Origin of the sequence: Oikeobacillus pervagus, from assembly GCF_030813365.1 — a bacterium.
In the GTDB taxonomy this organism is placed as follows: domain Bacteria; phylum Bacillota; class Bacilli; order Bacillales; family DSM-23947; genus Oikeobacillus; species Oikeobacillus pervagus.
In genome coordinates this window covers 1-57,671 of sequence record NZ_JAUSUC010000005.1, presented here as the reverse complement: position 1 = coordinate 57,671, position 57,671 = coordinate 1, and the positions used below count along the sequence as shown (strand labels likewise).

Here is a 57,671-nt window from a genome sequence, read left to right as displayed (position 1 = left end):
CTCGGAGAAAAACTAGATATTCCTGTAGTAGCCACTGGTAATGTGCATTATTTAAATCCGAACGATAAAATCTATCGGGAAATTTTAGTGCGTTCTCAGGGTGGCGCAAATCCGTTGAATCGTCACAGACTTCCTGATGTTCACTTTAGAACGACAAATGAAATGTTAGAGGAATTTTCCTTTTTAGGGAAGGAAAAGGCTGAAGAGATTGTTGTGACGAACACGAATAAAATTGCGGACTCCATAGAAGAAATTAAGCCGATTAAAGATGATCTATATACACCGAAAATTGAGGGGGCGGATGAAGAAATCCGTTCGATGAGTTATAAAATGGCTAGAAGTATATATGGAGAGAACCTACCAGAAATCGTAGAAGCACGACTTGAGAAAGAATTAAAAAGTATTATCGGGCATGGTTTTGCCGTTATCTACTTAATCTCTCATAAACTTGTAAAAAAATCATTAGATGATGGTTATTTAGTCGGTTCACGGGGATCAGTTGGTTCCTCGTTTGTGGCAACGATGACAGAAATAACAGAAGTAAATCCATTGCCCCCACATTATGTTTGCGCCAAATGCAAACGTTCCGAGTTTTTTAACGATGGTTCCATCGGTTCAGGGTTTGATTTACCAGATAAAGATTGCCCAGATTGTGGAATTAAATATAAAAAAGATGGACATGATATCCCATTTGAAACATTTTTAGGATTCAAAGGAGATAAGGTTCCTGATATCGATTTGAATTTTTCCGGTGAATATCAACCGCGAGCCCATGATTATACAAAGGTGCTATTTGGTGAAGATAATGTTTATCGTGCTGGAACGATTGGAACTGTCGCTGAAAAAACGGCATTTGGTTATGTAAAAGGATATGCAAATGACCATCAGTTACAACTGCGTGGTGCTGAAGTGGATCGTTTAGTAAAAGGGTGTACAGGAGTAAAAAGAACGACAGGTCAGCATCCAGGGGGAATCATTGTTATTCCAGATTATATGGATATATTTGATTTTTCACCTATTCAATTCCCAGCAGATGATAATAAATCAGAGTGGAGAACGACTCATTTTGATTTCCACTCTATACATGATAATGTATTAAAACTTGATATTCTTGGTCACGATGATCCGACCGTAATACGGATGTTGCAAGATTTAAGCGGGATTGATCCGAAGACGATTCCAACCGATGATCCTGAGGTCATGAAAATATTTAGTGGGACGGAATCATTAGGCGTTACTGAAGAACAAATTATGTGTAAAACAGGGACATTAGGAATTCCGGAATTTGGAACACGGTTTGTCCGTCAAATGTTAGAAGATACGAAACCAACTACATTTTCAGAGCTTGTGCAAATTTCTGGTTTATCCCACGGGACGGATGTATGGCTAGGAAATGCGCAAGAACTGATCCAAAATGGAATATGTGAATTAAGTGAAGTAATCGGATGTCGGGATGATATCATGGTCTACTTAATTTACCAGGGATTAGATCCTGCATTCGCTTTTAAAATAATGGAATCCGTGCGGAAAGGAAAAGGATTAACAGAAGAAATGGAAGCGGAAATGCGCAACCAAGAAGTACCGGAATGGTATATTGATTCCTGTAAAAAAATAAAATATATGTTTCCAAAGGCACATGCCGCAGCCTATGTTTTGATGGCTGTGCGGATTGCTTATTTTAAAGTGCATTTACCGCTTTTATATTATGCTGCTTATTTCACTGTCAGAGCAGAGGATTTTGATGTAGAAGCCATGGTAAGGGGCGCACAGGCTATTCGCGCAAAAATAGAAGAAATCAATGCGAAAGGTTTGGATGCTGCACCAAAAGAAAAGAGTTTATTAACTGTATTAGAAATAGCATTAGAAATGTGTGAACGGGGATTTAAATTTCAAAAAATTGATTTATATCGTTCTAGCGCTAATGAATTTGTCATTGATGGGGAAACATTAATTCCTCCATTTAATTCAATTCCAGGACTAGGAACAAATGCCGCTTTAAATATTGTCCGAGCGCGGGAAGAAGGGGAATTTTTATCGAAAGAAGATTTACAACAGAGAGCAAAAGTGTCAAAAACGATTATGGAATATTTGGATCAACAAGGCTGTCTAGAATCGCTTCCCGATCAAAATCAGCTCTCCCTCTTCTAGATAGACGCTGTAGGATTGTTGCATAAAACTGTTGGTTATGGTATATTTTTAATTGGAAATACTATTGATAAACTCTCTTTGAAAGAGTGGGGTGTCCCCACTCTTTCGTGTTTGTAAAAGAAGGTTATAACGGAATCTTGAATGAATCTATGAGGATTTGGTCGAACTTGGAGGTATTTATGAGTAAAGTAACAGAGATAGTTGAACAACTTGTGACACCGATTTTAGATGAAATGAAATTAGAAATTGTAGAAACAGAGTATGTGAAAGAAGGGAAAAACTGGTTTTTACGAGTGTTTATTGATAAGGACTCAGGCGTTGATATCGAAGAATGCGGTATTGTTAGTGAGCGTCTAAGTGAAAAGCTAGATGAAATTGACCCTATACCTCATAATTATTTCCTCGAAGTTTCTTCGCCAGGAGCAGAGCGACCTCTCAAAAAAACGAGAGATTTTGAAAAAGCAGTTGGAAAACAAGTTCATGTTAAAACTTATGAACCAATTGAAGGTGAAAAAGTCTTTGAAGGGAAGTTGCTTTCCTTTGATGGAGATCAATTAATAGTAGAAATCAAAATAAAAACAAGAAAAAAAGAAATCACCATTCCTTTTGAAAAAGTTGCAAAAGCGCGATTAGCTGTTACTTTTTCATAGGAAGGCATAATATGACTTGCGCAAATAATAACGATTTCGCAAATTCATGAAGCATATCGTTTTTTTCGCTTTTTGGAAAGGGCTAAGATTGACACGATCGATCTTATATTTATTCTTTCCATCTGCGTATGATTGGATTCGATAGCGTTGTTTAGTTGGCAAGATTGTCCCTTTCGATATCGAGTTCAAACTTTGTATACAAACGATAATGAAATGAATAATTGTTGATTTTTTAAAAGGGGGATTTTGGCACGATGAGCTCGGAATTATTAGATGCTCTTACCATTTTGGAAAAGGAAAAAGGAATTTCAAGAGAGGTCATTATTGATGCGATAGAAGCAGCTCTCGTCTCTGCCTATAAGAGAAATTTCAATCAAGCCCAAAATGTACGAGTTGATTTAAACTTAGGAAATGGTTCAATGAAAGTATACGCAAGAAAAGAAGTAGTGGAAGAAGTGTTCGATTCAAGACTTGAAATTTCATTAGAGGATTCACATCAAGTAAATCCAGCTTATGAAATTGGTGATATCGTTGAAATTGAAGTAACGCCGAAAGATTTCGGACGCATTGCAGCTCAAACAGCTAAACAAGTTGTGACTCAACGTGTAAGAGAGGCCGAAAGAGGCATTATTTATTCCGATTTTATCGATCGTGAAGATGATATCATGACAGGAATTGTCCAAAGACAAGATTCTCGTTTTATATATGTGAGTCTAGGCAAAATCGAAGCATTGCTACCACAAAGTGAACAAATGCCAAACGAAACATATCAGCCTCATGATCGCATTAAAGTGTATATCACTAAGGTTGAAAAAACAACAAAAGGACCGCAAATTTTTGTTTCTAGAACACATCCAGGTTTATTGAAACGATTATTTGAAGTGGAAGTCCCGGAAATTTTTGATGGAACAGTTGAAATTAAATCCGTTTCTCGCGAAGCAGGGGATCGCTCGAAAATCTCTGTTCATGCAGATAATCTTGAAGTCGACCCTGTAGGTGCATGTGTTGGACCAAAAGGAACACGTGTCCAAGCGGTTGTAAATGAATTAAAAGGTGAGAAGATCGATATTGTTAAATGGTCTGAAGATCCTGTCGTATTTGTTGCCAATGCCCTTAGCCCATCAAAGGTATTGGATGTTCAAGTTAATGAAGAAGCAAAAGCAACGACCGTCATCGTTCCAGACTATCAACTATCTTTAGCAATCGGTAAACGCGGACAAAACGCAAGACTTGCAGCGAAGCTAACAGGCTGGAAAATTGACATTAAAAGCGAGAAAGATGCAAGGGAAATGGGGATTTATCCACGTGAAGAACAGTCATTGTTTGAAGATGAAAAGATAGAAGAAACATCTGACGACTTTAACCTGGATTTTTCATCTGAAGAAAACGAATAAGAGGTGAAGAATCATGGCCGTGCAAAAAAAGATTCCATTAAGAAAATGCGTAGCAACTGGTGAAATGAAACCTAAAAAAGAAATGATTCGAATTGTGCGTTCAAAAGAAGGTGTCGTTTCGATTGACCCAACAGGTAAAAAATCAGGCCGAGGGGCTTATATTTCAAAAGATCAAGAAGCGATCCTTTTAGCTAAGAAAAAAGAGATTCTTTCTAAACAATTGAACGTTGAAATAGACGATACTCTATATGATGAACTTCTCCAGTTTGTTGAAAAGGAGAATAAATAATCATATGAATCAACCAAAATGGGTGTCTTTATTAGGATTAGCCAATCGTGCACGTAAAGTTATTTCAGGTGAGGAACTCACTGTAAAAGAGATTCAAAGAGGTCGAGCAAAATTAGTATTACTTTCGAAGGATGCTTCATCGAATACGATGAAAAAACTAACTGACAAATGTGAATATTATCAAGTGCCACTTAAAATGATAGAAAATCGTTCAGTACTTGGTCAGGCAATCGGAAAAGACTCCAGAGTAGTCGTAGCAATACTTGATGAAGGATTTTCAAGAAAGCTCACTACATTGCTCGATGAAATTTAGCGGGGGTGAACGTATGAGTAAAATGAGAATTTATGAATACGCAAAAGAAAAAAATATATCAAGCAAAGATGTCATTACTAAATTAACTGAGTTGAAAATTGAAGTATCGAATCATATGACAATGATTGATGAAAACGCCATAAAACAATTAGATCGAGTGTTTAAAAACGATCAAAAGGAAGAAAACAAAGAAAGTAAACAGGTGGGAAAGAAAGAAAATCATAAAAAGAATGATAGATCCCATTCTTCTAAAGAGCATAAACCGCATCAAAAGAAAAATAATAAAAAGCAAGCAAAAAATCACCAAAAGGGAAATCAAGCCCGTCAACCACAACCACCGAAGAAAAAGGAACTTCCAGAAAAAATTACGTTCACTAATTCACTAACTGTCGCAGAATTGGCCAAAAAATTACATCGTGAACCATCTGAAATTATAAAAAAATTATTCATGTTAGGAATTATGGCAACGATCAACCAAGAACTCGATAAGGACGCGATCGAATTAATTGCGGATGACTATGGGGTTCAAGTTGAAGAAGAAGTTCAAATCGATACCACTGATCTTGAAGTGTATTTTGAAGATGAAACAGAAGATGAGGCTGAGTTGGTGGAACGTCCTTCTGTCGTAACGATTATGGGACATGTAGACCATGGGAAGACGACTCTTCTAGACTCCATCCGTAATACAAAAGTAACTGCAGGGGAAGCAGGCGGAATTACGCAACATATTGGAGCCTATCAAGTAGTTGAAAATGGAAAGAAAATCACATTCTTAGATACTCCTGGACATGCTGCTTTTACAACGATGCGTGCGCGTGGAGCAAAGATTACCGATATTACGATTTTAGTCGTTGCTGCTGATGATGGAGTCATGCCTCAAACGATTGAAGCGATTAACCATGCCAAAGCTGCAGAAGTTCCAATTATTGTCGCAGTGAATAAAATAGATAAGCCAACTGCAAATCCAGACCGTGTGATGCAGGAGTTGACTGAGCATGGACTAATTCCTGAAGATTGGGGTGGAGATACGATTTTTGTTCCACTTTCAGCCCTTACAGGAGACGGAATTGATACTCTTCTCGAGATGATTTTACTTGTGAGTGAAGTGGAAGAATTAAAAGCCAACCCTAACCAGCGTGCAAAGGGAACTGTAATCGAAGCCCAATTGGATAAAGGACGTGGACCTGTCGCGACACTTTTAGTTCAAAATGGTACTCTCAAAGTAGGAGATCCAATCGTTGTAGGAAATACTTTCGGACGTGTGCGTGCCATGGTGAATGATCTTGGGCGCCGTGTGAAAATAGCTGCTCCTTCTACTCCTGTTGAAATTACAGGGTTGAATGATGTGCCACAAGCCGGAGATCGCTTTGTTGTATTTGAGGATGAAAAATCGGCTCGACATATCGGAGAAGAGCGTGCCCAACAAGCGTTACAAGCGCAGCGCAATGAAACAACGAAAATAAGCTTAGACAACTTGTTTGAACAAATGAAACAAGGAGAAATGAAAGAATTAAATCTAATCGTAAAAGCAGATGTACAAGGTACAGTCGAGGCATTAGCTGCTTCTCTTCAAAAAATTGAAGTAGAAGGCGTAAATGTGAAGATTATCCATACGGGAGTTGGAGCTATTACAGAATCGGATATTATCTTAGCAAGTGCATCGAATGCCATTGTCATAGGATTTAATGTTCGACCTGACGTGAATGCAAAACGTACGGCTGAATCTGAAAAAGTAGATATTCGTCTACATCGCATCATTTATAAAGCAATTGAAGAGATTGAAGCGGCAATGAAAGGGATGCTTGATCCTGAATATGAAGAAAAAGTAATCGGGCAAGCGGAAGTACGACAAACATTTAAAGTATCTAAGATTGGTACAATCGCTGGTTCTTATGTAACAGATGGAAAAATCACTCGCGATAGTGGGGTTCGACTAATTCGTAATGGCATCGTGATCTTTGAAGGTGAAATCGATACTTTAAAACGTTTTAAAGATGATGTTAAAGAAGTGAACCAAGGGTATGAATGTGGAATTACCATCAAAAACTACAATGACGTAAAAGAAGAGGATGTCATTGAGGCCTTTATTATGGAGGAAATCGAACGTAAATGATTGGCTACTGTGAAGTTGAGTATAGAATATTTAACTCGCACTCATTGAAGGAAAAAAGGGCCGTGCTCAAACGTACAATGACACGGCTCAAACAGAAATTCAATGTTTCTGTTGCTGAAATCGATCATCAAAACGTATGGCAACGAACTAAAATTGCACTGGTTACAGTGGCTTCTTTCCAAAAGCCAGTGGAAAGAGAATTGCAAAATGCTTTACAATTTTTAGATTCTTTTCCCGAATGGGAACGTATTTCAACGATCTATGAATGGCTGTAATTGAGGTGAGAAAAAATGAGTCTACGTGCAAACCGTGTCGGTGAACAAATGAAGAAAGAGCTTTCAGAAATCATTAGTCAAAAAATTAAAGATCCCCGTGTTGGATTTGTAACCATTACGGATGTCCAAGTAACAGGAGATTTACAACAGGCAAAAGTATATATAACGGTTCTCGGTGATGAACATGTCCGCGAAGAAACGTTAAAAGGATTATCAAAAGCGAAAGGATTCATTCGTTCAGAAATTGGACAAAGAATTCGACTAAGAAAAACACCTGAACTCCTTTTTGAATTTGATGAATCGATTGATTACGGAAATCGCATTGAAACATTACTTAAAGAAATTGATGAGCAAGAAAGATAATCGGGGATGTCCCATAAGTGATGAGCTTTAGTAAATTTATGAACCACCAGGGATTGTGGTTCATGAACAAAGTAGCTTACGCTTGGCTCTGGGACAGCCTTTTTTTTGCGATTAATGATGAGTAGAACAAACTTTTCCAAAAGAAAAAAACAGGATGTTTCCTCGTGCTCTTTGTTTGAATTAAACAAACGTTGTGATAACGACCTATATTTTAAACAACCAATATCAAGTAGAGAAAGGGGGCCGAAAAAATGAATGGAATTATTCCTCTTTGGAAAGAAAAAGGAATGACCTCTCATGATTGTGTGTATCGAGTAAGGAAAATTCTGAAAACAAAAAAAGTGGGTCATACTGGTACACTTGACCCTGATGTGACTGGGGTCCTTCCAATATGTGTGGGTCGTGCTACCAAAATTGCTGAATACATTACAAATGCTGGAAAGACATATGTAGGAAGAGTGACTTTAGGTTATTCCACAACGACGGAGGATGCTTCTGGAGAAATCCTTGAAAAAAAGAACGTGGACCGGTGGATTACCCCACAAGAACTTGAACAAGTTTTTCAAAAACTAACAGGTGAAATCGAACAAACTCCACCGATGTTTTCAGCGGTAAAAGTGAATGGAAAACGTTTGTATGAATATGCCCGGGAAGGGATTGAAGTCGAGCGGCCAACTAGAAAAGTGAAGATCACCTCCATTGAATTACTTTCATTAGAAGAGCAACAAGAAGAAACCATGTCCTTCACATTTCGGGTGGTTTGTAGCAAAGGTACATATATTAGAACATTGGCAGTCATGATGGGAGAACTTCTCGGTTATCCAGCCCATATGTCCGAGTTGACAAGGACTTCTTCCGGTTCATTTACAGAGGACGATTGTTACACTCTTGGTGAATTGGAAGAACGGATGAATGAGAATAAGATACATGAGGTTTTGCGACCTATTATGGAGGGAGTTTCCAGTTTGCCGAAATGGCCAATAAATGATACATTAGCAATGAAAGTGAAAAATGGAGCCGTACTTGCAAAGCCGAATGATTGGCCTGATGAAGAACATGTAGCTCTAATTGAAAACGATTCACTTCTTGCAATTTATCAAACACACCCTTCTAAACAACAATTTATCAAACCGGTGAAAGTAATAGCCGAATGACAAGGGAGATAGGTGAGAAACAGTGAAAGAAGTTATGATACATCACCCCCATTCATTTGAGAAAGAGGATTTTCCACAGTTAGTGATGGCGTTAGGCTTTTTTGATGGTGTCCATTTAGGACATCAGCAAGTCATAAATAAGGCAAAAAAAATAGCCGATCAGAAAGGGATTCAAAGTGCCGTGATGACCTTTGATCCACATCCTTCTGTCGTGTTAGGCCGAAAACAAAAACATGTTCATTACATTACTCCTCTTGAAGAAAAAAAGAGAATTATTAGTGAAATGGGGATAGATTATTTATTTATCATTCGCTTTACTAGTGATTTTGCCGCATTAGAACCACAAGCATTTGTCGATCAATATATTATCAACATGAATGTTCAACATGTTGTAGCAGGTTTTGACTATACGTATGGAAAATTTGGAAAGGGAACGATGAGCACGTTACCAGAGCATTCACGAGATGCTTTTTCATACACGGTTGTCAATAAGTATGAAATCGATAATGAAAAGGTGAGTTCATCTAGAATTCGCAAACTTCTTAATGAAGGAGAAACAGTGGAGGTCATTCCTTTACTAGGCAGACCTTTTCAAATAAGTGGCACCGTGATCCACGGAGATAAGCGTGGAAGAACGATTGGTTTTCCAACCGCCAATATTGGAATCGATTCTGATTATTTAATTCCAAAAACAGGAGTATATGCTGTCAAGATTCAAGTCAATCAACAGTGGTATGAGGGCGTTTGTAATCTTGGATATAAACCTACCTTTCAAAAGCCGGATGAGCCTAGTCTGTCGATTGAAGTTCATATCCTTGATTTTGATCATTCCATATACGGAGAAGAAGTCCAGGTTCAATGGTTCCAACGAATTCGTGATGAAAGAAAATTCAATGGAATCAATGGTCTCATTACCCAAATCGAAATAGACAAGCAAACAGCCCTTTGCTTTTTTGAAAAACTATTAACGTAAAACTTGCTTTTTAATAGAAAAAATAGTATTCTAATTACTGATGATAAATGAACCATAGCTTGGCAATGCGACTCTCCGACGCTTGCTCGGTTGTAGGGGATTTTAAAAGAATATTAGGAGGTGAAAAGGATGGCTCTTACACAAGAACGCAAAAATGAAATTATTAGTCAATACAAAACTCATGAGAATGACACTGGTTCTCCAGAAGTTCAAATCGCTGTCCTTACTGAACAAATTAACACATTAAACGAACATTTACGTACACACAAAAAGGATCACCATTCACGTCGTGGACTTTTAAAAATGGTAGGTAAACGTCGTAACTTATTGACTTATCTTCGAAACAAAGATGTTCAACGTTATCGTGAACTGATTCAAAAACTTGGTTTACGTCGATAATCCAACAAGAAGCGGGAATTTTCCCGCTTTTTTGTTACGTAAAAACGTGGAATAAAAAGCTAACAATTGGAAAAACAAGCAGACATCTCGTGTTATGTTTTATTTTTTTCAGTTAACAATACATAATATAAGAATTTAAACTTTGCAGAAAACTTTCTTAATGTTATGCTTTTAAGCGGGTATATACAAATGGAAATGATTTCATTCATATAGAGAGGAGTTCGTTCATGGAACAAGAAAAACAAATATTTTCCATAGACTGGGCAGGCCGCACTTTGACCGTTGAAGTAGGTCAAGTAGCAAAACAAGCAAATGGGGCCGCACTTGTCCGCTATGGAGATACAGTCGTTCTTAGTACAGCTACTGCTTCTAAAGTAGCAAAACCTGTTGATTTCTTTCCTTTAACAGTGAATTATGAGGAGCGTTTATATGCTGTTGGGAAAATTCCTGGAGGATTTATTAAAAGAGAAGGACGTCCTAGTGAAAAGGCGATTTTAGCAAGTCGATTAATTGACCGTCCAATTCGTCCTTTATTTGCTGATGGTTTCCGAAATGAAGTACAAGTTGTCAGCATTGTCATGAGTGTCGATCAAGACTGTTCTTCTGAAATGGCTGCCATGTTCGGTTCGTCATTAGCTCTTTCCATTTCTGACATTCCTTTTGAAGGACCTATTGCCGGGGCTGTTGTTGGAAGAGTGAATAATGAATTCGTCATCAATCCAACTGTTGAACAAATGGAAGTAAGTGATATTAACTTAACAGTTGCTGGTACGAAAGATGCGATTAATATGGTGGAAGCAGGAGCTAATGAGGTTCCAGAAGAAACGATGTTAGAAGCTATCATGTTTGGTCATGAGGAAATTAAGCGTTTGATTTCTTTCCAAGAAGAAATTATTGAAGCGGTTGGAAAAGAAAAGATGGAAGTGACCCTTTATGAAATTGATGAGGAACTAGAACAGGAAATTCGCAAGCTTTGTGAAGAAGACATGATCCAAGCTATTCAAGTGCAAGAAAAACATGCACGGGAAGAAGCTATTAGCACTGTAAAAGAAGCCGTTTTATCAAAATACTTAGAACAAGAAGAAATAGCGGATGATACGATTAAACAAATTAAGAAAATTTTAGACAAGATGGTGAAAGAGGAAGTTCGTCGTTTAATTACGGTAGAAAAAATTCGTCCAGATGGAAGAAAAATTGACGAAATCAGACCGTTATCCTCATCCATTGGAATCTTGCCGCGTACACATGGATCTGGCTTATTTACACGTGGTCAAACCCAAGCATTAAGTGTATGTACATTAGGGGCTCTTGGTGATGTGCAAATTCTTGATGGATTAGGTATTGAAGAGTCGAAACGATTTATGCACCATTATAATTTCCCACAATTTAGTGTTGGGGAAACAGGGCCGATGCGTGGGCCAGGTCGTCGTGAAATTGGGCATGGTGCACTAGGAGAAAGAGCATTAGAACCAATTGTACCGGACGAAAAACACTTCCCTTATACGATCCGATTAGTTTCGGAAGTATTAGAATCAAATGGTTCTACTTCACAGGCAAGTATTTGCGGAAGTACACTTGCCATGATGGATGCTGGGGTACCAATCAAAGCACCAGTTGCTGGTATAGCGATGGGGTTAGTGAAATCAGGGGAACATTATACAGTGTTAACAGATATTCAAGGGATGGAAGATCACCTTGGCGATATGGACTTTAAAGTTGCTGGAACGTCTAAAGGTGTAACAGCTCTTCAAATGGATATCAAAATCAAAGGGTTAGACAGAGCGATTTTACAAGAAGCTTTACAACAAGCGAAACAAGGTCGTATGCATATCCTTGAACATATGATGTCCACTATCTCAAAACCGCGGGAACAATTATCTGAATTTGCTCCTAAGATTTTAACAATGACTATTAATCCAGATAAGATTCGTGATGTCATTGGACCAAGTGGAAAACAAATTAATAAAATCATTGAAGAGACTGGAGTTAAAATCGATATTGAACAAGATGGTTCGGTCTTTATTTCTTCAACGGATCAAGCAATGAATGAAAAAGCAAAGAAAATTATTGCAGATATTGTTCGTGAGGTTGAAGTTGGTAAGATGTATCTTGGAACCGTTAAGCGTATCGAGAAATTTGGAGCATTTGTGGAAATCTTCAATGGAAAAGATGGCTTAGTTCATATTTCTGAACTTGCAGAGGAACGGGTACGCAAAGTGGAAGATGTTCTTTCAATTGGCGATCAAGTATTAGTGAAAGTACTGAATATAGATGAGCAGGGCCGTGTGAATTTATCAAGGAAAGCAGTATTAAAAGAACAACGTGAAAAAGCCGAAAGTGCAACCAAACAGTCTTAATTCGTTTGTAGGTCAGGGTACCCCCTGACTTTTTAATGTTTAAGAAACTAATATTTAGAACTATGGATAGCCCGTTAAAATAGTTGTCTACGTCTAGCTCCAGCGCCTATGGGCTATCGAATTTCTCCGTTTTCTCCCTACGATAAGTCAACATCAGCTTGTGGACTACCTCGCTTTTGTTTCCTTTATTTCAGTCGAAAACTTGTGAAATCGTACACTAGACCTAAGGTGCTTGCGCATTTGTTCTGATTTTCAAAGAAAGCCATTTTCCATTAGTTCTACCTTGTCCCTTCCGTACATAATTTTTATGGAAGGGGGAAGGTCAAGGTGGGGAAAAGTAGACAGTTATTTATGCTTTTTGTCATGGTTATTTTTTCATTTTTACTGGTTCAAAATCCGCTCACTTCAAGATACATCGCCATGGTTAAGCATCAAGCTATTGAAGTGGATAAAAAAGATCATTCATTACATGATCGGATTTTAAAAGCAGCACAAACTTATAATGCGAAACCACAAGATGCAAAACTGGATCGAGTATGGAAGACAATTCCCGGTTACAATGGAATTGAAGTGGATATCGAAGCGTCATATAAAAAGATGAAAAAGGACAATCGATTTGACGAAAAAAAATTAGTATTTAAACAAACAAAACCAAATGTTCATTTACGGGATCTCCCACCCTCTCCGATTTATCGGGGGCATCCGGAAAAACCAATGATAAGTTTTGCTATTAATGTGGCATGGGGAAACGAATATTTACCAGAAATGCTTTCAACATTAAAAAAACATCAAGTCCATGCAACATTTTTTTTAGAGGGGCGTTGGACGAAGGAAAACCCTGATTTAGCCCAAATGATTGTCGATGGTCATCATGAGGTTGGAAATCATTCCTATTCTCATCCAGATATGAGCATATTATCGAATGAAAAAATTAGAAAACAATTGACTGAAACGAATAATGTGATTGAAGCAACGACAAAAAACAAAGTTTCATTATTCGCCCCTCCTAGTGGCAGTTATCGGGAAGATGTCGTAAAGATTGCTCATAGTCTAAATATGTATACAATTATGTGGACTATTGATACAATTGATTGGAAAAAACCAAATCCAGATGTATTGATTCAGAGAGTAACGTCAAAAATTCACCCAGGAGCTATTATATTAATGCACCCGACAGAATCAACAAGCAAATCATTAGATACGTTAATCAAAGAAATAAAGGGAAAAAATTATAAATTGGATACGGTTTCTGAATTACTGGAGGAAGAACGCATTTTTCCGATGAAAGATGAGAAAAATGATAAACAATGACAGATTGTTACAGCAGGAATAGGAGGATATATTTTGATCAAAAAATTCACATGCGATAACGGAGTACGAGTAGTATTAGAAAAGATACCAACTGTTCGTTCGGTGGCCATTGGTATTTGGATTGGGACGGGATCAAGAGATGAGACGGTCGAAAATAATGGGATTTCACATTTCTTAGAACATATGTTTTTTAAAGGGACTGAAACGCGAACAGCGAGAGAAATAGCGGAATGCTTTGATAGTATTGGTGGTCAAGTCAATGCATTTACCTCAAAAGAATATACATGCTATTATGCAAAGATCCTAGATAACCATGCATCCTATGCCTTAAACATTTTAGCCGATATGTTTTTTAATTCTTCATTTGACGAGGAAGAATTACATAAAGAAAAAAATGTGGTCCTAGAAGAAATCAAAATGTATGAAGATACACCGGATGATATTGTCCATGATTTATTAAGTAAAGTGGTGTATGAGAATCACTCATTAGGTTATCCAATTTTAGGAACAGAAGAGTCATTACAAACGTTCACTAGTGATAAGCTTAAACAATATATGCATGATATGTATACACCTGATCGTGTCGTCATTTCCATTGCAGGGAATATTGAAGAATCCTTTATAAAGGAAGTGGAAGCATTATTTGGCACGTTTAAAGGTGGGACTGGAAAAGGGCATGAAGCCACACCGCAATTTCATACAAATAATATCTCAAGAAAGAAAGAAACCGAGCAGGCCCATTTATGCATAGGGTTTGAGGGGCTTCAAATTGGACACCCCGACATCTATAATTTAATTGTTTTAAACAATATCCTTGGAGGAAGCATGTCTTCGAGATTGTTCCAAGATGTACGGGAACAAAAAGGGTTAGCATACTCCGTGTTCTCCTATCACTCCGCTTATAAAGACAGTGGGATGGTGACCATTTATGGAGGAACGGGGGCAAAACAGCTAGATGAATTGTACCGCACTGTAGAAGAAACCCTTGCTGTATTAAAAAGAGACGGTATCACAGAGAAGGAATTAGTCAATAGTAAAGAACAGTTAAAAGGTAGCTTAATGTTAAGCTTAGAAAGTACAAATAGTCGGATGAGCCGTAATGGAAAAAATGAATTATTATTAGGTTATCATCGCTCATTGGACGAAATTGTTCGTTTGATCGATGAAGTAACAATCCCAAAAGTAAATCATTTGGCTAATCAAATTTTTACAGAAAAACAATCCATTGCTTTAATAAGCCCAGACGGTAAACTGCCGACAGGAATTTAATTCGAAAATAAAAAAGGGGATGACCAAAATAAAATGGGTTCCCCTTTTTTAAATGAATGAAATACGTGAGTTTGTAAAACCAGTTCTATTTGTGAAGATGACAAGATATACATAATGGTAACAATGTCATTTTTTAAGGTGGGTAAGGAATGAGATTAAGTGAATTAAGTGGAAAGGAAATTGTTGATTACAAAAAGGCAGAAAGGCTAGGGGTGTTAGGGCAAACCGATCTAGAGTTTAATGAATCAACAGGTCAAATCCATGCGTTAGTCATTCCAACGGGCAAATGGTTTAATCGCAAACAAAATAGTGAAATTCGCGTACCTTGGAACCAAATTCGAACGATTGGAACCGATATGATTATATTGGAAGTACCAGATAGTTAGGAGGGAGCTGCTCTTATGGAGTGGCTCTCTTTTTGTTGTTTAAGGAAACTAAAAAAATTAGGACTCTGGTGGCTCATCTTTCACAAATGTTATCCATGTCTAGCTTCAGCATTGATGAAGAAAGGTACTTGCGCATTTGGTATTTGGGGATTTTACCTACAAAAGATTATATTCACCTACTTCTGTATTTCAACATAGTATATGTAAGTGACAATAGTGAATAGCTATTTTCTAAAATTTGTGGTTCCCCAACAAACTTTGGAAAGAGCTTTGTAAAAAAATAAGACTTCAAAAAGAAGGTGAAAACGAATGTTAACAGGATTGCAAATTGCTTTTTTAGGCGGAGATGCGCGGCAGTTAGAAATCATTCGTAAATTAACCGAACTGGATGCCAAAACTTATTTAGTTGGTTTTGAACAATTGAATCATTCCTTTGCAGGTGCAGTAAAAGAGAACATTATGGATATTCCATTTGAAGAAATAGACGCGATTATATTACCGGTTGCCGGTACGAATGCTGAAGGACATGTAGAAACAATTTTTTCAAATGAAAAAGTGGTCTTAACGAAAGAAATATTAAACAGTACTCCTGAACATTGTGTAACATATTCAGGTATTAGTAATGCTTATTTGGATGATATATCCAAGAAGGCGAATCGGCGACTTGTCAAACTATTTTCTCGTGATGATGTTTCCATTTATAATTCGATTCCGACCGTAGAAGGGACGATCATGATGGTGATTCAAAACACTGATTTCACGATCCATGGTTCGAACGTGATCGTACTTGGGATGGGACGCGTAGGGATGAGTGTTGCAAGAGCATTTCATCATCTTGGTGCAAATACAAGAGTAGGAGCTAGAAAAAGTGAGCATTTAGCCCGAGTCACAGAAATGGGGATTCAACCATTTCATATAAGTGAGTTAGCAAAAGAGGTGCAAGATGCAGACATCGTGATCAATACCATACCACATTTAGTCGTTACAGCCTCTGTCATTGCCAAAATGCCATCTCATACATTAATCGTTGACTTGGCTTCGAAACCAGGAGGAACTGATTTTCGTTATGCAGAAAAACGTGGAATTAAAGCGATTCTTGCGTTAGGTTTACCAGGGATTGTAGCGCCAAAAACGGCGGGGAAAATATTGGCTAAAGTTCTTTCGCAACTGTTGAAAGAAGATGTTTTAAAACGAAAGGAGAGTTCAACATCATGAGTTTAAAGGGAAAACGAATTGGATTTGGTTTGACTGGCTCCCATTGTACGTACGATGCTGTATTCCCTCAGATCATCACTTTAGTAGAAGAAGGAGCGGAAGTCGTTCCTGTTGTGACTTACACGGTGAAAAATACCGAGACCCGATTTGGAAAAGGGGAAGATTGGGTAGCGAAAATTGAAGAAGCTACAGGGAAAAAAGCTTTGGATTCCATTGTGTCGACCGAGCCTCTAGGTCCAAAGATGCCCTTGGATTGTATGGTGATTGCCCCATTAACGGGGAATTCCATGAGTAAGTTTGCCAATGCCATGACAGATTCCCCGGTACTTATGGCGGCTAAAGCGACTTTACGAAATCAAAAACCCGTTGTATTGGGGATTTCAACCAATGATGCCCTCGGTTTAAATGGTGTAAACTTGATGCGACTCATGGCAACCAAAAATATTTATTTCATTCCGTTTGGGCAAGATGACCCTGTCAAGAAGCCGAATTCAATGGTCGCGCGAATGTCGATGCTAAGAGATACAGTTGCAACAGCGATCGCAGGGAAACAGTTCCAGCCTGTAGTAGTAGAAAAGTTTCGTGATTTAGAATAAGTGAAAGAAGTCATCGACTTAGATCTCATTCTAAAAAAAATGGGGCTCTCTTAAATATATCGCCATTTACTAGGGGTGTCTCAAGCATGCAGTCATTGCTTTGGAGACAGCCCGTTTTTAATTTTTTTATCAAAAAGATCATGGTGATTCAAGGAATCATCCCTTCGAGGCCATTTCTAACACCATTCATTCTACTTGGAAATTGACGACCTTCATCCTCAAGTTGCAAACATGTAGACGGGAGGCCTTTTTCTTCCTCCTTCTTGACTATATTCATATTTTTTCAGGAACATGGATAAATTATTAGTCTTTTCAAACTTTATTATGTTAAAATATAAGCTACTAAATGTATCAAATCGATTTAACACAAATTTTACTTGCATTTGTCTGAAATAGACGGTAATGTAAGAGGTTAACTAGAAATAGGAGAAACTGGAAGGAGAAGATCATTTTGAGTAACAACGGTTTTCATGTTGCAGTAGTTGGTGCAACCGGCGCAGTAGGACAACAGATGCTAAATACATTAGAAAAAAGGAATTTCCCAATTAAAAAATTAACATTATTATCATCTGCACGCTCCGCGGGTAAGAAGATTGTTTATAAAGGGGAAGAAATTACTGTACAAGAAGCAAAGCCTGAAAGCTTTGAAGATATTGATATAGCTTTATTTAGTGCTGGAGGAAGCGTCTCAAAAGCCCTTGCTCCAGAAGCGGCAAAAAGAGGAGCGGTAGTCATTGATAATACAAGTGCCTACCGAATGGATCCAGAAGTTCCTTTAATTGTTCCAGAAGTGAATAAAGAAGATTTAAAGAAACATAAAGGAATCATTGCGAACCCTAACTGCTCAACGATCCAAATGGTAGCGGCCCTTCAGCCAATTCGCCAAGCGTTTGGTTTAAATAAGGTCCTTGTATCAACTTATCAGGCGGTTTCGGGTGCGGGCAATAACGCTGTTAAGGAATTAAATGATCAAACGAAGGCGATTGTGAACGGCGAAGATATTCAAGCGAAAATTTTACCCGTAAGTAGTGATGAAAAGCATTATCAAATTTCCTTTAATGCGATTCCACAAATCGATAAATTCCAAGATAATGGGTTTACATTTGAAGAGATGAAAATGATTAACGAGACAAAGAAAATTATGAAAATGCCTGATCTAAAAGTAGCAGCAACATGCGTTCGTCTTCCTATAGCAACTGGTCATTCTGAATCCGTGTATTTCGAAGTGGAGTCGAATGATGTCGCTACATCTCAAATTCAAGAAGTTTTAAGTTCGGCGCCTGGAATCGTTCTAGAAGACAATCCTTCCGAGCAAATTTACCCAATGCCTGCTTATTGTGTTGGAAAAGATGATGTATTTGTCGGACGTATCCGTAAAGACTTAGATGAAGATCAAGGGTTCCATATGTGGGTTGTATCTGATAATTTATTAAAAGGGGCCGCTTTAAATTCTGTTCAAATTGCGGAAACATTAATCGAAATGAATTTAATAAAAGCTATATAAGGATCTACTTTTACATTCTAATGAAGTCAGAAAGTGGAAAGCACTTAACAGACCGGGAATGGCCGATCCGTTAAGTGCTTGAAGCAAAAATTCAGAGGTGTTAGTATTGAAAATCGTTGTACAAAAATTTGGAGGTACGTCTGTTCGTGATCATCAATCAAGATTAAATGCGAAACGTCATATTCAACAGGCGTTAAAAGAGGGCTATAAAGTAGTCGTTGTGGTCTCAGCTATGGGAAGAAAAGGGGAGCCATACTCAACCGATACGCTTTTATCTTTAGTCGGTAGTACTCAAACAAATATTAATAAACGAGAGCAGGATTTATTACTCTCTTGTGGTGAAACCATTTCGAGCGTAGTGTTCACAAATCTATTATTAGAACACGACATTTCGGCCACTGCATTAACAGGCGCTCAAGCGGGATTTTTAACGAATAACGATCATACAAATGCTAAAATCATAGAAGTAAAAACAAACCGAATTCAGCGGGAATTAGAACATTATGATGTTGTCGTTGTCGCGGGTTTTCAAGGGGCGACCAAAAATGGTGATATTACAACAATCGGTCGAGGCGGAAGTGATACATCAGCGGCTGCGTTAGGTGCTGCATTGAATGCTGAATGGATTGATATTTTTACAGATGTCGATGGAATTATGACAGCAGATCCAAGAATTGTGGAAAATGCAAGACCATTATCTATTGTCACTTATAATGAAGTTTGTAATATGGCCTATCAAGGGGCAAAAGTCATTCATCCCCGTGCGGTAGAGATTGCCATGCAAGCGAAAGTTCCTATTCGCATTCGTTCGACTTATTCAGATGGGGTGGGAACACTCGTTACTTCGATCAGTAGAAATAAACAAGGTTCCGATATAAAAGAACGTCTTGTAACAGGGATTGCACATGTATCTCAAATCGCCCAAATCAAAGTAGCAGCGAAAAAGGACCAATATAATTTGCAAGCTGAAGTTTTTAAGGCAATGGCTAAAGAAAAGATTAGTGTTGACTTTATCAATATTTCACCAACTGGTGTCGTATATACTGTTTCTGCAGATATGTTAGACCGTGCAGTTGTCGTATTAAAAGAATTAGGATTCGCCCCAACTGTGGAGACAGGGTGTGCGAAGGTATCGGTTGTCGGTGCTGGAATGACGGGAGTGCCAGGTGTCACTTCAAAGATTGTGACGGCTTTATCCGAACATGGTGTACGTATTTTGCAATCAGCTGATAGTCATACGACCATTTGGGTTTTGGTGAAGGAGAATGAACTTATTACGGCAGTGAACGCATTACATGATGCGTTTCATCTGCAAGAAGATACGAATGAATATGAAATGAAGAGCTAATGTTGAAGGAGGAAAGAGAATGATCTCATTTGGTCAGGTTTCAACCGCAATGGTGACTCCTTTTGATTCAAAAGGGAACATTGATTTACAGAAAACGACGCAGTTGGTGAACTATTTAATCGATAATGGTACGGACTCAATAGTAGTTGCTGGTACAACAGGTGAGACACCAACCTTAACAACAGAAGAAAAAGTGGCTTTGTTCCACCAAGTAGTCAAAACTGTAGATGGTCGTGTTCCTGTTATTGCAGGGACAGGATCCAATAATACGAAGGCATCGATCGAACTGACGAAAAAAGCGGAAGAAATTGGTGTTGATGCGATTATGCTAGTTGCACCATATTATAATAAACCAAATCAAGAAGGTCTTTACCAACATTTTAAAACAATCGCTGAGGAAACAAAATTACCTATAATGATCTACAATATTCCTGGTAGAACAAGCATTAACATTTCACCTGAGACGATCATTCGTCTGTCAAAGCTGCCGAATATTGTGGCCGTTAAAGAGGCAAGTGGTAATTTAGATGCTATGACAGAAATTATTGCGAATACAGATGAAGATTTCATGCTTTATAGTGGGGATGATGGATTGGCTCTTCCAGTTCTCGCGATTGGAGGTCAAGGGGTTATTTCCGTAGCTTCCCATATCATTGGAAAAGAAATGAAACAGATGGTGGGAGAGTTCGTGAAAGGAAATTATCAAGAAGCAGCTAAACTGCATCAAAAACTTCTTCCACTAATGAAAGGGCTATTTGCAGCGCCAAATCCTGTGCCTGTTAAAACAGCTCTACAATATAAAGGTTTGGATACGGGTTCTGTGCGATTACCATTAGTTCCGTTAACAGAACAAGAACGAAATACCCTCATGGATATTTTGAAAAACTATTAATATTTTTTAAGTAGGCAGTCCCATACTAAATGATATTTACCATTTAGTATGGGACTGCTTTTTAATTGTTAGAGTACATCTATTTTAGTCTAAGTCTACGAATTCCGTTCACTATATCTGAGGCGCTTTGTGCATTTATTTTTAAAATATTAGAAAAACTTTATTGATTGAAATTCCCCCTATGTTCGTGTGGATATCCTTTTTCATATAAGTAAAGCAAAATAGATCATTTCTTTTATGACTACACCAGTATAAAAATGGGTTTGCTAAGAAAACTGTCGAATATTTAATTGATTATTAAGGGAATAGTGTTGGCTTTTAAAAATACCATCCATTATAATAGACATAACGGTAAAGTTCGGGTCGGGAGCATCAATAGGAGGAACGAACATTGAGTAAGAGATTGAACGAAAGTATTAAAGTGATTCCACTTGGCGGAGTTGGGGAAATTGGAAAGAATATGACGGCGATTGAAATCGATCATGAAATTTTCGTGATTGATGCTGGATTAATGTTTCCCGAAAATGAAATGCTAGGTATTGATGTTGTCATTCCAGACATTACGTATTTAGAAGCAAATCGAGAAAGAGTGAAGGGGATCTTTTTAACTCATGGGCATGAGGATGCCATCGGTGCATTAGGTTATATCCTGAGGAAGATTCAAGCTCCTGTGTATGGAACAAAGCTAACATTAGCATTAGCGAAAGCACGTTTGAAAGAGTTAAAAGTGAAAGAGAACGTGAAATTTTATACCGTTCACTCGGATTCATACCTTCGCTTTGACACTGTACATGTGTCTTTCTTTAGGACAACTCATAGTATTCCAGATTCAGTAGGAGTGGTTATTCATACATCAGAAGGAGCCATCGTCCATACGGGTGATTTCAAATTTGATCAGGCCGCCCGAGGATTGTATCAACCGGAAATCGGAAAAATGGCTGCGATTGGAGAAAAAGGTGTTCTTCTCCTGCTATCTGATTCTATGGAGGCTGAACGCATTGGTCATACTCCATCTGATGAAGTGGTTGCACGTCAATTATCTGATGCATTTCACTCTGCTAAAGGGCGAATTATTGTTGCTTCTTTTGCCTCTAATCTAATTAGAATTCAGCAAGTATTTGATGCTGCTAGTGAAAATCATCGTAAAATTGCTGTTTGTGGAAAAAGTATCGAAACGGTTTTAACGATAGCAATTAGAATGGGCTATTTAGATGTTAACGAAGATTCTTTAATCCATATTCAAGATCTCCACAAATTTGCAGATGATGAAGTGGTCATTTTATCTACAGGTACACAAGGTGAGCCGATTGAAGTCATTCAAAAAATGGCCAAGGGAAATCATAAGCTAGTGTCAATCAAACAAGGGGATACGGTGATTTTAACAGCGAATCCATCACCTGGGTTAGAACTCTTGTTAGGAAAAACAGTCAACCTCATCAGTCGAGCAGGGGCAACCGTTTTGCAAGGAGAGAAGAAAATTCATGTATCTGGTCATGGTTGTCAGGAAGATTTGAAAATGATGATCAATTTAATGAAGCCAAAATTCTTTATCCCAATTCAAGGTGAATACCGCATGCTATTTTCTCACGCAAAGGTAGCCGAGTCCTTGGGTACTCCTAGGCAAAACATTTTCATCCCAGAAAAAGGGGAAATTATTGAGATTAAAGGGGATCGCATCCGTTCTGGGGGAAGAGTGCAAGCTGGGAATGTGTTGATTGATGGGATCGGAGTGGGAGATGTAGGCAACATTGTTTTACGTGACCGAAAATTATTATCTCAAGATGGAATCTTTATCGTTGTTGTTACGTTAAATAAAAAAGAAAAGAGAATTGCTTCAGGGCCTGAAATCATCTCTAGAGGATTCGTATATGTAAGAGAATCTGAACAATTAATGGAGGAATCCACACAAATTGTAGCAGAAATTGTTGATAAAAATATGAGAAGGGAAACGTTTGAATGGTCCAATATTAAGCAAGAGATTCGCGATCATTTGAACACGTACCTTTATGAAAAAACGAAGCGCCGCCCTATGATTTTACCGATTATTATGGAAGTATAAAACGCAGATCCCTCTGCGTTTTTTTCTTTGGAAAAAGGCTCTGTAAAACTTGGGTGTTGATTTTTGTCACAAGCCTTTCGCTTTTCCGTGGACGGTTGCCGAGCTTCCCCGAGACTACGTGTCTGTGGGGTTTCAGCTATTCGGTTTTTCTCGTAGGAGTCTCCGTGCCTTCCATTTCAATCAACGAACTAACGTAAATCAACAAGGTGTCCAAAATGTACTCTTTACTTGGGAAAAGATTGCATGAAAATAATACACAAAGTGGATACTAAGATCATTAGTATTGAAAGGAGTGGTTCGATCATGACTTTTCAATCATCCATGAATGAAGAGCAACCAGAAAAGGAAAAAGAGGAAGAAAAGCCTCCTTCATCGATCGTCGAAAAGATACAGGAGCTGGGCCAAACAAGTGTTCCACAGATCCCACAGGATTCGAATATTCATTGTTTAACCATTGTGGGCCAAGTGGAAGGACATATGCAGCTTCCTCCGCAAAATAAAACGACGAAATATGAACATGTCATTCCACAAATTGTCGCGATTGAACAAAATCCGAAGATTGAAGGCCTATTAGTCATTCTAAATACAGTTGGAGGAGATGTTGAGGCAGGATTGGCCATATCTGAAATGCTGTCCTCCTTATCAAAGCCAACCGTCTCTATTGTACTAGGTGGTGGGCATTCCATCGGTGTCCCCATTGCTGTTTCTTGTGATTATTCTTTTATCGCCGAAACGGCAACGATGACGATTCATCCTATACGTCTAACTGGCTTAGTCATTGGGGTTCCACAAACATTCGAATACTTAGATAAGATGCAAGAAAGAGTCATTAAATTTGTCAAAAAGAATTCTAAGATAGAGGAAGAAACCTTTAAAGACTTAATGTTTGCGAAAGGGAATTTAACGCGAGATATTGGAACAAATGTTGTGGGTTCAGATGCAGTTGATTATGGATTAATAGATGAAGTTGGTGGCATTGGTCGTGGATTAAAAAAACTAAATGAATTAATTGAAGCTAATAAGAATAAAAGTGAGGGATTGATTCAATGATTTTGCATACAACGGTTCCACAAGAATTGATCTTCCCACCGGATCATAAACAATTTCAGAACATCCAAACAATCCACTGGCAGGGGATACCATTAATAGTAGAACAACAAGCCGATCAATATCGTGTTGTTCGAGTATTAAGTACAAATCCGGCAGATTTTTTAAATGAAGGAATTGGGCCAGGTCAGCTCATTTCCATTTCCTCATAGAATATTTACAACGAACAATCTATTCCTTTTTAAGGAGGGATTGTTCATTCTTGTAAAAGCAGGTAATACAACGAAAGAATGATAGGAATGATACGAACAAATATGCTATAATAAAGGAAAACAGCAGCCGTTGTGGCTGCTTTCTTTATTCTTTCATTTACATTTGTACCTATCTAAAACATACATAATGATTAATTGAAAATTTTGCTAAAACTTTTATCATATTAAGGTGATTCTATGACAAAAAGGAAAAGAAGATCGACAAAAAAATATACAGAAATAAAAGAAACGATGAGGCTCGAATTACTTGGCCTTATTTTCATCGCCTTGAGTGTAATCGGAATTATTCAATTAGGGGCTGTTGGAAAATCATTTGTTTTCTTTTTCCGCTTCTTTTTAGGAGAATGGTATATGATTGGGTTTCTTGCGACGATTGGATTTGCAAGTTTTATGATCATTAAACGTGAAAAGCCTTATTTCTTTCGTCGCCGCTTAATTGGGATCTATATCATGTTGGCGAGTTTGCTATTATTAAGCCATGTAAAATTATTTGAACTATTAGCAAACCATGAGTCATTTAATAATCCAAGCGTAATAAAAAATTCTTGGGACTTATTTTGGATGGATGTACGTCAGGAATCAAGCAGTTCCGATTTAGGTGGAGGAATGATTGGGGCAGTTTTATTTGCTGTATCTTATTTCCTTTTTGACTCATTGGGAACGAAGATTTTAAGTGTTGTTCTCATTTTGGTTGGCTTTATTTTAATTACGGGTAAATCAATTGGAGAAATCTTTGGAAAGGTTTTGATATCTTTTCGTAAATGGGTGGGGAGTCAGTGGATGGCCTTCCAAGAAGATTTGGATGAATGGAAAACGGAAAGAAAAGAGAAAAAAGAGAATAAGGTGAAGAGTAATAAAGACAAAAAACAACCTAAAAAAATGGAATCTGAAAGCAAAGAAGAAACGGCCGAGGTCGTAACGAAAGAGCCGATCATTTCAAGCTTTACGGAAAAAAACGAAATGCCTATAGAATTGATCGAAGAAGAAGACCAATTAGCTTTGCCCATTGACGAGGAGATGGAGGATGAGGCTCCGCCAATGTCTTTTGCTGAAGTAGAAAACAAGGATTATCAGTTGCCCTCCATCTCCTTATTAAAACGGCCTAAGCATACAGACCAGAGTAAAGAATACCAATTAATTCATGAAAATGCGGCTAAATTGGAAAGAACATTTCAGAGTTTCGGTGTAAAGGCGAATGTTACACAAGTTCATCTAGGGCCAGCTGTTACAAAATATGAGGTTCATCCAGACGTAGGTGTGAAGGTGAGCAAAATCGTGAGTCTTAGTGATGATATTGCTCTAGCACTCGCAGCGAAAGATATCCGGATGGAAGCACCTATTCCAGGGAAATCAGCGATTGGGATTGAAGTTCCTAATCAAGATGTAGCGGTCGTGAGCCTTCGGGAAGTATTGGAAAGTAAACAAAATGATAAACCCAATTCCAAATTATTAATTGGTTTAGGGCGAGATATTACAGGTGAAGCGGTCCTTACCGAATTAAATAAAATGCCACATTTATTAGTAGCCGGTGCGACTGGGAGCGGAAAAAGTGTTTGTATCAATGGCATCATCACAAGTATCTTAATGAGAGCGAAGCCACATGAAGTGAAAATGATGATGATTGACCCGAAAATGGTTGAATTAAATGTATATAATGGGGTGCCACATTTATTAGCTCCAGTTGTAACGAATCCCAAAAAGGCTTCTCAAGCTTTGCAAAAAGTCGTAAGTGAGATGGAAAGACGATATGAACTATTCTCTCATTCAGGCACAAGAAATATTGAGGGGTATAATGAATATATTCATCGCCATAATAATGAAACGGGCGAAAAGCAACCATATCTTCCTTATATCGTTGTAATCGTAGATGAATTAGCAGATTTAATGATGGTGGCATCGGGCGACGTAGAAGATTCCATTACCCGTCTTGCGCAAATGGCAAGAGCAGCAGGGATTCATTTAATTATCGCCACTCAGCGACCTTCTGTTGATGTCATCACAGGGGTGATTAAAGCGAATATTCCTTCAAGAATTGCCTTTGCGGTTTCTTCTCAAACAGATTCCCGTACGATTCTAGATATGGGAGGAGCCGAAAAACTACTTGGAAGAGGGGACATGTTATTTTTCCCAGTAGGCGCTTCAAAGCCTGTGAGGGTACAAGGAGCATTCCTTTCTGATGATGAAGTAGAGGAAGTAGTCGAATTTGTCATTTCCCAACAAAAGGCTCAATATCAGGAAGAAATGATTCCTGATGACCTTCCTGAAACAACAGCAGATGTTGAAGATGAACTTTATGATGAAGCCGTCCAATTAATAGCGGAAATGCAAACTGCTTCCGTTTCTATGCTCCAACGTCGTTTTAGAATTGGCTATACTAGAGCCGCAAGACTGATCGATGAAATGGAAGTGCGAGGGATAGTTGGTCCATATGAAGGAAGCAAACCGAGAAAGGTATTAATTCCAAAATCTACAGATGAGCAAACTTCGTAAAAAAACACTCAGGTGGGGGGAACGATTCTTACGCTCCACCTGAGTGTTTTATTGTTTAGGAAACTAACTCCGATGAACAGGCGATTGCGGATTTGTTATGGAATCAACTTCTCTGTTTCATGAAATATGAGAATCCGGTTATGAAAAGAAATATTATAGAAAAGCCATATTTTTCCGTATTTTTTTGACTTTAGGTATCTAGCCATTTTTTATTTTGATTTGGTATAGTATAGTTACTGCTTACATTGAACGTTAAATTAATAATATTGCAATGATATAACAAGAATGTAAATGTTGCTTTTCAGATGATGAAAAAAGTGTTATCTTATTTCTTGGTAGTAGAAAAGTTTACATTAGAGGTCAGATGTCTGAGGAGGATGGTGATAGTTTCAATGATGGCAATAAAAGTAGATCATAGACATTTATATCTTCAAGTCATTGAACATTTGAAAAAGGCTATTGAGGCTGGAATTTACAAGGAAAAAGAGAAGCTTCCATCCGAATTTGAGTTATCGAAACAGTTAGGAGTTAGTCGAGCGACATTAAGAGAGGCTTTAAGAATTTTAGAGGAAGAAAATATTATTACGCGCAAACATGGTGTCGGAACCTTTGTCAATGTCAAACCATTGTTTACATCAGGGATTGAACAATTAAGCAGTGTGACAGATATGATTCTTCAAGCTGGGATGTCACCCGGGACAATCTTTCTAGCTTCCACTAGGCAAAAACCAACGGAGTCGGATATGAAAAGATTCCAATGTACAGATGAGGATGAAATTGTGATGATTGAACGGGTTCGGACAGCGAATGGAGAACCGGTTGTATATTGTGTGGATAAAGTTCTGGCAAAAGCTTTCCCAGACCATTATGATTATCAAGATGTGTCATTGTTTTCTACATTAGACCAAATTGGCAATCGGAAAATATCCTATGCCGTCACTCAAATTGAACCATTAGGATATCATGAAAAAATTTCGCCGATTCTTGAATGTGAATTAGAAACAGCTCTTCTTGTCTTGAAACAGCTCCATTTTGATGAAGCAGATGAGCCGATCCTTTATTCGATTAACTATTTTAAAGCAGATAAATTTAGCTTTCATGTATTAAGAAAGCGTTTTTAGTAGGTAAGACATTTTTCCAACACTTAATAGATAGTGAATCCCCCCACCTTAAGTGATGATAGGTGAGGGTTTTTCTGCTTAAAAGGTTCGAATTGTGCAACTACTATTCATTTTCGCCCAATTTTTTGGGAGAGCCAATGTAGCAACTGATCTCGGCTTTTCGGAAAATCAGCGTGAGAGGGGATCTCTTCAAATTGGTTGACGATATCCAAAATCCATGGTTTATGAAGGTGACTTCTACTTAAAATTCCTTCGTCTGAAAATGCACCATGACCATCACCTGAATACAGAGTTTCTCCATTATTCATGATGATGATTTCATCTGACCATTCATAGGCAAAGTCCACATCATGGGTGGACAGAATGATAGTGGTTCCATTCTGATGGATACTTGAAAGAATATGTAATAAACGGTCCGAATAATAGAGGTCCAGTCCAGCGGTGGGCTCATCCAATACGATGACTTCTGGCTTCATCGCAAGTACACCCGCGATGGCTACACGTTTCTTTTCTCCAATACTTAATAAATGAGGGGGCCTTCGACTATAGTTGGTCATTTCCGTTAGTCGCAATGCCTCATCCACATATTGTTCGATTTCTTCTTTTGCTAAGCCTAAATTTTTCGGACCAAATGCCACATCATCCCTGACAGTCGATGCAAAAATTTGTGAATCAGCCTGTTGAAAGACTAGGCCGACACTTTTTCTTAGTTGAACCAGTTCTTTTTTCTTATATTTTAAAGGTTGACCTTTAAAATAGACCGTCCCATTTTTAGGCCGTAATAATCCATTTAGATGCAAAAATAAAGTAGACTTACCTGCACCATTATTTCCCAATACGGCTATTTTCCTCCCTGGTGAAAATGAGAGGTTAATATTCTTTAAAACATTTGTACGATCTGGATAGGAAAATGATAGATTCTCCAATTGGAGGATGGGCACTGTCATTCAAAAAACACCTTTCCACTAAAAAGAATGATGAAAAAAAAGAAAAGGAAGAAAAGATGTTTTTTATTCACCTTCCCTTCATAAGTAAACGAAAGAATTAATTCATCGGCACCTCTTGAGTCAATCGCCTGTTGCATTTCTGTTCTCTTTTTTAATGTTTGGATAAACAGATTTGGGATTAAAATTGAAAAAGAACGTAAAGAAATTCGAAATGAACGATGTCCTAACCGCGTTGACTGTGCATAGTACATTTGAATGGCTGTTTCCATTAACATAAAAAGAAAACGATATGTGATGGAAATCAAATCAATTAATTCTTTCGGAAGTCTAAGTCTACTTAAAACAAACAGTAGTTCATGGACGGGTGTGGACAAAATAAAAAAATAAATACATGTCACACTACCTATAGAAATGAGAAATAGTTCAATCGCTACTTCAAAATTGGTAAATAAAATAAAAATGAAAATAGGTCCTATTTCGCCTGACCAAATAAGATCTTCCCCTGAATAAGGCTCCAAGGAGAAAGTGAAAAGAATTGAAATAATACTTGTTAAAATGAATAATAATGGTAGACTTAAAAGCTTCAAATAAAGCAAAATATGTATGTCCATAACGATTATGATGATCATACTCATGATAAAGAAAATGAGCAAGGATAATCCTACATCTCTTAGGGTGACAGTCGTAAGTAGACACCCAATTGCGAAGATAAATTTCTCAATTGGGTGTATAGTTGAAAGTCTTTGTTGATTTGCTATTGTATCGATAATCATCTTAATGTTTCTTTCTTATTTCCATTCTTTTTCCCTTTGGACAGTCCGAAAAAATATCCAATAAAGCCAGCCCCTAGCGCAGCTTGTAAGGCAAATAATAAACTTTCCACTTCTCCACCAGGTAATTCCCAAACATTTGAAAACCAAGGTTCATATTTGGGATTAATAGATTCGATTGCATCGACAGCTTTTCCATCCGTTCCCGCAAACTCTGATGAAGTATTATAAGCAAGAGGAACAATAATAAATAATAAAATAACAAATAAAAGAAAGAGATTTTTCTTCATAGATTATTTCGCCTCCTTCATTTGCACATTTAAAGTGGATAGTTCTTCACGATTATATTTTGCTAGAAAGTTTAATACCATAACAGTTAGCAAACCTTCGACAATGGACAAAGGAATTTGCGTGATAGCAAAAATGCTAGCAAATTTCATAAAAGAACCTATGATTCCATTTACAGAGTCTGGAAATGCAAGCGCCAATTGAAACGATGTTGCAACATATGTAGCTAGGTTTGCTAAGGCAGCTGCTAAAAAGATCGATACATTATGATGAACATTCATCTTTTTCGATGCTTTGTATACTCCGTAGGCAACGAAAGGTCCAAGTACAGCCATTGAGAAGGCATTCGCCCCTAATGTAGTAATGCCACCATGAGCTAGTAACAATGACTGAAATAAAAGGACAACAAATCCAACGACACTCATGATCATAGGTCCGAATAAGATCGTCCCAAACCCTAATCCAGTTGGATGGGAACTACTCCCTGTAACAGACGGGATTTTCAATGCCGATAACACAAAAGCGAAGGCAGTGGATAGACCTAAAACCATTTTCATTTCAGGGGAATTTCGAAATAATTTCCTTAATTGAAGGATTCCGATGAATAAAAAGGGTAGAAAAGCGATCCACCAAATAATGACCCATTTGATTGGGAGAAAACCTTCAGCAATATGCATGGCATGGGTGCTCGAAAAAGAATTCACCCAAAAATAAGACGCTAACATTAAAATACTACAAAACCAAAAAAAGCTTTTCCTCATGAAAATTCTCCTCTTCTCAAAATATTCTCCTATCTTTCTCTTGAAAAATAGATATACATATAGAAAAGTAAATCACATGAAATATTGTGGAAAATAAAAAAGCATTCATAACTTACGGTTAAGAATGCATGAAGAATACATGTCATGCGATTTCCCCTATATCCCGTAGGTACATCGAGAGTGGAAAACAGGCAGGTCTCCTGACTTATCTTCTTTGTGAATTGCGCCTTCCCATTGAATACAAAAGTGGCCTATTGCAAAACACTCCAAATTACAGTGGCGGGAACCGTGCTGGAATTTCACCAGCTTCCCTTTTAAGCAAATAGAGGGGGGTTCCCTATTTGCACCTATTTTCGAAAAAATATGAAATTAATTTAAAGTATAGGGAATTTGTGACAGTTTGTCTACAATTTTTTTGAAAATGTCAGAAAAGAGAGATTAAAAAAACTTCTTGTCAATTATTGAATAATTTGTTAACTTTGAATACATAGTTATAAATATTGTGATATAAAAAATATCAAACGACAATTACATAAGATGATTTAAAGTGCCAATTAGGATATTGGATAATAGGGAAATCGGTTAAAATCCGATGCAGCCCCCGCTACTGTAAGTGTGGACAAGCTTGTCAAAACCACTAGGTAACGACTAGGAAGGGACAAGGGAGGAAGAAGCATAAGCCAGGAGACCTGCTTTAAGTCGCGTTTTATTCTTCGGTGGGAGGAATAGGTGTGTGGCATAAAGCTATTGTTCATTTGCATACAAATCCTTATCTTCCAGAAGATAGGGGTTTTTTTGTTGGAATTATTTTTATATTGAAAATGGGAGGGGCAAGAATGACGACATGGAATTTACAAGATATGCAAAAGCATGTTCTGATTTGTAACGGTTCTAGTTGCATGAGAAAGGGAGGAGAGGAAGTCACCCAAGCCATTAGAAAGGAAATTACAACAAGAGAACTAGACCGCTATATTCATACAAGCCGGACTCGGTGTAATGGTAGATGTAAAGATGCCTGTGTTGTCATTGTGTATCCAGATGCTGTGTGGTACGAAGGGATCGATGTTGATTCTGCGAAAGAATTGGTGCACTCCCATCTAGAAAACAATCAAATATTGAAATCGAAGGTTATATATGAGCGGACGCAAACGGGAATGAGTTTAAAAAACAATCGCGTCAAAGGAATTGAGAAAGAAAAGCAAGAAGCGAAAAAGGAGGAAGTTTTGTGACCGGGAAATTATTAATCGTAGGATTTGGTCCAGGAAGTGTTAAACATTTTACAGAGCGTGCAAAAGAAGCTATTGCAGAAAGTGATTGCATTATTGGTTATAAAACATACGTAGAGCTCGTCACAGATTTAATTACAGACCAAGAAATTATTAGTACAGGAATGTCGGAGGAAGTCAGCCGTGCTCAAGCTGCCGTCAAACTAGCCGAAGAAGGAAAGAAAGTGGCGGTCATATCTAGTGGGGATGCGGGTGTCTATGGGATGGCTGGTCTCGTATATGAGGTATTAATTGAAAAAGGGTGGAAAGAAGCAGAAGGTGTAAAAGTAGAGGTGATTCCAGGAATTTCAGCGATTAACTCCTGTGCTTCTCTTTTAGGCGCACCTGTTATGCATGATTCTTGTACAATCAGCTTAAGTGATCATTTAACACCATGGAGTATCATAGAAAAACGAATTGAAGCTGCAGCAGCAGCCGATTTCGTCATCGCTTTATATAATCCGAAAAGTGGAAAAAGAACAAGACAAATCGTGGAAGCACAACGGATTCTATTAAAATATCGGGATCCTAAGACACCCGTAGGATTAGTAAAAAGCGCATACAGGGACCGTGAACATATTATGATCACGACATTAGAAGAGATGTTAACTTATGAAATCGGGATGTTAACAACCGTCGTCATCGGTAATTCTACAACCTTTTTATATGACGGGAAAATCATCACACCAAGGGGATACCAGCGTAAATACACGCTAAACTCTACGAAACAAAAACTTAGACCACATGAACGTTTGAAAAGGGAAAATGAACCTTGGGCGCTTCATGGAGGAAAAGAAGAGGAATCGTCCTCTCTAAAATTTGCCGAAGAAGCTGCCAAAATAGTAGGAATGAAAGATACTCCTGAAGAATCAATGATTCCTTTTCAAAAAATTGAACAAATTTTTGAACTGGCAGTGAGCCCAGGGGTTGCGAATAAGCAATTTACTGCACAGCAAATGTTAACATTAGCAAAAATCATTGGAGATAAAGGCTCGATGGAATATACCCCACATCATTACATCATAGTAAGGGTACCGACAGATCAACCTGAATTGATTGTCTCCAAACTAAAAGAAACCGGATTGCTCGTAAATCCAATTGGGGATGTCCTTACGATTAAGGCTTGTGATTTTTGCGATGGGGAGAAAAAGGACGGAATTCCATTAGCAGAAGAACTATATGAACGTTTTTCTGGAATGGACATGCCAAAGGAAACAAAGATCGGCATTAACGGCTGTGGAATGGCTTGTTACCAAGCAGTTCAAGAAGATATTGGGCTCGTGTTTCGAAAAGGAAAATTTGATCTATTTATCGGTGCAAAAACCGTCGGCAGAACCGCACATAGTGGTCAATTGATTGCCGAAGGGGTGGAGCCAAACGAAGCCCTCTCAATCGTTACCGGGATCATTAAAGAATATAAAGAAAAAGGTCATCCGAATGAGAGCTTTTTTAAATTCTTCAAACGGGTAAAAAATGTCCATGGTTTTCAGTATAAAGATATTACTCCTGTGTTGGATTTAGAACCACTTGGTTGTGGCGAATAAAGTTTTCAAAATGGTGTTGTTAGAAATTTGGGAACCGAATTTTACGGTTGTAGACCGCAAGAACGGGATAAACGTTTAGGAGGAATTTTCATGAAAGCTGTTTTATTTGTTGGGCACGGAAGCCGGGATCATGAAGGTAACGAGCAAATTAGAATATTTATTCGCAAGCTCCAACCACAAATTGACGAAAATATTTTAGTAGAGACTTGCTTTTTAGAATTTGAGAAGCCAACCGTTTCAGACGGACTAAAAGCATGTGTTTCTAAAGGAGCGACATCTGTAGCCGTCATTCCGATTATGTTATTGCCTGCGGGTCATTCAAAGATTCACATCCCATTCGAATTGGATGAAGCGAAAAAAAAATATCCTCATGTTTCTTTTACTTACGGAAGGCCAATCGGGGTACATGAATTAACAATAGACATTTGCAAATCCCGCCTACAAGAAATTGGCGAACCTGTTGAAGCAGTACAAGAGGAGGCAGCCGTTATACTATTAGGTCGAGGTGGTAGTGATCCAGATGCCAATAGTGACTTATATAAAATCTCCAGACTGTTATGGGAAAGATTGAATTATCCGTTAGTTGAACCTGCTTTTATGGGGGTTACGACTCCACTGATCGATGAAACTGTTGAACGGTGTATCAAACTAGGTGCAAAGAAAATTACCATCTTACCCTATTTCTTGTTTACGGGCATTTTGATTAAAAGACTGGAAAAAATGGTAGAAGACTATCAATCTACTTATCCTCATATCCAGTTCCAACTGGCAGGATATTTTGGTTTCCATGAAAAATTACAACAAATTTTATTAGATCGGATGAATGAAGCGCTACAAGGTCAGGTGGTTATGAATTGTGATACTTGTCAATATCGACTAGGTTTAGTTGACCACATTGATCATCACCATCATCACGACCATGACCATGATGATGATCACCATCATGATCATCATCATGAGGAGGTGACGAATAAGTGATTTTATTTTTGGCAGGGACAAGTGATGCACGAAGCTTAGCCGTCCAAATAAAAGAATCAGGCTTGAAACTTTTAGCAACCGTTGTAACAGACAATGCTCGAGTGGAACTTGAAAAAGTGGGTATTGACACAATGGTCGGTCGTTTGAACAGTGATGAAATGACCGACCTTATTGAAAGTGAAAAGATCGAAGCCATAGTGGATGCAAGTCATCCATTTGCAGAAGAGGCATCAAAAAATGCGATTCTTGCGGCGAAAAATGCTAATATTCCGTACATTCGCTATGAAAGACCCGTGATTGAACAAGAATATGAAAAAATCATTAAGGCTTCTAGTTATGAAGAAGCGGCGGAAATAGCGGCAAAAAAACAAGGAGTCATCTTTTTAGCGACGGGCAGTAAAACATTGCAAATTTTTAGTGAAATATTACTTTCTTGTCCAAACACTCGCATGATTGCCCGCATGTTACCAAGAAAGGACAATATGGAAAAATGCGAACAATTAGGAATTCCGCAAAAAAATATCGTGGCGATTCAGGGGCCATTTACAAAAGAATTTGACCAAGCCCTTTATCGACAATATGGGGTGACTTTACTCATTACGAAAGACAGTGGAAAAGAAGGATCTGTCAATGAAAAGGTAGCAGCTGCTAGAGAATTAGATATTGAAACGATTTTGATCACTCGCCCTAAAATCGAGTATGAAAATAAATGCACTACTTTTAAAGAGGTGCTAGAACAGCTCCCACTAGTATTAAGTAAATAAGAATATAAGTTTTCCACTGGTGTTCAGGGGCAAACTTTGTGACCGTCAGACCAAGTTCATAAAAATAATGAAAAGAAGGAGAAATTGAAATGGAATTTTTAACGGATTTTAAACCAGAAACAGTTCAACCTCAGGAAATTGAGGGACGCAGCTTTCAAATGATTGATGAAGAAGTTGGAGAGCATTCGTATTCACCTGAGCAATATAAAGTCGTACAACGTGTTATTCATGCATCAGCCGACTTTGAATTAGGAAAAAGTTTAGTATTCCATCCAAAAGCGATTGAGGCAGGAATAGAAGCTATTCGTAATGGAAAAAAGGTTGTAGCGGATGTGCAAATGGTTCAAGTAGGAATTAGTAAGCCTCGTATCGAGAAATTTGGATGTGATGTGAAGGTTTACATATCAGATAAAGATGTAATGGAAGAAGCGAAAAGACTGAATACAACAAGAGCGATCATTTCCATGAGAAAGGCTATGAAAGAAGCAGATGGTGGAATTTATGCAATTGGAAATGCCCCAACGGCCCTTTTAGAACTCATTCGTCTTGTTAAAGAAGGGGAAGCAAAACCAGGGCTGATCATTGGAATGCCCGTTGGCTTTGTTTCAGCAGCAGAATCGAAAGAAGAATTAGCAAAATTAGATATTCCTTTCATTACAAATATCGGCCGTAAAGGCGGTAGTACGGTTACAGTTGCAGCATTAAATGCCATCTCATTATTAGCTAATAAAGGGTAATTAAAATGGAAAAAACAAAAAAAGGTCAATCCATGCGGGAAGGGTTCACAACGGGCTCCTGTGCCACAGCGGCAACAAAGGCTGCATTGATCACATTATTAACGAAAGAAGAACCAGCTGAAGTGACCATCTATTTACCCGCAAGAAGATTCGCAACTTTTACAATCGAAAATATATCCTACCAAAATGATGCTGTAACTGTTGGAATTATTAAAGATGCTGGTGATGACCCCGATGCGACCCATGGCGCCCTCATTCAGTCGACTGTTTCATTTAATAATGAAGCCAATATTATGCTGGATGGTGGGGTCGGTGTGGGAAGAGTGACGAAACCGGGATTACCCGTATCAATCGGGGAAGCCGCGATTAACCCTGTCCCAAGAAAAATGATTTTAGGAGTTGTAGAAGAGGTTTTAAACGAATTCAATAAGAATACTCAAGGAGTAAATGTTGTCATCTCTGTGCCCGCAGGTGAGGAGATTGCCAAAAAAACCTTAAATGGAAGATTAGGAATCATTGGTGGGATTTCAATTTTAGGAACGAGAGGGATTGTCGTTCCTTTTTCTACTGCTGCCTTCAAAGCAAGTATCGTGCAAGCTATAAAAGTGGCTAGAGCGGTGAATTGTGATCATGTTGTGATTACTACGGGTGGCCGAAGTGAAAAGTTTGCCATGAAGGAATATGAAGGCTTACCCGAAGAGGCCTTTATCGAAATGGGCGATTTTGTAGGCTTTACATTAAAAATGTGTAAAAAGCTTGGGGTCAAACGAATATCGATGGTTGGAATGATGGGGAAATTTTCGAAGATTGCCCAAGGAGTGATGATGGTGCATTCCAAAAGTGCACCTGTACGGATCGACTTTTTAGCGGAAGTAGCAAAGGAATCCGGGGCCACTCCTGAATTAATTGAAGAAATCCATGAGGCAACGACCGCCTCATATGTTGGGGATCTAATGCTTCAAAACGATCTGCCTTTATTTTTCCAAACGTTATGTGGATATTGCTGTCAGCATGCTCTTGAAGAAATGGGGGGCGGGTTGATCGTAGAAACGAGTATTTATACGTTAAAAGGTCAGTTTTTAGGAAAGGCGTGTTCTTTAGGTGAATAAAGTAAAAGTAATTGGGATTGGTGATAATGGGCTAGCAAGTCTACTCCCCATGTATATCGAATGGATCGAAAAAAGTGAAATATTAGTTGGCGGTGAAAGACAACTCTCCTTCTTTCCTAATTATAAGGGGGAGAAGCGAGTGTTAAAGGGAGGACTCCGCTCTCTAATTGATCAATTAAAAGAGGAACAAAGGGAAACCGTGATTCTAGCCTCTGGTGATCCGCTTTTCTATGGGATTGGGGGATATGTTGCTAAAAAGATGGAAGTTGACATCTATCCGAATATGAGTTCTGTACAATTGGCATTTGCCAGATTAGGAGAGTCATGGCAAGATGCATATTTTACGAGTGTACATGGAAGAAGCATGGCGGGTCTGGCACAAAAAATAGATGGCAAAAAGAAAATTGCGATTTTAACAGATGAAGAGAATCATCCAGCCAAAATTGCACGTTATTTACTTGATTTTCATTTTGCAGATGAATACGAAATGTTCGTCGCTGAAAATTTAGGAGGAGAAAAGGAACGCTGTAAACTCTATTCATTACAAGAGGTAACAGATTTGACCTTTTCTTCATTAAATATTGTGATTTTAAGGAAAGTGAAAGAGGGCAAGATGTGGGGGCTTGGTATTCCAGATGAAGAGTTTTCACAAAGAAAACCGGACAAGGGCCTCATCACAAAGAGAGAGATTCGCACACTGACACTAGGCGCCTTACAATTACAAAAGGATAGCATCGTTTGGGATATCGGAACATGTACCGGGTCTGTGGCGATTGAAGCCGCAAAAATTGCGAATGAAGGACAAGTTTTCGCAATTGAAAAAAATGAAGGGGATCTTGAGAACTGTCGTCAAAACATGAGAAAGTTCAGAACAGATTTTACTGTTCTTCATGGAAAAGCTCCAGATGGTCTTGAACAATTTCCACCACCAGATGCTGTTTTTATTGGGGGAACCGCTGGTGGAATGAGAACGATTTTACAAATTTGCTGTGAAAAGTTACGGGAGAATGGGAGAATCGTTGTCAATGCGGTGACCATTGAAAATTTAGCCGAAGCCATCACTTGTTTTAAAGAATTTAATTTTGACACGAATATTACGATGGCACAGATTTCAAGAAGTAAACCCATCTTGAATTTAACGAGATTTGACGCCTTAAACCCCATTTATTTAATTACAGCGAAAAGAAAAGAAGGTGAATGTTGATGGTCGGAACATTATATGGAATTGGTGTAGGACCAGGGGATCCTGAACTGATTACAGTGAAAGCATTTCGAAAGTTGAAAGAATCAAATGTCATTGCCTATCCGAAAAAACGACGAGGCAGCAAAAGCTATGCCCAGAAAATTATTGACGTCTACGTGAATACGATGGATAAGGAAATGTTAGGGCTCGTTTTTCCGATGACGAAAGATGAAGATATTTTAGAAAAATATTGGAATGAAACAGCTGAAACAATTGCAGGGAAACTTTTAGAAGGAAAAGATCTCGCATTTGTAACAGAAGGTGATCCATTATTATATAGTACATTTATTCATCTGTTTAACATCATGAAGGAAAAATATCCGCAAATTCCAATGCAAGTAGTGCCTGGAATTTCTTCCTTCAACGGAACAGCCGCAAGACTTGGACTTCCTTTAGTAGATGGTGATGAACAATTGGCTATTATTCCAGCAACAGATAATAAGGAAGAAATGAAGAACGCAATTGAAAACCACGATTGTGTCATCTTTTTGAAGGTCGCAAAAGTAATCGATTCCATGATTGAAAACTTAAAAGAATTAGATTTACTCCATGCGGCATCTGTTGTCACAAAAGTAACATCCGATGAGGAAATTATTTGGAATATTGAAGAGTGTGTGGATGCTGATCTGAATTACTTAACTTTAATGGTGGTGAGAAAATGAACAAAATATATATTGTTGGAGCAGGACCTGGAGCTGAAGATTTAATTACGGTTCGAGGATTAAAATTGATTCAAACAGCCGATTTAATTCTATTTGCAGATTCCTTAGTGAATGAGAATTTATTTAAAGAAGCCAAAGATGGTGCCGAGGTTTTAAAGACGGCTGGCATGCATCTAGAGGAAATGGTCGACATTATGGTGAAGGCCGTTCGAGAAGGGAAAAAAGTCGTTCGTGCCCATACAGGAGATCCAGCTGTTTACGGGGCGATCATGGAGCAGATGGCTTTGTTGAAGGAAGAAGGAATTGACGTGGAAATTGTTCCAGGTGTCAGTTCTGTATTTGCTTCAGCCGCAGCAGTGGGAGCTGAATTAACGATTCCAGATTTAACCCAAACATTAATTTTAACGAGAGCAGAAGGGCGTACACCTGTGCCAGAAAGAGAAAAACTAAAATCACTTGCAGAGCATCATTGTACGATTGCCTTTTTTCTAAGTGCGACATTAACAAAGAAAGTGGTTCGGGAGCTAATCGATGCTGGATGGGAAAAAGAAACTCCTGTTGCGGTCGTTTATAAAGCGACATGGCCAGATGAAAAAATCGTTCGTTCTACTTTAGAACATTTAGATGAGGATATGCGGGTGAATGGAATCCGCAAACAGGCGATGATTCTAGCAGGTTGGGCATTAGATCCGCTTATTCATGAAAAAGATTATCGCTCAAAACTATATGATAAAACATTTACTCATGGATATCGTAAAGGGGTGTCCGAGTCGTGATCATTACACTACAAAATGACGAGATCCGACCACTACCAAAAAAACATTCATATGTTGTCGCTGCGATTACGAAGCATGGGGTAGAGACCGCGAGAAATTTGCGGAAGGTTTTTCCGAATATAGATGTGTATTATATGAGTAAATTTGCGAAAGGGGATGAAGAGGCACTAAATATCCATCTTTTTGAAGGAAGTGTGAGGTTGTTAATCCCCTCGCTATTTCATACATATAAAGGAATTGTCTTTATTATTTCATTAGGAGCGGTCGTCCGTATGATCGCTCCTGTATTAAAAGATAAAAAGACAGATCCAGGTGTTGTCGTCATTGATGACAAAGCTGAATATGTCATCAGTGTTCTTTCCGGACATATTGGAGGGGCGAATGAATTGACAAGAGAAGTGGCTGCGGCAATTGATGCCACTCCAATTATTACAACCGCTTCTGATGTGCAAAAGACAATTCCAGTTGATTTATTCGGAAGTCATTTCGGTTGGACATGGGATTCAAGTGAAAAATTAACACCAGTTAGTGCATCGGTTGTGAATGAGGAGAAAGTCGCTGTTATTCAGGAGTCAGGAGAAAAGAACTGGTGGATTTATCCATCGCCATTACCGGCTAATATTCATCTGTATGATTCGATTTCACAAGCTTTACAAGAGGAGCCAAAAGCTGCATTAGTCGTGACTCATCGAATACTTAAAGAGGACGAGGAAGCGATTTTACAAAATGGGGTCGTGTTCCGTCCGAGAGTCATTGTGCTAGGGATGGGATGTAATCGTGGGACAAGTGCGAGTGAAATTGAACAAGTAATCATCGAAACATTAGATGAATTGCAAATCTCCATAAAAAGTGTGAAAGCGATCGCCACGATCGATTTGAAAAAGGATGAAGAGGGCTTTCTTGAAGTGGCACAAAAATACGATTGGGAGTTCGTTTATTACACACCTGATGAGCTTAATGAAATGCCAATTGATGACCCATCTGACACGGTTTATAAATATACTGGCGCATACGGTGTAAGTGAACCCGCTGCTAAACGCTATAGTGGAGACAATCAGCTTATATTAGGAAAGAAAAAATCAGGAAATGTAACAATTTCAGTAGGCATGATTCCCTTTGATGAATGATTAATAGACGGTAGAGAGGACGAAGGATATGGGACAAAAAAGACTTGTCATTACAGGTACCGGCAGTGGGGTAGGCAAAACAACCATAACGATTGGCATCATGTGTGCGTTAAAAAAGAAAGGTTTACAAGTTCAAGGATTTAAATGTGGTCCAGACTATATCGATCCCTCCTATCATACAGCTGTAACGGGTAGACAATCGCGAAATTTAGATAGTTGGATGTTAAATCATGAGACGGTAAAAGATATATTAAAAGTTGCTAGTGAGAATAGTGATATTTCGATTATTGAAGGGGTTATGGGATTTTATGATGGAAAGAGTCCAACTTCTGATATCGGAAGTACGGCAGAGATTAGTTTGGTCACGGAGAGTCCCGTACTCCTTGTTGTCAATTGTGCGAGTATGGCGAGAAGTGTCGCGGCGATCGTAAAAGGTTTCCAAACTTTGAATGAGAAGGTACGAATTGTTGGCGTGATTGCCAATCGAGTCGGAAGTGTTGGGCATTATAAACTGGTAAAAGCGGCAATTGAACAAGAGTGTCAAATTCCTGTTGTGGGTTATTTACAAAAAAATGATCAACTATCCATTCCCGAACGACATCTAGGATTGATTCCATCTATTGAAAGGGGAGAACTTGACGACTTTTTTGAGCAGTTAGCGTCTTACATAGAAGAATCGATTGATCTCGATCAAATCCTCTCTCTTGCTGAGGCTTCTGAACTGACAATTGACAACGATTCATCCGTTTTTAAAAGAAAACAACAGCCACCTGTACGGATTGCTGTTGCCAAAGATGCCGCCTTCAATTTTTATTATGAAGAAAATTTCAGATTGCTAGAAAACTATGGCGTTAAACTTCACTATTTTTCCCCATTAAAAGGGGAGAAACTTCCAGATGATATCGATGGGTTGTATATTGGCGGAGGTTTTCCTGAAGAATTCGCTAGTGAACTGGCTGCAAAAACCGATGTGAAATTATCAATAAAAACCGCAATTGATCAAGGATTACCAACCCTTGCAGAATGTGGCGGATTCATGTATTTAACAGAACAATTAAAGACAACAGATGGACAAGTTTTTCCGATGGTCGGCGTAATTTCTGGGGGAGTTGAAATGCAAACAAAGAGGGCTGCGCTTGGGTATCGTGAAGTGTCTGGATTAGATGGAAACTATTTATTGCCGAACGGATTGAAAGCGAGGGGACATGAATTCCATTATTCTACATTTCATCCGAAAGTGGACCTTCAAGCAGCTTATGAAACGAAAGGGATGCGTGGTGTAAAACAAGAGGGAGTCATCGAGAAAAAAGTAGTGGCAGGTTATACGCATTTACATTTCGCGAGTTGCCCGGAACTTGTTCAAAATTGGTATGAGGAATGTCTCAGGTTTCAACGGAGTAAAAGAAGAAACTAGTTTTGATGAAGAAAAACACTGAAAAAACAGTGTTGGGAGGAAAGAATGTGGAAAAGGGAAAAGTGTTTTTAGTAGGGGCAGGACCTGGGGATCCAAAGCTCATCACTGTTTATGGATTGGAATGTATTAAACAAGCAGACGTCATTTTATATGATCGCCTCATTAATAAGGAATTACTGAATTATGCGAAACCAAGTGCAGAGCTGATTTATTGTGGAAAACGCCCTGGAAAACATGCGCTCATTCAGGATCAAATTCACTCACTTTTAGTAGAAAAAGCACTTGGGGGCAATACCGTTACACGACTTAAAGGGGGAGACCCATGTGTGTTTGGACGTGGTGGTGAGGAAGCGGAAATATTAGCGGATGCCGGGATTGAGTATGAAATTGTCCCTGGTATTACAGCTGGAATTGCCGCCCCTGCGTATGCCGGTATTCCAGTTACACATCGTGAACATGCCTCTACCTTTGCCATCGTGACGGCCCATGGACGTGAGGAGAAAAATCAAGATTATATTCACTGGGAATCATTAGCAAAGGGAATCGACACGATTGCCTTTTATATGGGGGTAGGAAATTTACCTCATATTTGTGCGAAATTGATTGAGCACGGAAAAAGTAAAACAACCCCTGTTGCCTTGATTCAATGGGGAACAACCGCTTCCCAAGTAACCGTGGAAGGGACATTGGAATCGATTGTAAAGATTGCAGAAGAACATGCGATTACCCACCCTGCGATTGTGTTAGTTGGGGAGGTTGTGAACATGCGGAATAAAATTCAATGGTTTGAAAAATTAAATCAAGAAAATTTTCTACATTTGTAATGGAGGATGAGTTGTCAATATGACGATCTTTTCTATGTTAGAGAAACGTCGTGCGGTCAGAAATTACGAAGATCGCCCAGTTGAAAAAGAGAAAATCATTCAATTATTAGAAGCAGCTACATGGGCACCTAATGATCGATTACGAGAACCTTGGAGTTTTTACATTTTTCAAGGAGAAGGCAAAAAGAAATACCAACAAATTGCTGAAGATTTTTTATTCGAAAGATTTCCAGATAAAGAGAAATTGCGGGAAAGTTCATTGAAAGTAGTGAAAAACACCCCGTTAATTATTGTAGTTACTTCAGATATCATTGAAGACGATCCAGCTGCTTCCGAAGATAATGAATATGCTGTTTGCTGTGCGATTCATTCCATGTGGCTTGCAGCAGAAGAGCTAGGCTTAGGGTTCGTATGGCGGACAAGAGGAGTTGGATTAGTACGAGATGAAAGATTGTTTTCACTAATCGATTCACCAGAAAATAAAAAAATAATTGGCTCCCTTTTTATCGGTTACCCCGACGAAAAAGCATTAGAAAACATGAAAGAAAAAAAGCGAACAGATTACCTAGAAAAAACAACCTGGTGCCAGTAAAAATAAAAGTCTGACCCATCCTCGGTCAGACTTTTATTTTGTAAAAAAATGGAGGGTGCCTGGCACCTGACTTGCTAACTAAAACAATGTCCATGTATAGTTAATCTATATCAACAAAAAATATCCTTATTAGCATGTTTCCAACAAAAAATGGATAGAAATATAGGAATAAGCAGAAAAGCGAAAGTACCTTGACCAGCCGCGACAAGCAAAAGGCTAGTCAATACCCGTAAAACAAGCACTAGAGTTTGAAGAGATTTATTAAAGGAGGATATATATATGGCTGTAGTGGAGGAAATCGTAAAAAAGAAAAAAGGCTATCAACTTCATGTCGTACCGACTGAAAAATATAAAACGAACACACTTGTTTGGAAAATGAAGGCACCTCTTGATGAAGAAACAGTTACTTTTCGAGCAATCCTTCCTTATCTTTTACAGAGTAGCTCTAAACAATTTCCGACAACGACCAAATTACGTTCTTATTTAGATGATTTATATGGAGCAAATTTCTTCGTGGATGTAGGAAAAAAAGGCGAGAATCATATTATTAGCTTTTCTGTTGAAGTGGCGAATGAAAAATTCCTAAAGAACAGCGAACCACTTCTTGAAAAGGGAATCACCTTTCTAAACGAAATTTTATTCAATCCAAATGTAGAACAAGGAAAATTTCACGAGGAAACGGTCACAAGTGAAAAACGAAATTTAAAACAACGTCTTCAATCGGTTTTTGATGATAAAATGCGTTACGCAGGGGTGCGATTAGTGGAGGAAATGTGTGAAACAGAGCCATTTTCCTTACAGCCGAATGGAATAAAAGAAAAAGTGGATGATCTTACAGCGAAAAGTATCTATCAATACTATGAAAAGGCTTTAAAAGAAGACGAACTAGACTTCTATATCATTGGAGATGTGGATCCTACTGAAGTAGAAAATATTTGTGATCGTCTCTTTTCACTACAGGACCGAAAACCAAAAGAAATCACCATGAAACATGAGGTAAAATCAACCGTAAAAGAAATAAAAGAAAAGCAAGAGGTCAATCAAGGGAAATTAAATATTGGCTTTCGAACAGGGACCACTTATCGGGATCAAGATTATTTTGCCTTGCAAGTATTTAATGGCATTTTCGGAGGCTTCTCACATTCGAAATTATTCCTTAATGTTCGTGAAAAGATGAGTTTAGCTTATTATGCAGCAAGTCGCCTTGAAAGCCATAAAGGCCTCCTTCTAGTCATGTCTGGGATTGATTCCAAAAATTATGAGCAAGCCTTGACAATTATCAAAGAACAAATGGAAGCCATGAAAAAAGGAGATTTCACTGATAAGGAAATCGAACAAACAAAAGCCGTAATATGTAATCAATTACTAGAAACGATTGATACATCACGTGGACTAGTCGAGGTGCTATATCATAATGTTATAGCTAAACAAACGATTTCCATTGATGATTGGCTTGACCGAGTAAAACAAACAACCAAGCAAGAAATTTTGGATATCGCCCAAAAGGTACAACTGGACACCATTTATTTCTTAACAGGAATGGAGGGAGCATAAAAATGGAAAAAATTGTATTTGACCAGCTACAAGAAGAGCTTTACTACGAAAAAATGACGAATGGGTTAGATGTATATATATTACCGAAAAAAGGATTTAATAAGACATACGCAACATTTACGACGAAATACGGCTCGGTTGACAATCAATTCATTCCTTTAAATAAAAATGAATTCGTTCGTGTTCCTGATGGAATTGCTCATTTTTTAGAACATAAATTATTTGAAAAAGAAGACGGAGATGTTTTTCAACAGTTCAGCCAACAAGGTGCATCTGCCAATGCCTTTACTTCATTCACAAGAACAGCTTATTTATTCTCAAGTACATCAAATGTGATGAAAAATTTAGAAACATTGATCAATTTTGTTCAAGAGCCCTATTTTACAGAAAAAACGGTTGAAAAGGAAAAAGGTATTATCGGGCAAGAAATTCGGATGTATGAGGACAATGCGGACTGGCGCGCCTATTTCGGTCTAATCCAAAACATGTATCACCATCATCCTGTTCATATAGATATTGCGGGAACAGTTGAATCCATTGATCAAATTACGAAAGATCATTTGTATGAATGTTATCACACATTTTATCATCCAAGTAATATGTTATTATTCGTTGTGGGGTCAGTTGATCCTACCGAAATGATGCAATTTATTCGGAAAAATCAGGAAGAAAAAGACTTTAAAGAACAGCCAGAAATAAAGCGCCGCTTTGAAGAAGAGCCAGTTAATGTAAAAGAGAAGAAACAAATTTTAAAAATGAATGTGCAAACATCGAAGTGCCAGGTTGGAATAAAGGCAATGCAAACCGATTTAAAGGGAAAAGAATTGTTAAAGCAGGAATTAACGATCAATGTCATGCTAGACATGTTGTTTGGAAGAAGCAATGATCACTATTTGCAACTTTACAATGAAGGGATCATTGATGATACATTTTATTATGATTATACTGGGGAGCAAGGATTCGGTTTCGCAATCGTTGGCGGGGATACAGAACATCCTGATGAGCTTGCAGATCGTATTCAAAAAATATTACTGGAAGCTAAATCAGGTCAACATTTAACAAGTGAATCATTAGAGAGAACGAAGAAAAAGAAAATTGGTGGATTTCTAAGAGCCATTAATTCACCAGAGTATATAGCCAATCAATTTACAAGATATGCCTTTAATGAAATGGATTTATTTGATGTTGTCCCAACTTTAGAGGAAATTACCTTTGAAGCGGTTCAAAAAATGGCTCATGATTTTATCGATGAAGATCGAATGACGGTTGGACAAATTATTCCGAATCGTTGATAGAGGTTTTAATGAATATTGCCATGAAGGTGCCCGGTCCTTAATATTGCCGGGTACTTTGCTTTTGTCCGTTGTATGAATATAGGACAATGTTCATTCTTTTTATAGGGGAGAGGAAGATGAAGAAGTTTGCTTTAATTACAGGTGCTAGTGGGGGGATTGGAAAAGAGATCGCATTATCACTAGCAAAGGATGGCTGGAATATTTATTTACATTATCATCAAAATCGAAATGAAATCGAAGTTTTAATGAGATCTTTACAGCCATTTTCATTGGAAATCATTCCGATTCAGGCTGATTTATCGAGCGATGAAGGAGTACAAAAGCTTGTATCCAATATTTTTTCGATTGATGCGATCGTTTTTTCAAGTGGGCAAGCGGTATATGGACTTTTTCAAGATCTTTCCGAAATGGAATTAGATCAACTTTGGGAAGTACATGTAAAAAACCCCATTAAGATTGTTCAAAAGCTTTTACCGAAGTTTTACCGGCTAGGTCATGGGAATATCGTATTTATTAGCTCGATCTGGGGACAAACAGGTGCCGCTTGTGAGGTGATGTACTCGACAGTGAAAGGAGCCCAACTTTCATTTGTAAAATCATTAGCGAAAGAAACAGCACGCAGCGGTATTCGCATCAATGCAGTGGCACCAGGAGCAGTTGAAACGCATATGATGAGTCGATTTTCTCAGGATGAATTAGAACTTTTGACGGAGGAAATTCCCATTGGCAGACTAGCAAAACCATATGAAATTGCCAATGTAGTTTCGTTTTTACTATCTGAGAAATCCAGTTATATTACGGGTCAAATATTGAGTGTGAATGGCGGTTGGTATACATAAAAAAATATTTTTCCCGATTGAATATGATGCATATTTTACAGGAACCGTTGCAAACTATTATTGTATCTCACTAAAGGAGGTCATGATAGAATGTCTGTACTTCATAATTGGGACCAATGGAAAAGCTTTTTAGGGGACCGCTTAAATCAAGCGCAAGGCCAAGGAATGGACAAACAAGTCATTAATGATCTTGCTTACCAAGTTGGGGATTACTTAGCAAAACAAGTAGATCCAAAAAATGAGCAAGAAAGGGTTTTATCTGATCTTTGGTCTGTTGCTTCTCCAGAAGAGCAACAAGCGATTGCCAGCACAATGGTGAAATTAGTTCAAAATAACGGTTCTCGCTAAAAGAGAGGGTTCTCCCTCTCTTTTTCCTTTTAAAATTGGCTAAAATCAGATATTATATATAGATGAAAGAGTTGATCATTTTTCCAAGGATGCGTGAACGTGTCATACGGAGGATATTATGGAAAAGAAAGAATGGTATTTCGAATATGAAATTAAAACAAACCGTCCCGGAATACTAGGTGATATTTCATCGTTATTAGGGATGCTTTCTATTAATATCATTACAATTAATGGGGTCGATGAAGGTCGACGTGGAATGCTTTTATTAGCGCAAAATGAATATCAAATTGTTCGACTCGAATCAATTTTACGAACAATGGACACAATTAAAATAATCAAACTAAGGGAACCAAAACTACGAGATAGGCTTGCTGTGCGCCATGGAAGATACATACAAAGAGATGCTGATGACAAGAAGACTTTTCATTTTACAAGAGATGAAATCGGATTGTTAGTAGATTTTATGTCCGAAATGTTTAAAAAAGAAGGGCATAAATTAATAGGAATTAGAGGGATGCCTAGGGTTGGAAAGACAGAATCTATTGTTGCGGCAAGTGTTTCAGCGAATAAAAGGTGGCTATTCGTTTCCTCCACCTTGTTAAAACAAACCGTTCGGGATCAGTTAATTCGAGAGGAGTATCGATCTGACAATATTTTTATCATTGATGGTGTTGTTTCTACCAATAGGGCGAGCGAACGTCATTGGCAACTTGTGCGTGAAATTATGAGATTACCGGCAGCAAAAGTAATCGAACATCCAGATATTTTTGTTCAAAACAGTGAATATTCGATAGACGATTTTGATTATATTATTGAACTACGCCATCATCCAGAGGAAGAAATTACATATGAACTCGTGCAAAATCAGTTCTTTCCAGAATCTGACCTCGATGGATTCGACTTTTAGTATTGGTAGGTGTTTAACTTGACGGAATTGGGAAATCGTTTAAAAGAAGCTAGGAAAGCAAAAGGATTATCTCTTGAGCAAATTCAAGAAATGACAAAGATCCAAAAAAGATATTTGATCGGTATTGAAGAAGGTAATTACGATATTATGCCTGGGCAGTTTTATGTACGTGCTTTCATAAAACAATATGCGGAGGCGGTTGGACTAGACCCAGAAGAGTTGTTTGATGAGTACAAGGATGACATTCCAACTGCAAAGGAAGATGAAGTACCACAGCGCATCACAAATGTGAAAACAACATCAACGAAAGCAGTTCCGACAAAGTCTACAAAGTTTTTTGATTATTTGCCCCAAATATTAGTCGCCGCTTTTATCATTGGAGCCATTTTCCTTGTATGGGTACTTAAAGGTGGCAACCCTAGTGATGACGGAAAACAAGAAGAAACTGTACAAGTAGAAGAATCAAATCAATCGCAAAATATTAAAGAAGAATCTAAGGAAGATTCAAAAGCTGATAATAAGCAAGAAGTAAAAGGGAAAGAAACGAAGAAAGAAGCAAAAGATGAAAAGAAAAAAGTGAAGAAAAAATCGAATAAAGACCAAGCCATTCAAGTGGTTAGTACAAATGGCCGAAAAACCATTTACAAATTAGAAAATACAGATGAATTCAAACTCACTGTAACATCTAAAGGCGAGACATGGGTTGAAATCTCAGATGGGACGGGGAAAAAATACTTTTCGAATATGCTGCGCAATGGTGAATCGCAAGAACATGATTTAACAGGTCAAACTGCTGCTAAGATTGTTGTCGGTTTTGCGCCAGACACAGAGATTAAAGTGAACGGGCAAACGCTTAAATATGAGCAGTCAGCAACAGATCTTGTACGCCAGGATATTGAAATTCAATTTGAAAAGAAAGAAGAATAATGTAATTAAAAGGGAGGAGAAGTCAAATCGAGTAGCCGATATTTTGAGTGTCTAATGATTTGACTTTCCACCTTGCACTTAATTACAAACGCGTTTTCCATAATGGAAATGTTGAAATTTGGAGGTACTGCTGTGAATTTACCTAATAAGATTACGATTTCTCGGATTTTTTTAATTCCTATTTTTTTAATTATTATGCTTGTTCAATTTGAATGGGGCGATATAACGTTACTTGGTACAACGATGCCTGTGCAACATTTTGTTGGGGCGCTTATCTTTATTATTGCCTCCACAACAGACTGGATCGATGGTCATTATGCGCGAAAATATAATTTAGTCACAAATTTAGGAAAGTTCTTAGACCCTTTAGCAGATAAACTTCTTGTTTCTGCGGCTTTCATTGTTTTAGTCGATCTAGAATACGCAGCTTCTTGGATTGTGATTATTATTATTAGCCGTGAATTTGCAGTAACAGGTTTACGCCTTATTTTGGCGGGAGAAGGAGAAGTTGTGGCGGCGAATATGTTAGGAAAAATCAAAACTTGGACGCAAATTATCGCAATTTCAGCCTTATTACTACATAATATTATGTTTGAAAGCTTTTCCTTCCCATTTGCGGATATTGCATTATGGGTGGCCACCTTTTTCACCATCTGGTCTGGATGTGATTATTTTTATTTGAATCGTCATGTGTTTAAACATTCAAAATAGGTTAAACTCACGATTGATGGGGGATTTTCCCCCCATTTTTATCTTTTAGTTTCTTAAGGGGCATACAGCCCGTTAATCTATGGGGGTGTTCCGTAAATGCTCAAGTTATCTAAGCATTTTGGGACATCCCCTTTATGTCAAGGAGGAGTAGTATGAATGCAGAAATAATAGCTGTTGGAACAGAACTTTTGCTTGGCCAAATTGTGAATTCAAATGCGCAATTTCTTTCGAATCATCTTGCGGAAATAGGAGTTGATGTTTTTCGGCATACAGCTGTAGGGGATAATGCAGATCGGCTCTTGCAGGTCATCAAAGAGGCAGAAAAACGAGCAGACTTGCTTATTTTTACCGGTGGTCTTGGACCAACCAAGGATGATTTAACAAAGGAAACGATCGCCAACCATGTAAAGAAACAGCTGATATATGATGAAGAAGCTTTAGAGAGTATTCAAATTTTTTTTGAAAAAACGAAGTTAAAAATGACGGAGAATAATAAGAAACAAGCACTTGTCATGGAAGATTCTACGGTTTTACCCAATCGAAATGGCATGGCCCCAGGAATGTTCTTGAAAACAGAAACAAATTCCTACATGTTACTACCAGGGCCACCAAAGGAAATGCAACCCATGTTTCTTTCATTTGGAAAACCACTATTAATGCAATTAATTGGTCAAGTTGAAAAAATTGAATCCAAAGTATTGCGTTTTTTCGGAATCGGGGAGTCGCAGCTTGAAACTGATTTAGAAGATCTAATTCTTTTGCAGAACAACCCTACTATTGCCCCACTTGCTGGAGACGGAGAAGTGACGATCCGCATTACAGCAAAAAATTCACCAAATGCAAAGGCAGAAGATTTGATTCAGCGAGTAGAAGAAAAAATAATGGAGCGAGTAGGTAGTTATTTTTATGGATATGATCAGTCTAGCATTATGGAGGAAATGGTCAAACTTTTAAAAGAACAAAAGAAGACGATTGCTTGTGCTGAAAGCTTAACGGGTGGATTATTTCAAAGTGAATTAACCTCTTTTTCAGGTACGAGTGAAATTTTCAAAGGTGGCATCGTTTGCTATTCCAATAAAGTAAAAGAACAAATTCTAGGAGTGGCCAATGAAACACTTCATACATTCGGTGCAGTAAGTGAGCAATGTGCGAAAGAACTAGCCGAAAACGTAATGACCCAATTTGGAACCGATTATGGGATTAGTTTCACAGGTGTTGCAGGGCCCGATTCGTTAGAAGGGAAGAAACCAGGGACGGTCTGGATTGGGCTAGCTGAAAAGGGATCAGAAACAAAAGCTTTTCTATTGCAACTTGTTGGTAGTAGAAATGGGATTCGGAAACGCACGGTTAAATACGGATGTCATTATGTCCTTCAATTATTATAAAAAATCAATGAAGAAAAGGATGAAGTGCGTTAATTCCGATCGATTTTATGTATTTTTTCGAAAAAGGGATTGACGAAAGTAGAAGGAATATTCTATACTTTCCTCAAGGGTAAAAACTAAAAGAATATTTTGACTCTTATCTAGAGTGGCGGAGGGAATAGGCCCGAAGAAGCCCGGCAACCATCAGGTGGCAAATTACTTGAAAAGGTGCTAAGTCCTACAGGTCAGAAAGGATCTGAAAGATAAGAGAGGAATCGTGTATACACGCCCTCTTCTTTCAGTGAAGAGGGTTTTAATTTTATTAAAATCCTCTTATTATCATCGTATTTAGGGATTCTTATAAGATAGTTAAAAAGAAAGGGAGGAATTTAAAATGACAAAAGAAAATTGGGATTTAGAAACGATTTTATTACATGGAGGGCAAATCCCTGATCCGACAACGGGATCTCGTGCTGTTCCAATTTATGAAACAACATCTTACGTATTCGAAGATACAGACCATGCTAAAGCATTATTTGGTCTAGAAAAACCGGGGAATATTTATTCAAGAATAATGAACCCTACGGTTGATGTATTTGAAAAAAGAGTTGCTTTATTAGAAGGTGGCGCTGCGGCGGTTGCTTTATCTTCAGGAATGGCAGCTATTGCTTTTTCTATTTTAAATCTTGCTCATGCAGGCGATGAAATTGTGGCAGATTCTAGCCTATATGGTGGTACATATAATTTATTTGCCACAACTTTACCACGCTATGGGATCAATGTGAAATTTGTGGATGGAACAGATCCAGAAAACTATCGAAAAGCGATTACACCAAAAACGAAAGCTCTTTACGGGGAAATTATTGGAAATCCAAGTTTGAATGTTCTTGATGTAGAGAAAATTGCCAATATTGCGCATGAAAATGGGATTCCACTCATTGTGGACAATACTTTTGCTTCTCCTTATGTGGCGAACCCAATTGAATGGGGAGCAGATATTATTGTACATTCCGCAACAAAATGGATAAGTGGTCATGGTACCGTCATTGGTGGAGTCGTCGTAGATAGTGGAAAATTTAATTGGAATAGTGAAAGGTTCCCAGGATTTACTGAGCCGGATCATTCTTATCATGGCATAAAGTATGCTGAAATTGAAGGTCCTGCTTTTGCGATTAAATTACGTGTTCAACTATTGCGTGACTTTGGTCCGTCCATGAGCGCACACAGTGCCTTTTTATTACTTCAAGGATTAGAAACATTACATCTACGCATTCAAAAACATGCTGAAAATACAAAAGTCCTCGTTGATTACTTACAAAATCATTCGGCTGTTGAATGGGTGTCACATCCTAGTTTGGAAAATCACCCTTCACATGAATTAGGGAAAAAATATTTAAGAGATAGTTTCGGCTCGATAGTTGTATTTGGAATTAAAGGTGGCCGTGAAGCGGGTAAAAAATTGATCGACAATATTCAATTATGGTCACATGTTGCTAATGTAGGGGACGGAAAATCATTAATTATTCATCCAGCATCCACTACACACCAACAATTAAGTAGTGAAGAGTTGAAAGCTTCAGGAGTAACGGAAGAATTAATTCGTTTATCCATTGGACTTGAATCACCAAAAGACTTAATTGCCGATTTAAATCAGGCGATTGAAAAAGCAACAGGGATCGCTTTTGATAAAGTAGAAGCATAATAATTAAAAAGGGACTCCAGTTTAATTAGGAGGTCCCTTTTTAATTGAAAAACAACTTTAACCCGCCTTAACGGGCCACTCCAAAATGATTTGGAAACAAAGAAGATAGGTGGAGGATTACGGCCCCAAAAGGTCCGATAAGGTCAACTAACATTCAGTGGGGGATGAAGTTTCACTTTATCTTGCTTTGAAATTTTTGCGATTTTTTGTTTCCCCTGATATAACCCTTTGGATTAAGTAGGGTTAAACAATTGTCGAAATTTTTCGTTTACTTTTATACAAATCATTGGTACCATGAAAGAGAGTACAGTTGCCCCAATAATTAAATAGGGAGGGATGAATCCAAGGAACTTTAGAAGAATGTCCATATCAATGACTCCTTTCATTTTTTTGTTTAAAATGGCACCACCATATCTTAAAACACCCTCAACCTCAAGATCTACTTGACTTTTTGAAAATAATTGTTCTCCAGTTGTCCAATCGTTTTTTAGTTTTTCCCATTTTTTATAATGATATTTATGTAGATGGGTTTGTAGTCCGATCATATCCACTTTATATTGACGTTGTAAATCAGCCATAAGACGATCTGCTTGTTTTTTTAATTCCATATTAAAAACTCTCTCAAGTTTTTTGATATCTTTTCTTGAACGAAATTGATCACTGTAGACTTCTCCAACAATCCCTTCATATGATAGATTGATTTTAAAAGAAGGTTGCTCATCATCTTCCCACTTTACATTGAGCTTTCGTTCTAGCCTTTTGATTTCAAGTACGATATCATCGTCATGATACTTTACATTGAATAAGCCGTTTTTGAATTTTTTGTTTAATACGCTTAGCACTTTCGTTTCAACGCCATTTAAAACGCCTACAATTTTTTCAGAATCTAGGTGGACGAGAGCAGTTCCCTCTAAATGGTACTCATTCGTTTTCGTCGTTTTTAAATAGGGAAAAGCAAGATCATTTCCTCTTAATATATCCTCTTGCAAATTCCCAATAGTAAGGGCCTCATACATTTCTGGGGATCACTTTGAATTTTTTGATAGTTCTTCAATGTATAATGAGGGTACTTTTTCGATTGGGGGTTTCATAGCCAAATATTTTTTTGATCTTCCCTTCGTAATAATCACTTTAATATTTCTTCGTGACTCATCGTCTCGTAATAACAAATCAATAAGCTTAGTCAATTGATGTGGTGTCTTTAGAAGCTCTTCAGAAACTAGCATGATTTTTAAATGTTGAAAAAATAATGATCGGCTACTCCTTGTCGACGTTTCACGAATTTGTTCAAAGATGCTCCCTTTGTCGATCGTGAAATTCTTGAAAGCGACTGATTGCCCCCCTTCTGGCGAAAAGGCATTAGGTACAATCATTTGAAAAGTAGTGGACAACATTTTGTCTGTAGATTTAGGTTGAGCGTTTTTAGCCGAATCGATGGCAACCCCAGTTACAAATCCACGATTTTCAATTTCAACTTTTCCCCAGCAACCGGTTAGGAGTAATAGAGCTGTAATCAGATGTTAGAGAATGATTCGTTTCATTGACGGCTCCTTTTCAATTTAGAAATCATAAATAGTAAGGGTGTAACGATAATAGTGAAAACCACCCCAATTATGCTAACTAACTGGCTATACAAATCAACTTCATTCAAATCCTCAGGAAACAGGGCGACTAAGTGGATAAAAGGAGAAAGAATTAAAATCCATTTTTGACGATTTAGCTTTTTGATTATGGAGCTAAAAGCTAGGACAGACACACCAAATGACATGGACGTTGTATTAAACACCGTCATAATCCAAATGGTGAAAAAAATAGATTCAAATCTTTCAAAAAAACCCCCAGGTATCGCCACTTCTTTACCAAGCTCGATCGTAGGATATTGAATGTCTTGTAATCCATACGTGGAAAAGATCCCTAAGCAGGATAGAAAAATCATCACATAGACTAAAGTAGAGATGATTACGCCTAAAATCGCTGATTGTGGAACTTTTTTAGAATTACCGACCAAAAAGCCATAAAACAATATAGAAGAAAAACCTATATAAGAAGAAAACCCCTCCGTAATCGCATACCAAAGTCCTTTAAAGTCCGTTGAGAATACTGGTAAATAGTTTCCCCACTTTGTAGTTGGAAAATTTAAGCTCGCCTATAAAATAGTAATAATCATGACAATTGGAAAAAATAAGGCATTTAATCGAATAATGGTAATGCTTGAACTAAATAAAGCATATTGAATGACGAATAAAAATAATAAGGCTACGATTTCTAAAGGAGCCTCAGGTAATAAATATTGCTGAGTGACGATTGAAATGATCCGAATTTCATATCCAGCTAATAAGGCAAAGTGAACCCCAAACATAATCGTTAATATCCGAGCGAATGGTCTTTTAATCAGAGTACTTGAAATTTCGAAAAATGGTTGCCTTGGGTACTGATGAATGATTTTTCCCATCATCCATGCTGAAACCAGAACGATAATACCATAGAGAATAATCACAAACACGCCGTCAATTGCAATTGTATTCTCTGCAATCAATCTTGGCATTTGAAATACCCCTACCCCGATGACAATGGAAGCAACAGATATCATAAATTCTCCGTCAGAAATTTGGCTTTTATGGTGAACTTTTTTCATAATCTACCTTTCTCCGGTGTGATAATCATCGATCGTTTGTAAATATCCAGGCCGTCTATACTTTGTTTTTATTGGTCCACGGAAGAAGAAGTTTCCAATATCATATACATTTAAAGGAGCGAAAGGGCTTCCGTATGGAACTCCTAAACTTGTTAAATTAATTAAGTGAATGGAAAGCATGATAAATCCAAGAACGATTCCGTATAAACCAAGTAGACTAGCAACAATGATAAAACCGAATAATAAAATTCGGTAGGTCATCGCAAGACTGTAGAACGGTAAGGAAAATGAAGCGATGGCCGTGATCGCGATGACAATCACCATAATCGTACTAACAAACCCAGCCCGTACAGCTGACTCTCCTATGACTAACCCCCAACGATTCCGATTGTTTGACCAATTGGCTTGGGAGCCTTAAACCTGCTTCTCGTAACATTTCCATTGTAATTGCCATCATACTGGCTTCCACAAATGCTGGAAAAGGAACTCCTTCCCTCGATGCAGCAATGGAAAATGCGAGTTTTGAGGGGATTAATCCTTGATGAAAGGACACAAGTGCAACATAGAAAGCGGGTAAAAAGATTGAAATAATCATCGCGAGAAACCGTAATATCCGTACTAATGCCCCGATAAACCAACGCTCATAATAATCATCTGGAGTATCAATCGTATCAGCAATCGTAATAGGCGCGATAAGGACAAAAGGGGTGCCTTCCGTCATAATTGAGAGTTTCCCTTTTAATAATCCAGATATTACTCTATCTGGTCTTTCCGTATTCACAAACTGTGGGAAGGGAGACAAAGCATTGTCTTCGATCCATTGCTCAATAATCCCAGACTCTAAGGGAGTATCAATCTTGATTTTGGATAGATGGTTTTCTACTTCACTTACAATCTCGAGGTTGGTAATTTTCTCAATATAGGCTACAACCACCTTTTTGGGGGAACGTTCTCCAATGGTAAACGTTTTAAAACGCAGATTAGGATCTTTCAGTTGGTTTCGAATTTACGTAATATTTGTATCAATGTTTTCAATAAAACCAATTCTTGGACCTCTAATGAGGGATTCTGTTGCTGGTTCTTGTAACGTTCTTTTTTCACTTGAAGCGATATTTAACGAGAGTACTTTAGAAACTCCTTCGATGATGACCATGATAGAACCGGATAATAAATCGTTAACCATTGACTCTGGTTTTTCTTCTATTTGCACTGTGGAGATTTTTTCTAACTCCATCGAGAGTACTTTCGAGTATTGTGTTTTCGTTAGGTTGGGAGTGGACCATTCTTCTATTATTTTAACTGTTCTTTTAAGTTGTCCATGATCGATCAACCCATTTGTATAGATAATAGTGACAGAATTCTGAAGGAGGTTTTTTACAACAAGATCATCTGGATGACCTAATAATTCGCTGATACTTTGAATAAAAGTGTCATTCGGTTGACGGGATTTTTTTAACAGCATTGGGATCACTTATTTATTTTCTTTTGAAAATAATGTTCCCTATTCCATTATCTTTATCCATTTAGGATTGCGGACGGGAATCCTCTACCTCTATAGAGGAGAGATGAGAGTCCGCTTTTCCCGAATCCCCCTTGCGGGGATTACAGGGGAAAATTTCTATCTTTTTTCAATGACTATATGTAGTTGGA

General features: G+C 38.0%; 54 protein-coding genes, 2 pseudogenes and 3 riboswitches (1 of these 59 running past the window's edge). Of the genes and pseudogenes, 47 read left to right on the top strand and 9 right to left on the bottom strand.

Translation table 11 applies throughout. The features are described 5' to 3' along the window. The 25 genes from J2S13_RS03210 to J2S13_RS03090 form a co-directional block, all read left to right on the top strand. A protein-coding gene (locus J2S13_RS03210; protein WP_307256250.1) for a PolC-type DNA polymerase III crosses the window boundary here: on the top strand, positions 1–2,148 show its 3' portion. It extends 2,175 nt beyond the left edge of the window; the window shows 2,148 of its 4,323 coding nt (coding positions 2,176–4,323); the start codon falls outside the window, past its left edge; it ends in the stop codon at positions 2,146–2,148. 179 nt (positions 2,149–2,327) lie between these two features. Beyond that, positions 2,328–2,798 (top strand): ribosome maturation factor RimP, encoded by a 471-nt coding sequence (gene rimP, locus J2S13_RS03205; RefSeq protein ID WP_307256249.1) that lies wholly within the window; start codon positions 2,328–2,330, stop codon positions 2,796–2,798. A gap of 254 nt (positions 2,799–3,052) precedes the next feature. Continuing rightward, positions 3,053–4,192, top strand: a complete 1,140-nt coding sequence (gene nusA, locus J2S13_RS03200; protein ID WP_307256248.1) for a transcription termination factor NusA — start codon at positions 3,053–3,055, stop codon at positions 4,190–4,192. 13 nt (positions 4,193–4,205) lie between these two features. Beyond that, the gene (gene rnpM, locus J2S13_RS03195) at positions 4,206–4,481 is read left to right on the top strand and encodes an RNase P modulator RnpM (protein ID WP_307256247.1); all 276 of its coding nucleotides are present in this window, start codon (positions 4,206–4,208) and stop codon (positions 4,479–4,481) included. Between the two features lie 4 nt (positions 4,482–4,485). Further along, positions 4,486–4,794, top strand: a complete 309-nt coding sequence (locus J2S13_RS03190) for a YlxQ family RNA-binding protein (RefSeq protein ID WP_307256246.1) — start codon at positions 4,486–4,488, stop codon at positions 4,792–4,794. A 13-nt stretch (positions 4,795–4,807) separates the two neighbouring features. After that, entirely contained in the window at positions 4,808–6,907 is a 2,100-nt protein-coding gene (gene infB / locus J2S13_RS03185; protein WP_307256245.1) for a translation initiation factor IF-2, read from the top strand. Further along, the gene (locus J2S13_RS03180) at positions 6,904–7,182 is read left to right on the top strand and encodes a DUF503 domain-containing protein (RefSeq protein WP_307256244.1); all 279 of its coding nucleotides are present in this window, start codon (positions 6,904–6,906) and stop codon (positions 7,180–7,182) included. Before infB ends, J2S13_RS03180 begins: the two co-directional genes overlap by 4 nt. Before the next feature lie 15 nt (positions 7,183–7,197). Then, the gene (rbfA, locus tag J2S13_RS03175; RefSeq protein WP_307256243.1) at positions 7,198–7,545 is read left to right on the top strand and encodes a 30S ribosome-binding factor RbfA; all 348 of its coding nucleotides are present in this window, start codon (positions 7,198–7,200) and stop codon (positions 7,543–7,545) included. Positions 7,546–7,796: 251 nt separating this feature from the next. After that, complete coding sequence (gene truB / locus J2S13_RS03170) at positions 7,797–8,699, top strand: tRNA pseudouridine(55) synthase TruB (protein ID WP_307256242.1); 903 nt, start codon at positions 7,797–7,799, stop codon at positions 8,697–8,699. A gap of 34 nt (positions 8,700–8,733) precedes the next feature. After that, positions 8,734–9,672, top strand: coding sequence for a bifunctional riboflavin kinase/FAD synthetase (gene ribF / locus J2S13_RS03165; RefSeq protein WP_307256315.1), 939 nt, complete (start codon positions 8,734–8,736; stop codon positions 9,670–9,672). 129 nt (positions 9,673–9,801) lie between these two features. After that, on the top strand, positions 9,802–10,071 hold the full coding sequence (gene rpsO, locus J2S13_RS03160) for a 30S ribosomal protein S15 (protein WP_307256241.1): 270 nt from the start codon (positions 9,802–9,804) through the stop codon (positions 10,069–10,071). Between the two features lie 227 nt (positions 10,072–10,298). Further along, positions 10,299–12,428 carry a polyribonucleotide nucleotidyltransferase gene (gene pnp, locus J2S13_RS03155; RefSeq protein WP_307256240.1) on the top strand — a complete coding sequence of 710 codons (2,130 nt, stop codon included), beginning with the start codon at positions 10,299–10,301 and terminating at the stop codon, positions 12,426–12,428. A gap of 327 nt (positions 12,429–12,755) precedes the next feature. Continuing rightward, complete coding sequence (locus tag J2S13_RS03150; protein WP_370873944.1) at positions 12,756–13,739, top strand: polysaccharide deacetylase family protein; 984 nt, start codon at positions 12,756–12,758, stop codon at positions 13,737–13,739. A 33-nt stretch (positions 13,740–13,772) separates the two neighbouring features. Beyond that, positions 13,773–15,008 carry a M16 family metallopeptidase gene (locus J2S13_RS03145; RefSeq protein ID WP_307256239.1) on the top strand — a complete coding sequence of 412 codons (1,236 nt, stop codon included), beginning with the start codon at positions 13,773–13,775 and terminating at the stop codon, positions 15,006–15,008. Positions 15,009–15,157: 149 nt separating this feature from the next. Then, complete coding sequence (locus J2S13_RS03140) at positions 15,158–15,394, top strand: YlmC/YmxH family sporulation protein (RefSeq protein ID WP_307256238.1); 237 nt, start codon at positions 15,158–15,160, stop codon at positions 15,392–15,394. A gap of 309 nt (positions 15,395–15,703) precedes the next feature. After that, entirely contained in the window at positions 15,704–16,609 is a 906-nt protein-coding gene (gene dpaA, locus J2S13_RS03135; RefSeq protein WP_307256237.1) for a dipicolinic acid synthetase subunit A, read from the top strand. Then, entirely contained in the window at positions 16,606–17,205 is a 600-nt protein-coding gene (gene dpaB / locus J2S13_RS03130) for a dipicolinate synthase subunit B (RefSeq protein ID WP_307256236.1), read from the top strand. The genes dpaA and dpaB overlap by 4 nt, the downstream gene beginning before the upstream one ends. A 451-nt stretch (positions 17,206–17,656) precedes the next feature. Further along, positions 17,657–18,709, top strand: a complete 1,053-nt coding sequence (asd, locus tag J2S13_RS03125; protein ID WP_370873942.1) for an aspartate-semialdehyde dehydrogenase — start codon at positions 17,657–17,659, stop codon at positions 18,707–18,709. Positions 18,710–18,815: 106 nt separating this feature from the next. Then, positions 18,816–20,057: an aspartate kinase gene (gene dapG, locus J2S13_RS03120; RefSeq protein WP_307256235.1), complete on the top strand. Its 1,242-nt coding sequence runs from the start codon at positions 18,816–18,818 to the stop codon at positions 20,055–20,057. 19 nt (positions 20,058–20,076) lie between these two features. Further along, on the top strand, positions 20,077–20,949 hold the full coding sequence (gene dapA, locus J2S13_RS03115; RefSeq protein ID WP_307256234.1) for a 4-hydroxy-tetrahydrodipicolinate synthase: 873 nt from the start codon (positions 20,077–20,079) through the stop codon (positions 20,947–20,949). 391 nt (positions 20,950–21,340) lie between these two features. Further along, positions 21,341–23,008, top strand: coding sequence for a ribonuclease J (locus J2S13_RS03110; protein ID WP_307256233.1), 1,668 nt, complete (start codon positions 21,341–21,343; stop codon positions 23,006–23,008). Positions 23,009–23,329: 321 nt separating this feature from the next. After that, positions 23,330–24,058, top strand: a complete 729-nt coding sequence (locus J2S13_RS03105; RefSeq protein ID WP_307256312.1) for a ClpP family protease — start codon at positions 23,330–23,332, stop codon at positions 24,056–24,058. Further along, complete coding sequence (locus J2S13_RS03100; RefSeq protein WP_307256232.1) at positions 24,055–24,267, top strand: YlzJ-like family protein; 213 nt, start codon at positions 24,055–24,057, stop codon at positions 24,265–24,267. Before J2S13_RS03105 ends, J2S13_RS03100 begins: the two co-directional genes overlap by 4 nt. A 237-nt stretch (positions 24,268–24,504) precedes the next feature. Next, positions 24,505–26,817 carry a DNA translocase FtsK gene (locus J2S13_RS03095; protein WP_307256231.1) on the top strand — a complete coding sequence of 771 codons (2,313 nt, stop codon included), beginning with the start codon at positions 24,505–24,507 and terminating at the stop codon, positions 26,815–26,817. A 395-nt stretch (positions 26,818–27,212) separates the two neighbouring features. Continuing rightward, positions 27,213–27,938 (top strand): GntR family transcriptional regulator, encoded by a 726-nt coding sequence (locus tag J2S13_RS03090; protein ID WP_307256311.1) that lies wholly within the window; start codon positions 27,213–27,215, stop codon positions 27,936–27,938. Between the two features lie 107 nt (positions 27,939–28,045). Here the strand turns inward: J2S13_RS03090 and J2S13_RS03085 are convergent, their stop codons facing one another. The 4 genes from J2S13_RS03085 to J2S13_RS03070 are packed head-to-tail and all read right to left on the bottom strand — an operon-like array spanning position 28,046 to position 30,704. Further along, positions 28,046–28,885, bottom strand: coding sequence for an energy-coupling factor ABC transporter ATP-binding protein (locus J2S13_RS03085; protein WP_307256230.1), 840 nt, complete (start codon positions 28,883–28,885; stop codon positions 28,046–28,048). Further along, the gene (cbiQ, locus tag J2S13_RS03080) at positions 28,882–29,658 is read right to left on the bottom strand and encodes a cobalt ECF transporter T component CbiQ (protein ID WP_307256229.1); all 777 of its coding nucleotides are present in this window, start codon (positions 29,656–29,658) and stop codon (positions 28,882–28,884) included. The genes J2S13_RS03085 and cbiQ overlap by 4 nt, the downstream gene beginning before the upstream one ends. Then, complete coding sequence (locus J2S13_RS03075) at positions 29,655–29,945, bottom strand: energy-coupling factor ABC transporter substrate-binding protein (RefSeq protein WP_307256227.1); 291 nt, start codon at positions 29,943–29,945, stop codon at positions 29,655–29,657. The genes cbiQ and J2S13_RS03075 overlap by 4 nt, the downstream gene beginning before the upstream one ends. A gap of 3 nt (positions 29,946–29,948) precedes the next feature. After that, a complete protein-coding gene (locus J2S13_RS03070) occupies positions 29,949–30,704 on the bottom strand; it encodes an energy-coupling factor ABC transporter permease (protein ID WP_370873941.1) in 756 nt (251 codons plus the stop codon). A 173-nt stretch (positions 30,705–30,877) separates the two neighbouring features. Beyond that, positions 30,878–31,070: riboswitch (cobalamin riboswitch) on the bottom strand. Between the two features lie 162 nt (positions 31,071–31,232). Continuing rightward, a riboswitch (cobalamin riboswitch) is annotated at positions 31,233–31,415 on the top strand. A gap of 125 nt (positions 31,416–31,540) precedes the next feature. On the opposite strand from J2S13_RS03070, the gene J2S13_RS03065 reads away from it, so the two are divergent. The 22 genes from J2S13_RS03065 to J2S13_RS02960 all read left to right on the top strand — a co-directional run bounded on the left by J2S13_RS03065 (position 31,541) and on the right by J2S13_RS02960 (position 53,386). After that, positions 31,541–31,933: a (2Fe-2S) ferredoxin domain-containing protein gene (locus tag J2S13_RS03065; protein ID WP_307256309.1), complete on the top strand. Its 393-nt coding sequence runs from the start codon at positions 31,541–31,543 to the stop codon at positions 31,931–31,933. Then, positions 31,930–33,513 (top strand): precorrin-3B C(17)-methyltransferase, encoded by a 1,584-nt coding sequence (gene cobJ / locus J2S13_RS03060; RefSeq protein WP_307256226.1) that lies wholly within the window; start codon positions 31,930–31,932, stop codon positions 33,511–33,513. Before J2S13_RS03065 ends, cobJ begins: the two co-directional genes overlap by 4 nt. Before the next feature lie 90 nt (positions 33,514–33,603). Then, entirely contained in the window at positions 33,604–34,491 is an 888-nt protein-coding gene (locus J2S13_RS03055; RefSeq protein ID WP_307256225.1) for a sirohydrochlorin chelatase, read from the top strand. After that, positions 34,488–35,255, top strand: coding sequence for a precorrin-6A reductase (cobK, locus tag J2S13_RS03050; protein WP_307256224.1), 768 nt, complete (start codon positions 34,488–34,490; stop codon positions 35,253–35,255). The genes J2S13_RS03055 and cobK overlap by 4 nt, the downstream gene beginning before the upstream one ends. 89 nt (positions 35,256–35,344) lie before the next feature. Continuing rightward, a complete protein-coding gene (locus J2S13_RS03045; RefSeq protein WP_307256223.1) occupies positions 35,345–35,992 on the top strand; it encodes a precorrin-8X methylmutase in 648 nt (215 codons plus the stop codon). Between the two features lie 5 nt (positions 35,993–35,997). Further along, entirely contained in the window at positions 35,998–37,101 is a 1,104-nt protein-coding gene (locus tag J2S13_RS03040; protein ID WP_307256222.1) for a cobalt-precorrin-5B (C(1))-methyltransferase, read from the top strand. Next, positions 37,094–38,305 (top strand): precorrin-6y C5,15-methyltransferase (decarboxylating) subunit CbiE, encoded by a 1,212-nt coding sequence (cbiE, locus tag J2S13_RS03035; protein WP_307256221.1) that lies wholly within the window; start codon positions 37,094–37,096, stop codon positions 38,303–38,305. Before J2S13_RS03040 ends, cbiE begins: the two co-directional genes overlap by 8 nt. Next, positions 38,305–39,006, top strand: a complete 702-nt coding sequence (gene cobI, locus J2S13_RS03030; RefSeq protein ID WP_307256220.1) for a precorrin-2 C(20)-methyltransferase — start codon at positions 38,305–38,307, stop codon at positions 39,004–39,006. The genes cbiE and cobI overlap by 1 nt, the downstream gene beginning before the upstream one ends. Next, positions 39,003–39,782 carry a precorrin-4 C(11)-methyltransferase gene (cobM, locus tag J2S13_RS03025; RefSeq protein WP_307256218.1) on the top strand — a complete coding sequence of 260 codons (780 nt, stop codon included), beginning with the start codon at positions 39,003–39,005 and terminating at the stop codon, positions 39,780–39,782. The genes cobI and cobM overlap by 4 nt, the downstream gene beginning before the upstream one ends. Then, positions 39,779–40,909: a cobalt-precorrin 5A hydrolase gene (locus J2S13_RS03020; protein WP_307256217.1), complete on the top strand. Its 1,131-nt coding sequence runs from the start codon at positions 39,779–39,781 to the stop codon at positions 40,907–40,909. The genes cobM and J2S13_RS03020 overlap by 4 nt, the downstream gene beginning before the upstream one ends. A gap of 28 nt (positions 40,910–40,937) precedes the next feature. Beyond that, complete coding sequence (locus J2S13_RS03015; RefSeq protein ID WP_307256216.1) at positions 40,938–42,323, top strand: cobyrinic acid a,c-diamide synthase CobB; 1,386 nt, start codon at positions 40,938–40,940, stop codon at positions 42,321–42,323. A gap of 47 nt (positions 42,324–42,370) precedes the next feature. After that, the gene (cobA, locus tag J2S13_RS03010; protein ID WP_307256215.1) at positions 42,371–43,147 is read left to right on the top strand and encodes a uroporphyrinogen-III C-methyltransferase; all 777 of its coding nucleotides are present in this window, start codon (positions 42,371–42,373) and stop codon (positions 43,145–43,147) included. A gap of 19 nt (positions 43,148–43,166) precedes the next feature. After that, positions 43,167–43,739, top strand: coding sequence for a nitroreductase family protein (locus J2S13_RS03005; protein ID WP_307256214.1), 573 nt, complete (start codon positions 43,167–43,169; stop codon positions 43,737–43,739). Positions 43,740–44,018: 279 nt separating this feature from the next. After that, positions 44,019–45,293 carry an EF-P 5-aminopentanol modification-associated protein YfmF gene (gene yfmF, locus J2S13_RS03000; protein ID WP_307256213.1) on the top strand — a complete coding sequence of 425 codons (1,275 nt, stop codon included), beginning with the start codon at positions 44,019–44,021 and terminating at the stop codon, positions 45,291–45,293. Positions 45,294–45,295: 2 nt separating this feature from the next. Continuing rightward, the gene (gene yfmH, locus J2S13_RS02995; RefSeq protein WP_307256212.1) at positions 45,296–46,585 is read left to right on the top strand and encodes an EF-P 5-aminopentanol modification-associated protein YfmH; all 1,290 of its coding nucleotides are present in this window, start codon (positions 45,296–45,298) and stop codon (positions 46,583–46,585) included. Between the two features lie 119 nt (positions 46,586–46,704). Next, positions 46,705–47,427, top strand: a complete 723-nt coding sequence (ymfI, locus tag J2S13_RS02990) for an elongation factor P 5-aminopentanone reductase (RefSeq protein ID WP_307256211.1) — start codon at positions 46,705–46,707, stop codon at positions 47,425–47,427. Between the two features lie 90 nt (positions 47,428–47,517). Continuing rightward, positions 47,518–47,775, top strand: a complete 258-nt coding sequence (locus J2S13_RS02985; RefSeq protein ID WP_307256210.1) for a DUF3243 domain-containing protein — start codon at positions 47,518–47,520, stop codon at positions 47,773–47,775. Positions 47,776–47,893: 118 nt separating this feature from the next. After that, the gene (locus J2S13_RS02980; protein WP_307256209.1) at positions 47,894–48,682 is read left to right on the top strand and encodes a DUF3388 domain-containing protein; all 789 of its coding nucleotides are present in this window, start codon (positions 47,894–47,896) and stop codon (positions 48,680–48,682) included. 9 nt (positions 48,683–48,691) lie between these two features. Continuing rightward, positions 48,692–49,609 carry a helix-turn-helix domain-containing protein gene (locus J2S13_RS02975; RefSeq protein ID WP_307256208.1) on the top strand — a complete coding sequence of 306 codons (918 nt, stop codon included), beginning with the start codon at positions 48,692–48,694 and terminating at the stop codon, positions 49,607–49,609. A gap of 132 nt (positions 49,610–49,741) precedes the next feature. Beyond that, a complete protein-coding gene (gene pgsA, locus J2S13_RS02970) occupies positions 49,742–50,320 on the top strand; it encodes a CDP-diacylglycerol--glycerol-3-phosphate 3-phosphatidyltransferase (RefSeq protein WP_307256207.1) in 579 nt (192 codons plus the stop codon). Between the two features lie 152 nt (positions 50,321–50,472). Then, positions 50,473–51,705, top strand: a complete 1,233-nt coding sequence (locus J2S13_RS02965) for a competence/damage-inducible protein A (protein WP_307256205.1) — start codon at positions 50,473–50,475, stop codon at positions 51,703–51,705. 133 nt (positions 51,706–51,838) lie between these two features. Continuing rightward, a riboswitch (SAM riboswitch) is annotated at positions 51,839–51,954 on the top strand. A gap of 124 nt (positions 51,955–52,078) precedes the next feature. Next, positions 52,079–53,386: an O-acetylhomoserine aminocarboxypropyltransferase/cysteine synthase family protein gene (locus J2S13_RS02960; protein ID WP_307256203.1), complete on the top strand. Its 1,308-nt coding sequence runs from the start codon at positions 52,079–52,081 to the stop codon at positions 53,384–53,386. 233 nt (positions 53,387–53,619) lie between these two features. On the opposite strand, the gene J2S13_RS02955 is transcribed toward J2S13_RS02960, so the two are convergent. The 5 genes and pseudogenes from J2S13_RS02955 to J2S13_RS02940 all read right to left on the bottom strand — a co-directional run bounded on the left by J2S13_RS02955 (position 53,620) and on the right by J2S13_RS02940 (position 57,483). Beyond that, positions 53,620–54,402 carry a Ger(x)C family spore germination C-terminal domain-containing protein gene (locus J2S13_RS02955; RefSeq protein ID WP_307256202.1) on the bottom strand — a complete coding sequence of 261 codons (783 nt, stop codon included), beginning with the start codon at positions 54,400–54,402 and terminating at the stop codon, positions 53,620–53,622. A gap of 9 nt (positions 54,403–54,411) precedes the next feature. Further along, positions 54,412–54,855: a Ger(x)C family spore germination protein gene (locus tag J2S13_RS16980; protein ID WP_442417881.1), complete on the bottom strand. Its 444-nt coding sequence runs from the start codon at positions 54,853–54,855 to the stop codon at positions 54,412–54,414. 68 nt (positions 54,856–54,923) lie between these two features. Continuing rightward, positions 54,924–56,021, bottom strand: a pseudogene (locus J2S13_RS02950) (GerAB/ArcD/ProY family transporter). Between the two features lie 3 nt (positions 56,022–56,024). Beyond that, positions 56,025–56,345, bottom strand: coding sequence for a spore germination protein (locus tag J2S13_RS02945; RefSeq protein WP_307256201.1), 321 nt, complete (start codon positions 56,343–56,345; stop codon positions 56,025–56,027). 7 nt (positions 56,346–56,352) lie between these two features. Beyond that, positions 56,353–57,483, bottom strand: a pseudogene (locus J2S13_RS02940) (spore germination protein). Positions 57,484–57,671 lie beyond the last annotated feature (188 nt).

Coding starts and splice junctions, on each gene's coding strand:
- rimP (WP_307256249.1), top strand. CDS start 2,328: ATGAGTAAAGTAACAGAGATAGTTGAACAACTTGTGACACCGATTTTA.
- nusA (WP_307256248.1), top strand. CDS start 3,053: ATGAGCTCGGAATTATTAGATGCTCTTACCATTTTGGAAAAGGAAAAA.
- rnpM (WP_307256247.1), top strand. CDS start 4,206: ATGGCCGTGCAAAAAAAGATTCCATTAAGAAAATGCGTAGCAACTGGT.
- J2S13_RS03190 (WP_307256246.1), top strand. CDS start 4,486: ATGAATCAACCAAAATGGGTGTCTTTATTAGGATTAGCCAATCGTGCA.
- infB (WP_307256245.1), top strand. CDS start 4,808: ATGAGTAAAATGAGAATTTATGAATACGCAAAAGAAAAAAATATATCA.
- J2S13_RS03180 (WP_307256244.1), top strand. CDS start 6,904: ATGATTGGCTACTGTGAAGTTGAGTATAGAATATTTAACTCGCACTCA.
- rbfA (WP_307256243.1), top strand. CDS start 7,198: ATGAGTCTACGTGCAAACCGTGTCGGTGAACAAATGAAGAAAGAGCTT.
- truB (WP_307256242.1), top strand. CDS start 7,797: ATGAATGGAATTATTCCTCTTTGGAAAGAAAAAGGAATGACCTCTCAT.
- ribF (WP_307256315.1), top strand. CDS start 8,734: ATGATACATCACCCCCATTCATTTGAGAAAGAGGATTTTCCACAGTTA.
- rpsO (WP_307256241.1), top strand. CDS start 9,802: ATGGCTCTTACACAAGAACGCAAAAATGAAATTATTAGTCAATACAAA.
- pnp (WP_307256240.1), top strand. CDS start 10,299: ATGGAACAAGAAAAACAAATATTTTCCATAGACTGGGCAGGCCGCACT.
- J2S13_RS03140 (WP_307256238.1), top strand. CDS start 15,158: ATGAGATTAAGTGAATTAAGTGGAAAGGAAATTGTTGATTACAAAAAG.
- dpaA (WP_307256237.1), top strand. CDS start 15,704: ATGTTAACAGGATTGCAAATTGCTTTTTTAGGCGGAGATGCGCGGCAG.
- dpaB (WP_307256236.1), top strand. CDS start 16,606: ATGAGTTTAAAGGGAAAACGAATTGGATTTGGTTTGACTGGCTCCCAT.
- dapA (WP_307256234.1), top strand. CDS start 20,077: ATGATCTCATTTGGTCAGGTTTCAACCGCAATGGTGACTCCTTTTGAT.
- J2S13_RS03105 (WP_307256312.1), top strand. CDS start 23,330: ATGAATGAAGAGCAACCAGAAAAGGAAAAAGAGGAAGAAAAGCCTCCT.
- J2S13_RS03100 (WP_307256232.1), top strand. CDS start 24,055: ATGATTTTGCATACAACGGTTCCACAAGAATTGATCTTCCCACCGGAT.
- J2S13_RS03095 (WP_307256231.1), top strand. CDS start 24,505: ATGACAAAAAGGAAAAGAAGATCGACAAAAAAATATACAGAAATAAAA.
- J2S13_RS03090 (WP_307256311.1), top strand. CDS start 27,213: ATGGCAATAAAAGTAGATCATAGACATTTATATCTTCAAGTCATTGAA.
- J2S13_RS03085 (WP_307256230.1), bottom strand. CDS start 28,885: ATGACAGTGCCCATCCTCCAATTGGAGAATCTATCATTTTCCTATCCA.
- cbiQ (WP_307256229.1), bottom strand. CDS start 29,658: ATGATTATCGATACAATAGCAAATCAACAAAGACTTTCAACTATACAC.
- J2S13_RS03075 (WP_307256227.1), bottom strand. CDS start 29,945: ATGAAGAAAAATCTCTTTCTTTTATTTGTTATTTTATTATTTATTATT.
- J2S13_RS03070 (WP_370873941.1), bottom strand. CDS start 30,704: ATGAGGAAAAGCTTTTTTTGGTTTTGTAGTATTTTAATGTTAGCGTCT.
- J2S13_RS03065 (WP_307256309.1), top strand. CDS start 31,541: ATGACGACATGGAATTTACAAGATATGCAAAAGCATGTTCTGATTTGT.
- J2S13_RS03055 (WP_307256225.1), top strand. CDS start 33,604: ATGAAAGCTGTTTTATTTGTTGGGCACGGAAGCCGGGATCATGAAGGT.
- J2S13_RS03045 (WP_307256223.1), top strand. CDS start 35,345: ATGGAATTTTTAACGGATTTTAAACCAGAAACAGTTCAACCTCAGGAA.
- J2S13_RS03040 (WP_307256222.1), top strand. CDS start 35,998: ATGGAAAAAACAAAAAAAGGTCAATCCATGCGGGAAGGGTTCACAACG.
- cobI (WP_307256220.1), top strand. CDS start 38,305: ATGGTCGGAACATTATATGGAATTGGTGTAGGACCAGGGGATCCTGAA.
- cobM (WP_307256218.1), top strand. CDS start 39,003: ATGAACAAAATATATATTGTTGGAGCAGGACCTGGAGCTGAAGATTTA.
- J2S13_RS03015 (WP_307256216.1), top strand. CDS start 40,938: ATGGGACAAAAAAGACTTGTCATTACAGGTACCGGCAGTGGGGTAGGC.
- J2S13_RS03005 (WP_307256214.1), top strand. CDS start 43,167: ATGACGATCTTTTCTATGTTAGAGAAACGTCGTGCGGTCAGAAATTAC.
- yfmF (WP_307256213.1), top strand. CDS start 44,019: ATGGCTGTAGTGGAGGAAATCGTAAAAAAGAAAAAAGGCTATCAACTT.
- yfmH (WP_307256212.1), top strand. CDS start 45,296: ATGGAAAAAATTGTATTTGACCAGCTACAAGAAGAGCTTTACTACGAA.
- ymfI (WP_307256211.1), top strand. CDS start 46,705: ATGAAGAAGTTTGCTTTAATTACAGGTGCTAGTGGGGGGATTGGAAAA.
- J2S13_RS02985 (WP_307256210.1), top strand. CDS start 47,518: ATGTCTGTACTTCATAATTGGGACCAATGGAAAAGCTTTTTAGGGGAC.
- J2S13_RS02980 (WP_307256209.1), top strand. CDS start 47,894: ATGGAAAAGAAAGAATGGTATTTCGAATATGAAATTAAAACAAACCGT.
- J2S13_RS02965 (WP_307256205.1), top strand. CDS start 50,473: ATGAATGCAGAAATAATAGCTGTTGGAACAGAACTTTTGCTTGGCCAA.
- J2S13_RS02960 (WP_307256203.1), top strand. CDS start 52,079: ATGACAAAAGAAAATTGGGATTTAGAAACGATTTTATTACATGGAGGG.
- J2S13_RS02955 (WP_307256202.1), bottom strand. CDS start 54,402: ATGTATGAGGCCCTTACTATTGGGAATTTGCAAGAGGATATATTAAGA.
- J2S13_RS02945 (WP_307256201.1), bottom strand. CDS start 56,345: ATGGTGATTGTCATCGCGATCACGGCCATCGCTTCATTTTCCTTACCG.